The following is a 55,254-nucleotide window of genomic DNA, read 5'->3' on the forward strand; positions in this document are numbered from 1 at the left end:
CAGGCTGCCCACGTGATCGGCACGGAACGGCGGCCCGGAGGAATCGGTCATGCCGCAAGCTTGCTCGACCCGCCCCCGCCCGCACCACCCGCTCAGCCCTCCGGCGTGGGGACCACCAGCCGCTCGGGCCCGGCCGGCGCGAACGGTCCCACGACCCACTCAGCGAGGGCGTAGACGAGCAGCCCGGGGACGATGGCCAGCGCCGGGGGGACGACGACCGGCGCGGCCAGCACCGAGACGGCCAGCACCCCGGGGGCGCTGTACGCCCACCCCGGCCGCCGCAGCGCGGAGGTCAGCGCACCCCAGCGGACGCCGGCCCACATGAGCCACCGCCGGAGCACCGGCACGCCGCTCTCCCGCATGACCCGCCGGAAGAGGCCGTCGGCCTGCCGGGAGGTCACCGCGCCCGAGCGGATGCCCTCGGTGCACAGCCAGTCGTGCAGGACCGCGGCGAGGGTGAACGCCCCGAACCGCGGGACCAGCCAGGTGACCAGCCGCGGCACGGTGGCGAAGTCGGTGCGGAAGCCGGCCGGGACGACGAAGCGGTCCCGGTTCCCCCGGTAGACCAGCGGGTCGACGACCGCCCAGGTGGCGGCGTCGACCCGCCGGACGACGAGCTCGGCGGACTCGAAGGGCACGGCCGGCCCCTACCCGGGCCGTCCCTCAGACACCCGTGATGTGCTCCGGGCGGATCGGCACCCGGCGCAGCGGCCGGCCGCAGGCGTCGCGGACCGCGGCGGCGACAGCGGGCCCCGAGGAGATCGTCGGCGGCTCCCCCACACCGCGGACCCCGTAGGGCGCGTGCGGGTCGGCGTACTCGAGCACCTCCACCTGCATCGGCGGCATGTCGAGGATGGTGGGCAGCAGGTAGTCGGTGAACGACGGGTTCCGCACGTGCCCGTCGGTCACCACGACCTCCTCCATCAGCGCGAGCCCCATGCCCTGGGCGGACCCGCCGTGGATCTGCCCGACGACGGCGTCGGGGTTGATCGCCCTGCCGACGTCCTGCGCGGTGTCCAGCGCGACCACCTTGACCAGGCCCAGCTCGACGTCGACGTCGACCACCGCCCGGTGGGCGGAGAAGGCGAACTGCACGTGCGCGTCGCCCTGCCCGGTCTCGGGATCGACGGCATGGGTGGGCCGGTGCCGGTACTCCCGGGTCTCCTCGACCGCGTCGTCGCCCAGGACGTCGGCCAGCCCGGTGAGCACCTCACCTCCGGGGCCGACGACCTCCTCCCCGTCCAGCCGCAGTCCGGTCAGCGGCCGGTCGAGGGCGACCGCCGCGCGCTGCAGCACCGCCGTCCGCACCGCTGCGCACGCGGCCTGGACCGCCCCGCCGGTCACGTAGGTCTGACGGGACGCCGAGGTGGACCCCGCGGAGCCGACGCTGGTGTCGGCCGGGACGACGACGACCTGCTGTACGCCCAGCTCGGTGCGGGCGATCTGCTGCTGGACGGTGACCAGCCCCTGGCCGACCTCGGCGGCGGCGGTGTGCACCGTCGCCACGGCCTCGCCGCCGGTCACCTGCAACCGCACCCGGGCGGTCGAGTAGTCGTCGAACCCCTCGGAGAAGCCGACGTTCTTGTAGGTGACCGCGTAGCCGATCCCGCGCCGCACGCCCTCGCCGTGGGTGGTGTTGCCGACCGCTCCCGGGAGGGCGCGGATGTCGGAGGTGTCCGCCGGCGGGGGCAGCGGCAGCGCGGCGACCCGGTCGAGCAGCTCGGCGACCGGCGCCGCGGAGTCGATGACCTGGCCGGTGATGTTGCGGTCGCCCTCGCGCAGGCCGTTGCGACGCCGGATCTCCACCCGGTCGACCCCGACGGCGTCGGCGAGGGAGTCCATCAGCGCCTCGTGCGCGAAGGCCGCCTGCACGCAGCCGAAGCCGCGCATGGCCCCGCACGGCGGGTTGTTGGTGAACACCCCGTAGGCGTCCACCGTCACGTTCGGGATGCGGTACGGGCCCAGGCCGAGGGTGCCGGCGTTGCCGACCACCGCGCCGGTCGAGGAGGCGTAGGCACCGCCGTCGAGGAGCACCGTCGCCCGCGCGTAGACCAGCGTGCCGTCGGGCTCCGCGCCGAACTCGTAGCTCAGCCACGCCGGGTGCCGGTGCACGTGACCGTAGAAGGACTCCTCCCGGCCGTAGCTCATCTTCACCGGCCGGCCGGTGCGCAGGGCCAGCAGGCAGGCGTGCACGTGCACCGAGAGGTCCTCCCGGCCGCCGAACGCGCCGCCGACGCCGGCCAGGGTGACCCGCACCTTCTCGGGCGGCATGCCCAGGGCCAGGCAGATCTGCCGCTGGTCGACGTGCAGCCACTGGGTGGCGACGAAGAGGTCCACGCCGCCGTCCTCGGCCGGGACGGCGAGCCCCGACTCGGGCCCGAGGAACGCCTGGTCCTGCATGCCGACCTCGACGTCCACGCTCACCACCACCGGCGCGGTCCGCCCCTGCTCGCCGCGACGCAGCGGCAGGTGACGCACCAGGTTGCCGCCGGGGTGGACGGGCGGGGCGTCCTCGTCCAGGGCCCGGCGGGGGTCGGTGAGCGCGGGCAGCACCTCGTAGTCGACGCGGATGCGGGCGGCCGCGCGGCGGGCGGTCTCGGGGTGGTCGGCCGCCACCAGCGCCACCGGCTCGCCCTCGTAGCGGACGACGTCGGCGGCGAGCACCGGCTGGTCGGCGTGCTCGAGGCCGAAGGCGTTCTCCCCCGGGACGTCGTCGGCGGTGAGGACGGCGGTCACGCCCGGCACGGTGAGCGCCTCGGTGACGTCGATCCGGCGGATCCGGGCGTGCGGGTGCGGGGAGCGCAGCGTGACGCCCCAGACCATGTCGTCGTGCCACAGGTCGCTGGCGTAGGCGAACTCGCCGGTGACCTTGAGCGTGCCGTCGGGGCGCTGGGCGTCCTCCCCCACCCGCCCGGCGCCGAGGCGGCCGGTGGCCCTGGCGTCGGTCTCGACGGCGGTCATGGCCGCGCCTGCCGGGAGGCGGCCAGCCGGACGGCGTCGAGGATCTTCTCGTAGCCGGTGCAGCGGCACAGGTTCCCCGCCAGCGCCTCGCGGATCTCCGGGTCGGTGGGCCGCGGCACCCGGGCGAGCAGGTCGGAGGCCATCACCACCAGCCCGGGCGTGCAGAACCCGCACTGCACGGCGCCGGCCTCCACGAACGCCTGCTGGACCGGATGGAGCCCGTCGGCGCCGGAGAGGCCCTCGACCGTGGTCACCGAGCGGCCGATCGCCTGGCCGGCCGCGACCAGGCAGGCGCACACCGGCTCACCGTCGAGGTGGACGGTGCAGGAGCCGCACTCGCCCTGCTCGCAGGCGTTCTTGGCGCCGGGCAGGCCGAGGCGCTCGCGCAGGAGGTAGAGCAGGCTCTCGCCGGGCCAGACGTCGTCGGCCACCTGCTCGGTGCCGTTGACGGTGGTGACGACGCGCATCAGGCGGCCCTCCTCAGGTCGTCCCAGGCCCAGGTCGCGGCGCGGCGGGCCATCACCGCAAGGGAGTGCCGGCGGTAGGCCGCGGTGCCGCGGACGTCGTCGATGGGCGAGGCCGCCGCGGCCACCCGCTGCCCGAACTCGGCGGCCACCGTCCCCGGCAGCGGCCCGCGGGAAGCCCAGTCGAGCTCGCCGGCGAGGAACTCCTCGGCCTCGGGCGCCCGGCGCGGGGTCGGGGCGGCCGAGCCGATGCCGGTGCCCACGGCGTGCCGGTCGGGGTGCAGGGCCAGGGCGAACGCCGACACCGCGATCACCATGGCGTTGCGCGTGCCCACCTTGCAGAACTGCTGCGGGCCGGCCGCCCGCGGCACCAGGACGGCGGCGATCAGCTCGTCGGGGGCCAGGACGCTGCGCTTGACCCCGGTGTAGAACTCGGCGACCGGCACCCGGCGGGCTCCGCGCGCGGCCGACGCCACCTCGACCTGCGCGCCCGCGGCGAGCAGCGGCGGATGCGCGTCGCCGGCCGGGGACGCCGAGCCGAGGTTGCCGCCGACGGTGCCCCGCGCCCGGATCTGCGGGGAGCCCACCGTGCGGGCCGCCATCGCCAGGCCGGGCAGCTGGGTGCCCAGGTCGGTGATCACCCGCGCGTACGGAACGCCGGCGCCCAGGCGGACGGCGTCGCCGTCGGTCGCCCACTCCCGCAGCTCGGCGATCCGCGTCAGGTCCAGCAGCGCACCGGGCCGGCGACGGTCGAAGTTGAGGTCGACCATCACGTCCGTGCCACCCGCGATCGCCAGCGCGTCGGGCCGCTCGGCGCGGGCCGCCAGCGCGTCCCCCCAGGTCGTCGGCTGAAGGAAGTCCATCGGTCCCCCTCGTCGTCCCCCGCGGTCGGCACCAGCACTGTGCACGAGGAACGTGACGAGCAGGGACCAGCGCGTCGCGGGCCCTGGCGAGGACCGCGACTCCACCCGGACGCCCGTCGGCGGCGCCCCCCACGGGGACCGCCGCCGACGGGTCGGAGGGTCAGACGGTGCCGATCCGGTCCAGGGCGGGGGCGGCGACCGGCGAGTTCGCGCCGAGGTAGGCGGTGAACGCGTCCAGGTCGATCGGGCCGGTCACCGGGTCGGTCCCGCCGGTGAGCACGGAGAACCCGTCCCCGCCGCCGGCGAGGAAGTTGTTGACCGTGACCCGGTAGGTGCCCTCGGCGGTCACCGGCTGGCCGCCGATGGTCACGGTGGAGTCGACGACCCGGGTACCGGTGCACGGGTCGGCGTCGGCGGGGGCGGCGACCCCGGCGGGGTCGACGTCGTAGGAGACGGTCGCCGACGCGTAGAGCACCTTGGCCTCCTGGAACTGCTCCTCCAGCACGCAGTTGAGCTGCGCGCCGGTCAGGTCGAGGGTCACCAGGTTGTTGGCGAAGGGCTGGACGGTGAAGGCCTCCTCGTAGGTCACCTCGCCGGCGAGCAGGTCGGCGCGCACACCGCCGGGGTTCATGAACGCCGCTACCGCACCCTCCCCGGTCGTGGCCGCCAGCTGGGCGTCGGCGATGACGTTGCCGAGGGTCGACTCCGCGCCCGCGTCCAGGGGCTCCTGCGTGCGGGTCAGGTCGACGGCGGCCGTGCCGACGACCTCGCTCGCGATCGGGCCCAGCGCCTCGCGGTAGCGCGCGATCAGCTCGGTCTGCACCGGGTCGGCGGGCACGTCTCGGGTCACGACCACGTTCTCCGCACTGGCCGTGAGCACGTCACCGGTGCGCCGGTCGATCGACAGGTCGATGTCGGTGACCAGCCGGCCGAAGGAGCTGCCGCTGGTGACCAGCTTGCCGTCGATGTCGCAGTTGTAGGCCTGGTGGGTGTGCCCGCTGGCCACGACGTCGATCGCGTCGCTCATGCCCTCGGCGATCTCGACGACGGGGCCGGTGAGACCGGTGCAGCCGTTGACGTCCCAGGCGTTCTCCCCGCTCTGGACGCCGCCCTCGTGCAGCAGGACGACGATGGCCTCGACGCCCTGCGCCTGCAGCTCGGCGGCGTAGCGGTCGGCCGTCTCGATCTCGTCGAGGAACTCGAGCCCCGCGGTGCCCTCCTGGCTGACGATCGCGCCGGTGCCCTCGAGGGTCATGCCGATGAAGCCGATCCGGACGCCCCGGACCTCCTCGATCGCGTAGGGCGGGAGCAGCGGCTCCTGCGTCTCGGTCACGAACGCGTTGGCCGACAGGTACTGGAAGTCCGCCCCCTCGTACGGCGTGCCGTCCGCGCACCCGTCGACCGGGTGGCAGCCGCCGTCCTGGATGCGCAGCAGCTCCTCGGCGCCCTCGTCGAACTCGTGGTTGCCGACGCTGGCGTAGTCCAGCCCGGCCAGGCCGAGGGACTCGATGGTCGGCTCGTCGTGGAAGGCGGCCGACAGCAGCGGCGAGGCGCCGATCAGGTCCCCGGCCGCGACGGTGATCGTGTCGTCCTCCTTCTGCTGCTGCGCCAGCTGGGCGAGCTGGGTGGCGAGGAACTCCGCGCCGCCCGCGTCGACGGTCTGGGCGGTGCCGTCGGCGGCGACGCCGGTCTGGATGCGCCCGCTGGACCCCGACGGCGGCTCGAGGTTGCCGTGGAAGTCGTTGATCGCCAGCAGCTGCACCTCGACCGGGTCCGGGCCGGCATGGTCGGGGCGGTGCTGGGGATGCGCGGAGGCAGGCAGCGCGCCCACCACGGTCAGCGCGGCCAGCGTGGTGGTGGCGGCGGCCGTGACGGTCGCGCGCTGCAGGGCGGTTCGGGGCATCAGCTCTCCAGGCGGTGGCGGGCAGCGGACCGTTCCCGGTCCGGGTCCGACCTTCGCGGCCGGACGTGAACGCGCGGGGACGGCGGTGCCGCCGTCCGGACAACTCACCGTGCGCGGAGCGGACCGGTCCGTCAAGGGGGCCTCGGGAACGGTCAGCGGGTGCGCTCCTCGACCATGCGCGCGGCGACGCGGCGGATCCGCCCGGTCTGGCGGGAGAGCACCAGGTCGAGCAGCCGGTTCACCGGCGGGACCTCCCCCAGGCGGGCCAGCCCCATCCACCGCGGCACGGCGACGGTCCTCGACCACGGCGAGGTCAGGCAGCCGGCGATCTGTGCGGCCACCCGGTCGGCCTGGATGCCGGGGGACAGCCGCCCGGGGGCGTCGGCGTCCGAGGCGGGTGGGGAGCCGTGCCCGCGGGCCAGCCACTCGGTCGCCACCGGCCCGGGGTTGACCGTGTGCACCCGCACACCACGGGCGCTCACCTCCCGCCGCAGCCCCGACACGAAGCCGTGGACGCCGGCCTTGGTGGCGGAGTAGACCGTCAGCGGGGGCACCTGCGACCACGCCGCCGCCGAGGCCACCGTGACCACGTCGGCCCGGCCGCGCGCCGCCGCCGACGCCAGCAGGTGCGGCAGGGCCAGCCGGGTCAGCTCGATGACGCCGGTGAGGTTGAGCGCGACCAGGCGCTCGACCGCGTCGCCGGGCATGTCCTCCACCAGGCCGGCCCAGCCGAGGCCGGCGTTGAGGACGACGGCGTCGAGGCGACCGTGCGCCTCGAGCACCTCGGCCAGCAGGCGGGCGCGGTCACCGGCGTCGGCGACGTCGGCCACGACCCCCGTGACGCCGTCCCACCCGGCGAGGGCCTCGGCCAGCCGGTCCCCGTCGCGGGCGCAGGTGACCACCCGCGCCCCGTCCCGGGCCAGACGGGCCACCGTGCTGCGGCCGATGCCGGCGCTGCCGCCGGTGACGAGGACGACGCGGTCCTGGGTGCGTGGGCTCATCCTCGTGTCCTACCCCGGAGGGACATCACACGCCCCTGGCGCATCGAGTGGCCAGGTGGTGGGCATGGTCAGGGGATGCAGTTGCCCGAGCCCCGGGGCCCGCTCACCGCCGCCCTGCGCGCCGACCTCCTCGGTGGCGTCCTGTCCCCCGCCACCGTCGAGCTGGCGCGGCGGACCGCCGTCGCGTCGGCCGAGCCACTCGTCGACGACGACCTGCAGCTGGCCCTGGCCGTGTGCTACGAGCTGCACTACCGCGGCTTCGACGAGATCGACGACGCGTGGGAGTGGGACCCGGCCCTGCTCGGCCTGCGGGCGCACCTGGAACGCCGGCACGCCGGGGCGCTGCGCGACCTGGTCGGCGAGCTGCCGGTCACCGCGGAGCCGGTCGACGAGCAGCTGGCGGCGCTGATCGCCGCCGACGACGGGCCGTCGCTGTCGTCCCACCTCGCCCGTCACGGGACGCTCGAGCAGTGGCGGGAGTACCTGACGCTGCGGTCGGTCTACCACCTCAAGGAGGGCGACCCGCACACCTTCGCCATCCCCCGCCTGACCGGCCGGGCCAAGGCGGCGATGGTGGAGATCCAGGCCGACGAGTACGGCGGCGGCGATCCCGCACGGATGCACAGCGAGCTGTTCGCCGGGCTGATGCGCGACCTGGACCTCGACGCCGGGTACGGCGCGCTCTGGGACGCCGCACCCGCTCCGGCCTTCACCTCGACGAACACGATGTCGCTGTTCGGCCTGCACCGCCGGTGGCGGGGCGCCGCTCTGGGACACCTCACCGCCGTGGAGATGACCTCGTCCGAGCCCTCCCGCCGGTACTCGGTGGGCCTGCGGCGGCTGGGGTTCGGCGAGTCCACCCGCGTGTTCTACGACGAGCACGTCGAGGCCGACGCCGTCCACGAGCAGATCGCCGCGGTCGACATGTGCGGCTCGCTCGTGGCGGCGGAGCCCGCCCTCATCGGCGACGTCCTGTTCGGTGCGGCGTGCTCCCTCGCCGTCGACGGCCTGACCGCCCGGCACCTGCTGGGCGCCTGGGAGTCCGGCGGGACCGGCCTGCACCGGCGGCGCCCGCTGGCTGCCTGAGCCGCCACCGGACCGCGCCGGACCGGATCGGCACCGGCCCGACTGCAGTCCGGCCGTCGCCTGCCGATGGTCTGCAGGACACCACCGGGAGGGTGCGGACGCCGGACCACCGGCCCCTCCACGCCCGGTGCCCACCCGTCCCGGACCACGGAGGACCTCCATGTGGCGGCGTAGCGATGCCCCCAGCCCGACCGCGCCGCAGCCGATGCCCCGGGACGTCGAGGCGCTGGAGCAGGTGCTCGCCGTCCTCGACCAGGGCGTCTCCAGCGAGACCGATGCGCACGTCAAGGTCCTCACCGCGCTCGTCGGCGCCCTCGACATGGCCTACGGCGCCGTGTGGCTGCCCGACGCCGAGGGCACCTTCCGGTTGCAGGCCGAGGTCGGCGAGCTGGCCCCGGCGATGGCGAAGCGCTGGCCCGCCGGGACGGGCATGACCACCCGCGACGGGTTCGGCGGCCAGGCGGTCCGGGACAAGGCCGAGGTGGTCTGCGACGGGACGTCGGACCGCACCGCCTGCCACCGGTGGGACAGCGCGGCCGCGGCCGGCGCCCGGCGCGGCTGCTTCCTCCCCGTCATCGAGGCCGGCCGCGTCGTCGCGCTGCAGGAGTACCACACCCGCGGCGACCTGCCCTTCTTCGGCGGGCGGGCGGAGAAGTGGAAGGCGATCTCCCGCGTCGCCGCGCACGCCCGGCGCCAGGCGCTGACCGCCGGCCAGCTCCGGGAGACCCTCGACGACCGCGAGGCGGTCACCACCGTCGTCAGCAAGGTCGGGGAGGCGCAGGACGAGGCGTCGGCGCTGCGCACCGCGCTCGAGACGGTGCGGACCGCGTTCGGCTGGGCGTACGGCTCGTTCTGGGCGCTGGACCAGGCATCCGACGTGCTGCGGTTCAGCGTGGAGTCCGGCTCGGCCGGTGAGGAGTTCCGGAAGGTCACCCTGGGGGCCAGCTTCGCCGAGGGCGTGGGCCTCTCCGGCCGCGCGTGGCGCGCCCGGGACCTGGTGTTCGTCCGGGACCTCGCCGAGGTCACCGACTGCGTGCGGGCCCCCGCCGCCCAGCGGGCCGGCGTCCGCTCGGGCGTCTGCTTCCCGATCATGGCCGACGGCCAGGTGGTCGGGACCATGGACTTCTTCGCCACCGAGACCATCGACCTGTCGGAGTCCCGCGCCTCGGCGCTGCGCAACGTGCAGCAGCTGGTCTCCCAGCGGCTGGACATCCTCCGCCGGGCCGAGGCCGACGCCGCCAACTCGCGCGCCCTGCTCGAGACCGTCGCCCGGCTCCGCGACGCCGCGGCCGACGCCGGGCGGGTGGCCGAGAGCGCCGTGGGCAAGGCGTCGTCGATGACCGCCGAGGTGGAGGCCCTGGGGCGGGCCTCGGCGTCGGTCAGCGACGTCATCCGGATCATCTCCTCGATCGCCGACCAGACCAACCTGCTCGCGCTCAACGCGACCATCGAGGCCGCCCGCGCCGGCGAGCTGGGCCGCGGCTTCGCCGTCGTCGCCGGCGAGGTCAAGGACCTCGCGCGGGAGACCGCCGCGGCCACCCAGCGGGTGTCGACCCAGATCACCGGCATCCAGACCAGCACCAGCTCGGTGTCGGCCGGCATCCACGCCACCAGCGAGGTGATCGGCCAGCTCGACGCCGTGCAGGCCCGGATCGGCGAGGTGCTCGAGGAGCAGGAGCAGATGGCGAAGGCGTTCGAGGCGCGCCGCTGAGCCGGTCTACGCGGGGTCCGGCCCCGGGGCGGCGCCGTCGCGCGGGATGCGGGCGGCCGGGCGGGGCCGGGCCGGTGCGCTGGGCGCACTGAACCCGGCCCGCTTGTGCGTGCCGTCGCAGAAGGGCTTGATGCCGGACTTCCCGCACCGGCACAGCGCGACGGTGCCGCGGCCGGGGTCGATCGGCGATCCGTCCTGGTCCACCAGCCGGAAGTCCCCGCGGACGATCAGCGGACCGTCCCGGTAGGGCGTGATGGTGGCACCGCCCCCGGGGGCCGGCGCGTCGTCCTCGGCCGGGTCCGGCGGGGCGGGGGAAGGGCGCGACACGCTCCTCCCCTGCCCAGCCGGGTCCGGCCGCACACGCCGGTCACCCGGCCGGTCGGTGGGCGGGACGGGTCAGCGCGGGTCCTCGCCCCAGCGCAGCAGCGAGGCCGTGAGCGGGTGCTCGGCCGCGAACCTGTCGGCGGCCCGCCCGTGCGGGTGCGCCGACCGGGCGGGACGGTCGGGGTGCCGACCTCCCTCGTCGCAGCGCGAGTGGCTCAGGTAGTGCTGGAGCGCCGCCGCCGGATCGACCCGGCGACCGCGGGCGGCCACGTCGTGCCGGGCCTCCCACTCGGCCATGAGCTTCTCCGCTGCTGACATGACGGCCGGTTCCCTCGCGGACCGCGGCGAGTCGGGTGCCGTGCTGCTCATCGCCTCTCCCTCCCAGGACCCCCCGGGTGCCCCTCCATGGTCCGCCCGGTCGCCGCCCCCGGGCAAGGCCCGCCCGCCGGTGCTCACCGGCTGGGCTGCGACCGGGCCCCGCGCTCGTCGGGAGAGGCCTCCCGCGACGTCGGGACGGCGTCGGCCGGCAGCTCGGCGCCGGTGCGATCGGCGGGGAGCGGACCGGTCGCGGCCTGCTCGGACACCAGCGGGACGGCGAGCACCCGCGCCACCAGGACGGCCAGGACGGCGCCCACCAGCGGTGCGACGAGGAACAGCCACACGTGCGCCAGCGGGTCTCCGCCGGCGAACAGGGCGGGGCCCAGCGAGCGGGCCGGGTTGACCGACGTGCCGGTCAGCGGGATGCCGACCAGGTGCACCGCGGTGAGGGCCAGGCCGATCGCCAGGCCCGCGAAGCCCGGTGCCGTCGCCTTCCCCGTGACCAGCAGGATGACGAGGACGAACGCGAAGGTGAGCAGCACCTCGAGGACGAAGGCGCCGCCGGCGCTGATGGTGGCGCCCCAGTCGTTGCTGCCCAGCGACCCGGTCTGGTCGGTGACGTCGCCGAAGGAGCTGGTCAGGAGCCGCAGCAGCGCGGCACCGGCGATGCCCCCGGCGAACTGGGCCGCCCAGTAGGCGCCGGCCTCGGCCACGGTCATCCCGCGCGAGAGCAGGACGCCCAGGGTGACCGCCGGGTTGACGTGGCAGCCGGAGACCGGGCCGATCCCGTAGGCCAGCGCGAGCAGCACCAGGCCGAAGGCCAGGGCCACGCCGGTCGGACCGAGCTGCTCGAAGCCGGCCACGGCCGAGCCGACCGCGACGAACACGAGCAGGGCGGTACCGAGGAACTCGGCGACCACGGAACGAGTGAGGTTGGCGGACACGGGCGACCTCCGCGACGACCGCACACGCTCCCCCGTGCCACCCGGCGGCGGCCGCGATGCGGGCGGGGTCCAGGCTGGCAGGGACCGGTCCGGCCCCACCAGGGCACTTCGGCGGCGGTCAGGGACCGGTCGGCTCCAGCCCGTAGAACACCTGCTCCACGACGGCGCGCGCGCGCCGGGTGGTCCGCCCGTACTCGTCGAGGAAGTGCCCCGGGTCGGCGTCGGCGCCCAGCAGGCCGCTGGCACGGGCGACGCCGGCCAGCTCGACCCCGGGCCGCGGCAGCTGGTCGCTGGGCCTCCCGCGGACCAGGAAGACGGCGTTGCGCGCCCGGCTGGCCATCTCCCACGCCGTCTGCAGGGCCGCGGCCTGCTCGCCGTCGAGGAGGCCCGCCTCGAGCGAGGCGGCCAGCGCGCCACCGGTCGACTGCACCCGGAGCGCCGGCACCTCGGCGGCGTGCTGCAACTGGAGCAGCTGCGCGGTCCACTCGACGTCGGCCAGCCCGCCCCGGCCCAGCTTGGTGTGCGTGGCCGGATCGGCGCCGCGCGGCAGCCGCTCCCGCTCCACCCGTGCCTTGATCCGCCGGATCTCGGCCACCTGCTCGGCGGACAGGCCGCCGTCGGGGTAGCGGATCGGGTCGACGAGCTCCACGAACGCCGCCCCGAGGTCCGCGTCGCCGGCCACGGGGACGGCCCGCAGCAGGGCCTGCACCTCCCACACCGACATCCACCGCTCGTAGTACTCGCGGTAGGAGGACAGGCTGCGCACCAGCGCGCCCTGGCGGCCCTCGGGCCGTAGGTCGGCGTCGACCTCGAAGGCGGGGTCGGGCGCGGGCGCGGCGAGCAGCTGGCGGAGCGTGTGTGCGACCGCGTTCGCCGCGGCGGTCGCCTCGGACTCCTGCGCGCCCGGCCGCGGCCGGTGCACGAACAGCACGTCGGCGTCGGACCCGTAGCCCATCTCGGCGCCGCCGAGGCGGCCCATGCCGATGACGGCGATGTCGGTGGGGACCGCGGCCGGTTCGATGCCGGCCTCGGCGGCGTGCGCCCGGAGGGCGGCGTCCAGCCCGACCTGCAGGGTGGCGACGGCGATGTCGGTCAGCGCCCGCCCGACCTGGGTGATGTCGAGCATCCCGAGCAGGTCCGCGGCCGCGACCCGCAGCAGCTCCGAGCGGCGCAGCCCGCGCAGCACCCGGACCCCCTCCTCCGGGCCGCTGGCCCGCGCGGCCGCCTGCTGCCAGGCGCCGGTCAGGGCGGTGGCCGTGCGCGGCTGCAGCTGGGCGTCGTCGGCGAGGATCCGCATCGCCTCGGGCGTGCGGGTCAGCAGCGAGGCGACGTACTGGCTGGAGCCCAGCAGCTGGGCCAGCCGCTCGGCGACCTGCCCCTCGTCCCGCAGCAGCCGCAGGTACCACTGGTTGCCGCCGAGGGCCTCGCTGACCTTGCGGTAGGCCAGCAGCCCGGCGTCGGGATCGGCGCAGTCGGCGAGGGTCTGCAGCACGACCGGGAGCAGGTACTTCTGCATGGACGCCGACCGGGACACCCCGCCGGTGAGCGCGGTCATGTGCCGCAGGGCGCCGTCCGGGTCGGCGAACCCGAGCGCGCGCAGCCAGTCGCCGGCGGCCTGGGAGCCCAGCTGCGCCTGCTCCCCGGGGACGCGGGCGACCGCCGACAGCAGTGGCCGGTAGAACAGCTTCTCGTGCAGCCGGCGCACCTCGCGGGTGTGCAGCGACAGCTCGGCGTCCAGGACGTCGACGGCCTCCCCGCGGTGGTCGGGCTTGTAGCCCAGCGAGCGGGCCAGCCAGCGCAGCTGCTGCTCGTCGGTGGGCAGCAGGTGGGTGCGGCGCAGCCGGAGCAGCTGCAGCCGGTGCTCCACGGTGCGCAGGAACCGGTAGGACGCGATCAGCGTGGCGGCGTCCTCGCGGCCGACGTAGCCACCGGCCGACAGCGCCGTGAGCGCGGGGAGGGTGCCGCCGACCCGCAGCGAGGGATCGACCCGGCCGTGCACGAGCTGGAGCAGCTGGACGGCGAACTCCACGTCGCGCAGGCCCCCGCGACCGAGCTTGAGCTCGCGCTCGGCCTGGGCGGGCGGGATGTTGGCCACCACCCGGCGGCGCATCGCCTGGACCTCGCCGACGAAGCCGGGCCGGTCACCGGCCTTCCAGACCAGTGGCCACAGCTCCTCGACGTAGCCGCGGCCGAGGTCGGGGTCGCCGGCGACCGGACGCATCTTGAGCAGCGCCTGGAACTCCCACGTGCTGGCCCACTGCCGGTAGTAGGCCGCGTGCCCGGCGAGGGTCCGGACCAGGGCTCCGGCCTTGCCCTCGGGGCGCAGCGCGGCGTCGACCTCCCAGGCGGCCTCCCGGCAGATCCGCATGAGCGCGGCGGCCACCCGGGTCGCGCTGGACAGCGCCGGCGCCTCCGGCTCGTCCGGGTCGACCGGTTCGGCAACGAAGACGACGTCGACGTCGCTGACGTAGTTGAGCTCGCGGCCGCCGGTCTTGCCCAGCGCGATCACCGCCAGCCGGCAGGCCGCCGCGTCGGCCGGCTGCTCGGCGACGGCCAGCGCCAGCCCGGCGGTGAGGACGGCGGCGGCGATGTCGGCCAGCTCCGCCGCGGCCTCCTCGGCGGCCAGCCCCTCCCCCAGGTCACGGCCGGCCAGCGACAGGATCGCCCGCCGGTAGGCCAGCCGCAGCGCGGCCACCCGCCTGGGCCCGGCGTCGGGCGCCGCCTTCCCCAGCCGCACACCCCACGGCGGGTCGTCGGGGTCGGCGCCCACGGCCACCAGCATCTGCCGCTCCAGCGCCTGCGGGGTGGGCCGGTACGGGCCGCGGCCGTCGTCGTCCAGGACGGTCCAGTCGCCCGGTTGCGCGCCCAGGTGGTCGGCGAGCCCCGAGCTCGCACCGAGCACCGCGAGCAGCCGTCCGCGCAGCGGCGCCGAGCCCCGGAGCCGGGCCAGCAGCGCCGCCGCCGAACCACCGGTGGGGTCGGCCTCGTCCAGCGCCGCGACCAGCCTGCGCAGGGAACGCACGGCGAGGTCGGGGTCGCCGGTGCGGGCCAGCGCGGACACGACCGGGCCGGCCTCGGGGTCCGCCGGCTCGTTGCGCTCCAGGTCCCACAGCCCCATGGCCGGCTCCGACAGCAGCCGGGCCGCCCGCTCGCCGTCGAGGAAGCCGAACCTCGCCAGCCGGACCACCGCCCGGCGCGGGACCTCCGGCGCGTCCGCCGTCACGGTACGGGGACCGGAGCGCCGGCGCCCGCACGGACCAGGTCGGCGAAGCGGGCCGCGAACGGCGCCCACACCTCGGCGAGGTCGGGATGGACCGCCTCCGCCCGGTCGGCCACGGTGTCCGCGTCGAACGGCGTGGCCGCGACCCCCACGGGGTCGCTGTGCGCCCACCGCCGCACCGTCTCCGGGTCGGTCTCGACGTGGAACTGCAGCGCATAGGCGTGCCGGCCCAGCCGGAAGGCCTGGTGCGGATACCGCGGGCTGCTGGCGAGGAGGGTCGCCCCGGGCGGCAGCTCGGCGATCTCGTCGTGGTGCCACTGGACGACGTCGGGCGACAGCGGGACCGGCCCGAACAGCGGGTCCCGGTCTCCGGCGTCCCGCTTGGCGACCAGGGCCGCCCCCACCTCGGGTCCGTCCACACCCACCCCCACCCGGCCGCCGCCCACCTGGGCCATCAGCTGGGCGCCCAGGCAGATGGCGAGGGTGGGCACGTCTCCGGCCAGCGCCGCGGCGAGCAGCGACCGCACCCCGACCAGCTCCGGGGCGACGTCCTCCGGGTCCACCGACGACTGCGGCCCACCCAGGACCAGCAGCCCGTCGTGCCCGGTGAGGTCGGCCGGGAGGGGGTCCCCGGCGTCCAGGTGCCGCTCGTCCAGCTCCAGTCCCGCCGCCCGCAGCCAGTCACCCAACCGGGCGGGCGGAGCGGTGTCGCTGGGCACGACGACGAGCAGCCGGGTCACGTCACCGAGCCTAGTTGCCCGCGCGCACCGTGCCTGCGCCGGAGCGGCCCTCCTGCAGGGGCCCGCCGAGCGTGCGGGCGGTGGGGGGCAGGAGGGTCCTCTCTCACAGGCCGGGGAGGTAGCGGGTCAGCTCCCAGGGGGTGACGTGCTGCCGGTAGGTGTTGAACTCGGCCCACTTGTTGCGCAGGAAGAACTGGAAGACGTGCTCGCCGAGGGTCTCGGCGACCAGCTCGCTGCCCTGCATCGCGGTCAGCGCCTCGCCGAGGGACACCGGCAGGTCCTCGTAGCCGGCCACCCGCCGCTCGGTGTCGGTGAGCGACCAGACGTCGTCCTCGGCCTCCGGCGGCAGGTCGTAGCCCTTCTCGATGCCCCGCAGCCCGGCGGCCAGCAGGATCGCGAAGGTGAGGTAGGGGTTGCACGCGGAGTCCGGCGACCGGACCTCCACCCGGGCCGACTGCGCCTTGCTCGGCTTGTACTCCGGGACGCGGATCAGCGCCGACCGGTTGGCCCGGCCCCACGTCGCCGCCGTCGGCGCCTCGGTGCCGGCCAGCAGCCGGCGGTAGGAGTTCACCGTCTGGTTGGTGACGGCGGTGTACTCCTTGGCGTGCACGAGCAGCCCGGCGATGAACTGCCGGGCGGTCCTGGACAGCTTGATCGGGTCGTTGGGGTCGTGGAAGGCGTTGCGGTCGCCCTCGAACAGCGACAGGTGCGTGTGCATCGCCGAGCCGGCCAGGTCGGTGAACGGCTTGGGCATGAAGGTGGCGTGCACGTCCTGGGCCAGCGCCACCTCACGGACGACGTGCCGCAGCGTCATGATGTTGTCGGCCATGGACAGCGCGTCGGCGTAGCGCAGGTCGATCTCCTGCTGGCCCGGCGCGACCTCGTGGTGGCTGAACTCCACCGAGATGCCCATCGCCTCCAGCGCGAACACCGCCTCCCGGCGGAAGTCGTGCGCCACGTTGTGCGTGGACAGGTCGAAGTAGCCGCCGTTGTCGGCCGGCTGCGGCGGGCTGCCGTCGGTGGGGAGGTCCTTGAGCAGGAAGAACTCCACCTCGGGGTGGGTGTAGAAGGTGAACCCCATGTCGGCGGCCTTGGCCAGCGTCCGCCGCAGGACGTGGCGGGGATCGGCCCAGGACGGCGACCCGTCGGGCAGCGTGAGGTCGCAGAACATCCGTGCGGTGTCGCTGGGCCGGCCCTTGCTCGCCGGCATCACCTGGAAGGTGCCGGGATCGGGCTTGGCCAGCATGTCGGACTCGTAGACCCGCGCGAAGCCCTCGATCGCCGAGCCGTCGAAGCCGATGCCCTCGGCGAACGCGGCCTCGATCTCGGCGGGCGCGACGGCCACCGCCTTCAGGTAGCCCGAGACGTCGGTGAACCACAGCCGCACGAAGCGGATGTCGCGTTCCTCGAGGGTGCGCAGGACGAACTCCTGCTGCCGGTCCATGCTCGCCATGATCGCGTCCAGTCGTTTCCGGGGTGTGACGTCGTCCCCAGCCTGCCCTGTCGGGGCCCGGGACCGCAGGGAGGGCACGCCCGGACCCGCCTCAGGGGACGAGCTCCTCCAGCGGCACGCCTGGATCGGCGAGCCGGTCCCGGTGGGCGTCGTCGTGGACGTGCAGAACGACGAGGCGGCCATCGGCCAGATGGCGCAGGCGTCGCTGCGGTCGGGCATCAGGAAGAGCGGCTCGACGACGAGAAGTCCCAGTGGGAGCGGCTCAACCAGGGCTCGAGCTGATGAGAACAACGCGGCCGTCGACTGGGGCGTCAGATCGACCGCGTGGACATCAAAAGGCCACCCTGCCCGAGTCGATGAAGCGGTCGATTTCCCGCCGGGCCAGGCCGAGTGGAAGCACCGGTCACGGGTAATCACCGCCGAGGAGGAACTGCAGTTCCCGGAAAGGCTGGAGCAAGCCGCGGCGGTGATAGCAGCCGGCCTGCCGCCCGGGAACTGCGCCTGCTGAAGACGATGGTCGAGATTGCGGAGCTCGACGGTCACCCTCCCTTTCTCGGGCGAGTTGCTGCCCTTCCTGGAGCACGCCGCTCTCCCGGGGGTGAAGGCACAAAGCGCGCCCGGGCGGTGAACGGCGTGCCGCTCCCGCGGGCGACGCCCCTGACGGAGAGAACCCTCCTGTCCCCCGTGGGGCGCCCCGTCCTACTCGTGAGAACCCCTACCACTCGCGAGCTGACGATGGGGCCCTGCACGGGCGCCAGAGTTCGGGGCAGCGCCCTGAACGGGCCGGGTGCGGAAGCGGGACGCAGAGTCCAGCACCGCGCGCTGCGGCAAGCAGAGGTCCACCGCCCAGCCAAAGCTACTTCTTTCGCCGTCCCCCCCGACTTCCCTTCCTCGCCTTTCGGCTTCTACCGCCACTGCGCGAAGGGCCACCATGCCCGTTAGCGCGGCGCAGAGCGTCCGCGGCAGCACGGCCGCGACCCAACCGCGCTAGAAGCGGCGACAGCATCTGTGCTGCATGTTCGTGCCCGAAGTTCATCGCCCTGCGGTAGGCATGCTCGGCTTCGTCGAACCGCTGTTGACGCTCGAACGACCAGCCCATCACACAAGCAGCATGCGCATGCTCGCCCTCGGCAAAGGCTTGGACCAACCACCCCCTTCCCTCTTCATGATCACCTCTTGAGCACAAGACTTCACCCAGCTCGCAGGCGGCCTCGAGGCTCCCGCCGCGGGCGGCCTGCTCAAGACGCATGACGGCCTCATCAGGCCTATCCTCAATATAGAGCTGGCCTAATCGAAAGGCCGCCACGTTGTCACCAGCGTCTGCAGCAGCAACCCACCAGTACTCGGCCTCACGCTCTCGCCCGAGACCCTCAAGACTTTGGGCCATCAAACCATTCGCTAGCGCCTCACCGCCCGCCGCAGCCCGCCGGAAGCACTCCGCGGCTTCATCGAGTTTGTTACTCCCGAGCAGGAACTTGCCCAACTCGTATGCCGCCGCCGAATCACCTTCGTCGACCGACAAGCGCAACAGCGCGACACCCTCCTCCTGGCGCCCATTGTCCAATAGCATCGCCCCCAACAGGGCACTCGCTCCAGAGCTATCGATGCTGGCGGCCTTCCGATACCAGCTCTCGGCGTGATCAATGTTGCCCTCCTTCCGGAAGTATGCGCCTAGGTTGAGATGAGCGTTAAGGTCGCCACGACTGGCTGCATCCTCCCACAAAGGGATGGCCTCATCCGCGCGCCCAGAGTCTGCCAGCAACCCTGCTAAGGCCACCCCTGCACCCCAATCGCCGTTAGCGAGCGCACCTCTCAAGTACGTCTCCGCCTCCTCCCGGCGACCAGCTTCAGCCAGCAGTTCCGCATAGCTGTAGTAGATGTCACTACGCCCTTCGAGGGACCGCTCTGCCGAACTGATGCGCTTGTGCCAAGACTCAGCCTCTCGAAGGCGGCCTCGCCGTCGCAGCAGCAGGGCAAGGTGGAACATTGCGTGTTCATCGCCCCGCCCAGCCGCCATTTCGAGATAGCTAGCCGCCTCGTCTAAGCGCATCTGGGCCTCAAGCAGAAGAGCGAGTCGAGTCGCCGATTCGTTATCGCCTGCATTAGCCCCGCGAGTAAGCCACTGTTCCGCCTCATCGAAGCGCATTTCGCGTTTCAAGAGTTCAGCTAACGCGATAAAGGCAGCCGCCTCGCCCGACTCAGCAAGAGCAGCCCAACAGCGTTCCGCGTCCGGGATGCGACCACTACCCTGTGCGGCAAGAGCAACCCGGGCGAGCAGTCCTGAATCACTTAGCGCGAAGTCGATGGAGTCAGACCATATAGCGTTCGGAACAGGCTCAACAGAACGTTCACGGACATAGGAGTCGACTAGGTACTCGAAGACCGCAGTCTCACCACTTTTCTGCCCCGGCAGCAGCAGACTAGTGATTCCAGAGCGGAGCTCTGTGGCCCAAGCCATGCCCTGCTCGAACGAGGAGGGCCTTAGGATAGTTCCGCCCGCTTTTGTCAAGTATGACTCGTGGGCGGTTGACAACATTTCGACGGGGATGCCCTCAGTCAAGCCCGCCCTGGCGAAGTCGACTGCTGCAGCGACAATCGCAGCGCCAGTGGCAGCTGCACCTGTCGCGGCTCGCGCAAGCCGCCATTCTCGGTATAGCTTAGGTCCTGATGTCAGATATTCAGAAACGCCGAATTGATCGCCATGCGTCGACGCGTCCAACAGACGACTGTCACCGGAAGCGCGGGCACGTTCAAGTTCGGCTCGAGACCACAATCGATCGACGACGACAACTTCCGCCTGATTCAGCAGGTGTTCATTGGACGTGAGGTCGTGCCCGTGAACATCGGGATTTCCCGACCGTTCATTAACGGGCCCCGTAAGCCGCCTGTACTGCTCCTCGCGCATGGTGCCGAGAACTACCACCCGAGCCGCCTGGAAGCGCGACAGCATTGAGGGCCGCAGACCTTCTGGCACCATATAGCGCTCCGCATCATCCAACCAGACGACCACGTCGCTTGAAATCCCCGTGAGACCCAGAACGGAGTCGCTCAAGTGCCTAGGGCTGTCGGGAATGAAGACTCTGCGATCAGGAAAGACCCCCACCATAGCTTCATGCAAGGCGCGAGTCTTCCCGGCCGTGGAATGTCCTACAAGGAGGATAAATCCGCCATGTCGACCCGCCCGCTCGAGCGAGCGTCGAAGATTTTCATCGAAGTCTCGAGATACATAAACGGGAAGCTCTTGGTCGCCCAACGAAGCCGACCGGTGAACTCCGAGTGCTAGTGGCGCCGAGTCACGGGCGCGAGGGCACGCGTCAAGCGGCACAGTCCACGGGACTAGTGCGTTCTCTAGGCCAAAGTACCCGCGTTCGACGTTGAACTGATACCCCGCGTCCTGTTGGTATACCCGGCCGGCACCGGTCGCGAAGCCGTGCTGCTCAACCACACTGCCGCCTCACTCCTAGCTCCTTCATGTTTCAGGAGTTGTACTGAACGCCCTTGCCCTGCTGATATACGCGGCCATCGCTGGCCGCATTAGCGGTCATGTTGATGTTGTCTCCTTGAATTGAGCCTGCCGATGCCTTGTTTAAGTCCTCGACCATGGCGCGGAGAGTGTCGGCCAACTGTGGATTCCTATTGAGTTGACGTCGAATCCGCGCGCCCCACTCGATGGCGTACTCTTGCGCCACCTTCTCACGGCCGTCTAGCTCGATCGACATGAGATCATCTCGTACATCAACGATTTCGCTGACCGCAGATGTCTCGATGGCAGTGTCGGTCGAGAAGAATTTCGCCAGTAAGGCCTTCGCGCGTTCCCAGGCATCGGTCGTCAACGCATTGATCAACGTTGTGCCGGCACTTGACGCAAGTGCTGCAAGTTCAGCATCCATGTGTCCTCCAGTCGTCCGTGTCGCAAGTCAACGTTACCCGCGCGGTAGGGACCAGGCATGACAGCAGCGACGTGTCTGGGGAGATTGATACTCTTTTCATGACTCCCTCGACAGCTGCCTCCACAGCACGAGCTTGGCGGCGGTCCTGCCATGTCTATGGGACGTCGCGCCGTAGGCGAGCTCGGCCAGGGCCATGGACTCGGGACGTGCCTGTCGGGTCCATCGCTCCGGCGGCAAGACGTCGCCCTCGGCTACGAATGGAGCGCCACACTTAACCAGCCCGCCTGCATCCCCGCCTGGCCCGGCGCCGGAGTCGGCGGCCAGGATGGACCCGTGACCTCTCCCGCACCGGTCCAGCTCCGGGTGGCCCTGGCCCAGGTCGACACCCGCGTCGGCGACCTCCCCGGCAACGCCGAGCTGGTGACCCGGTGGACGGCGAAGGCGGCCGAGGCCGGCGCGCACCTCGTCGTCTTCCCCGAGATGACGCTCACCGGGTACCCGCCCGAGGACCTCGTGCTCAGGGAGTCCTTCGCCCGCGCCAGCGAGCACGCCGTCGTCGACCTGGCCGCCACGCTGGCCGACCAGGGGCTGGGCGGCACCGCCGTCGTCGTCGGCTACCTGGCGCACACCGACGCCGGCGCCCCGGGGCCCGACGAGGGCGAGGAGACCGAGGACGACGACCTCCCCGGCGACGCCAACCCCCGCTCCGGGTCGCCGCGCAACGCCGCGGCCCTGCTGTACGGCGGCGAGGTCGTCGTCCGCTACTACAAGCGGCACCTGCCCAACTACGGCGTCTTCGACGAGGCCCGCTACTTCGTGCCCGGCACCGAGCTGCCCATCGTCCGGCTGCACGGCATCGACGTGGCGCTGACCGTCTGCGAGGACCTGTGGGTCGAGGGCGGTCCGTGCGGTGTCGCCGGCCAGGCGGGGGTCGACCTCGTCGTCTCCCCCAACGCCTCGCCCTACGAGCGGGCCAAGGACGACCTGCGGCTGCCGCTGGTCCGCCGCCGCGCCGCCGAGGCGCGGGCGACGGTCGTCTACTGCAACCAGGTCGGCGGCCAGGACGAGCTGGTCTTCGACGGCGACTCGATGGCGGTGGCCCCCGACGGCGAGCTCCTGGGCCGGGCGCCGCAGTTCGTGGAGCACCTGCTGACCGCCGACCTGACCATCGACCCGTCCTCGGTGCCGGAGCGGCGCGCCGGCCGGATCGGTCCGATGACCGTCACGCGGCACGTGCTCTCCGAGCAGCCGGTGCCGGCGTTCGAGACCAGGGCGCCGGCCATCGCCACGCCACTGGAGGACTGCGAGGAGGTCTGGCGGGCGCTGGTGCTGGGCCTACGGGACTTCATCGACAAGAACGGCATGCCCTCGGTCGTGCTCGGCCTCTCCGGGGGCATCGACTCGGCGGTCTGCGCCGCCCTCGCCGTCGACGCCCTCGGCCCCGACCGCGTGCACGGCGTCGGCCTGCCGTCGAAGTGGTCCAGCGAGCACTCCCTCGCCGACGCCGCGGACCTCGCCGAGCGGACCGGGCTGCACTACTCCGTCGTCCCGATCGCGCCGATGGTCGACGCCTACCACGGCTCGGTCGAGCTCACCGGTGTCGCGGCGGAGAACCTGCAGGCGCGGGTGCGCGGGACGCTGCTCATGGGGCTGTCCAACCAGTCGGGCCACCTGCTGCTCACCACCGGCAACAAGAGCGAGATCGCGGTCGGCTACTCGACGCTCTACGGGGACTCCGCCGGGGGGTTCGCCCCGATCAAGGACGTCCTGAAGACCCTGGTGTGGGACCTGGCCCGCTGGCGCAACGCCGCCGCCCGCGAACGCGGCGAGACCGAGCCGATCCCGGCCAACTCGATCGACAAGCCGCCGTCGGCCGAGCTCGCCCCCGGCCAGGTCGACACCGACTCGCTGCCCTCCTACGAGGAGCTCGACGCGGTCATCGCCGACTACGTCGACCGCGACCTCGGCATGGCCGACCTGCTAGAGCGCGGCCACGACCCGGAGATCGTCGCCCGCGTGCTCCGGCTCATCGACACCGCGGAGTTCAAGCGCCGGCAGTCGGCGCCGGGAACGAAGATCAGCCTGAAGGCGTTCGGCCGGGATCGGCGGCTGCCGATCACCAACCGCTGGCGGGAGAGCCTGCCCAGCGTCCGCGAGGGAGCGTCATGAGCGAGGTCGCGAGTCCGGCGGAGGAGAGGGCATGAGCGAGTCGGTCGTCTACGGCGGGACGTCGTCCACCCGGGTCCGGGTGCACCACCTGCACCAGGCCAAGGAGCGCGGCGAGAAGTGGGCGATGCTCACCGCCTACGACACCGTGAGCGCCACGGTGTTCGAGGAGGCCGGCATCCCGGTGCTCCTGGTCGGCGACTCGGCCGGCAACGTCGTCCTCGGGCACAGCAGCACCGTGCCGGTCACCGTCGAGGACATCCTGCTGCTCACCAAGGCGGTGACCCGGTCCACCCGGCGGACGCTGGTGGTGGCCGACATGCCGTTCGGCAGCTACGAGGCCGGCCCCGAGCAGGCGCTGGCCACCGCCGTCCGGCTGATGAAGGAGGGCGGGGCCCAGGCGGTCAAACTGGAGGGCGGCGTCCGGGTGGCCGGGCAGATCCGCAAGATCACCGAGGCCGGGATCCCGGTGATGGCGCATATCGGGTTCACGCCGCAGAGCGAGCACGGCCTGGGCGGTTTCCGGGTGCAGGGTCGCGGCGCCGGCGCCGAGCAGCTGCTCGCCGACGCGCACGCGGTGCAGGAGGCCGGGGCGTTCGCCGTCGTCCTGGAGATGGTGCCGGCCGAGATCGCCGGCCAGGTCACCAAGGAGCTGGCGATCCCGACGGTCGGCATCGGCGCCGGGGTGGAGTGCGACGCGCAGGTGCTCGTCTGGCCCGACATGGCCGGGTACACCGGCGGGCGGGTGCCGAAGTTCGTGAAGCGGTACGCCGACCTGCGTGCCGAGCTCCTGCGGGCGGCCCGGGAGTACGCCGACGACGTCCGGCAGGGCACCTTCCCCGGCCCCGAGCACTCCTTCGAGTAGCCGCCCGGGCGGGTTGCCGGCGTTCCTCGCGGATGGCCGGCCCGGCAGCGCCGGCAGCCCGCGAGGACGGCCCGCACACCCCTTGCGCCCGGTCGGCGCCGGGGACCAGCCTGGCCCGGTGCGCGTGCTCGTGGTCGCCTCGCCGCTGACCGGGCACATGCTGCCGCTGGTGCCCCTGGCCCAGGCGCTGCAGGACGCGGGCCACGAGGTGGTGGTCGCGACCTCCGGTGACGGCCTCGCGGCCTGCCCGCCGGGGCTGTCCCCCACCGACGTGGCACCGGGTCTGCGGCTGGGCCCGCTCTTCGCCGGGATCATGCTGCGCCGGCCGCGCCTCGCCCGCCGGGAGATGGCCGGCCGGGGGGACACCACGGCCGTGGGGCTGCTCTTCGCCGCCGTCGGGACGCGGATGGCCGACGGCGTCGTCGCCCTCGCCGACCGGATCGCCCCCGACCTGGTCGTGCACGAGTCCCTGGCCTCGGCCGGCGTGGAGGTCGCCGCCCGCCGCGGGGTGCCCGCCGTCGTCGTGGACGCCTCCCTCTACGACGCCCGGGTGCTGCGCGCGGCCGTCCTGGCCCACCACGGACCGGCACGCCGGCTGGGCACGGTGCCGGAGCCGGCCGAGGTGCTCACCACCGCGCCGCCGAGCCTGGTCGGCCCGCGCTCCGGGCGGCCCATGCGGTTCGTGCCGACGACCCCCGAACGGCCGTGGGACGAGCGCTTCGCGCGGCCCGGCGACCGCCCGCGGGTGCTGGTCAGCCGGAGCACCGTCGCCGATCCGCGCCCCGACCGGCTCATGGGCACCGTCGCCGCCGTCGCCGGGGGCACCGGTCTCGACGTCGTCCTCGTCCGGCCGGACCGCCGGGTCAGCCGCCGGCCGCTCCCCCTCGGCGTCCGGACGTCGGACTGGCTGCCGTTCCCGCTGGTGTTCCCGGCCGCGGCGGGCGTGGTCCACCACGGCGGGGCGGGCACCGTGCTGACCGCACTGGCCGCCGGGGTCCCGCAGCTGGTCGTCCGCGGTGCCGGCGACCGCCGCACCAACGCCGAGTACGTGGCCGCGCGGGGCGCGGGGCTGGCCGTCGACCTCGAGCACCTCACCGGCGAGCTGCTGCAGCGGCTGGTCGGCGACCCGGCGCTGCGGGCGGCCGCCGGCGAGGTGGCGGCGGAGATCGCCGCGATGCCGCACCCGGCCGAGGTGGTCCCGGCGCTCGAGCGGCTGGCCGGCTGAGCCTCAGACGTCGGTGACGCGGATCCCGGCGTGCACCTTGTACCGGCGGTTGACCGAGACCAGGTTGACCGTCAGCGCCTCGACCTGGCGCGCGTTGCGCAGCCGGCCGGCGTAGACCCCCCGCATGCCCGGCAGCCGGCCGGCGAGCGCCTGCACCGTGTCGGTCGCCTCCCGGACGTCGCCGACGACCATGACGTCACCGTCGATGGTCGGCCGGGAGAGGTCCTCCAGCAGCACCGCCGACAGGTGGTGGAACGCGCCGACGACGTGCGAGTCCGGCAGCAGCGCCGCCGCCTGCTGCGCGACGCTGCCCTCGGGGACGTCGACCGCGTGCGCACCCAGCTCGTCGAAGGCCATCGGGACGACGCAGTCCACGACGACCTTCCCGGCCAGGGGCGTGGCCAGTTCGGCGAGGGTGTCGGCGTGCCCGGCGAAGGGGACCGCGACGATGACCAGGTCGGCGGCACCGGCGACGTCGACGTTCGAGCCGCCCTGCACCGACACCTCCACACCGGCCGCCGCGGCGGCGGCCCGGGTGGCGACCTGCTCGGCCACCTCGCCGGCGCGGGCGGCGTCCCGCGAGCCGAGCAGGACCCGCTGTCCGGCGGCGGCCAGCCGGACGGCCAGCCCGCGCCCCTGCGGACCGGTCCCGCCGAGCACGCCGACGACCAGGTCCTCCACGGAACGTCCGTCACTCACCAGGCCACCTCCGCGACCGCCGGACCCCCCGGCGTCCGGCCGATCATGCCCGGCCCCCGGGGGCGGCCCGCCGGGGGCCGGGTCAGTCGTCCTTCCAGGCCCGGTCCTCGGCGGTCAGCTCGGCCTCCCGGTCGGCCACCGACTGCAGCGCGTGCGCGGCCTCCTCGCGGGTGGCGTACGGGCCGAGCCGGTGCCGTTCGGCGCATCCGTCCCGGTCCTCGACGGTGTGGTGCTTGAGGCAGTAGAACCACGGTCCCTGCGCCATGTGCGACCTCCTCGTGCTGCTGTCCGGCCTCCCACCCTGCCACCGCCGTGGCCGCAGGGTTCAGCCGTCGACCATGACCTGGTCGTGCCGGGCGTAGAACGCCGTCATCTCCTCCGGGGTGGGTCGGCGTCCGCTGCGGCTGAGCTCGGCGAGTTCGGCGAAGAACTGCTCGCGTGCGATCCCGGGGGTGAACAGGATGAGGAAGTCGGCCGGCTCGTCCCCGTCCTTGCGGAAGCCGTGGGCCCCGCGCTCGTGGGCGATGGCGAAGTCGCCCGGTCCGCGGGCCTGCCAGCGGCCGTCCGCGTACAGGGTCAGCTGCCCGGAGAGCACGTAGAAGGACTCGGAGAACGTCTGGTGGTAGTGCGGCGCGGCGCCCGGACTGCGCGGATCGAGCCGGTACTCGACCAGGCCGAACCGGCCGGCGGTGGCCGCGCCGGGCGCCACCATCCGCAGCGCGCCGCCACCGGCCGGGACCAGCGGGTGGTCGGCCAGGCCGCGGACGTCGACCCGGCCGGGCTGGGGGTAGGACACGGACCCCACCCTCGCACCGGGGCAGGGACGGCGCGACCCTCCGTCGCGGGCGGCCCGGCGTCACGCACGGTCACGGCACGACGATGGCCCACCAGGAGCCGTTCGTGCGTCATGCTGTCGGCGTGATCGTGGAGCCGGCCTCGCACCTGCGTGTGTCCGACTCCGCGGCCGGCAGTCGCGGGCCGGAGCACCGGTTCGCCGCGCGGACCCTCGCCGCACTCACCTTCCTCGGCGGGCTGGTCGGCTCCGTCAACCTGTTCGTCGACGGCACCCTGCACGAGGGTGCGACCCGCACGTTCTACGTCGTCGCGATGGTGGCCTGCCTGGTCGCCGCGGCGCTGCTGACGGTCCGCCAGCGGGCCGGCCGCTGGACGACGTTCGGCCTGGTCCTCCTGGGCGACCTCGTCTACGTCATCGTCGTGGTCGGGGTGTCCCAGCCCGGGTACGTCCCGCCGCTGGTGCTGCTGTTCCCGGCCTTCGTCGCCGCCTGGTTCCTCGGCCCCTGGATGGTCGGCGCGAGCATGCTGGCCACGGCGGTGGCGTGCTGGGTGGCGATGGTGCACACCTACGACGGGCTGGTGCTGATCGCCGTGCAGGCGGCGGTGAACGCCGGCGTGCTGGCCGCGGCCTGCCTGGGCGTGTACGTGCTCCGCCGCCGGGTGCAGCGGCTGCTCGCGGCCACCCAGGCGCTGTCCCACCAGGACCCGCTCACCGGGCTGGCCAACCGCCGGTACCTGATCGAGCAGGCGCCGAGGGTGTGGCGGCAGGCCCGACGCGAGGGGTCCCGGGTCGCCGCGATGGTGCTCGACCTCGACCACTTCAAGCGGCTCAACGACACCCACGGGCACGCGGCCGGTGACGCCGTGCTGAAGGCCGTGGCGGTGTCCCTGTCGGCCACCGTGCGCCCCAGCGACGTCCTCGCCCGCGTCGGCGGCGAGGAGCTGATCGTGCTGGGGCTGGTGAGCGACCCGGCCGAGGCCGGCCGGCTGGCCGAGCGGCTCCGGACGGCGGTCGCGGCCAGCCGCACCGCCGACGGGCACTCGGTGACCGCGTCGATCGGGATCGCGCTGAGCAGCCCGGTGGACGGGGAGACCGCCGCGGACGCGATGTGGCGGCTGGTCGACCGCGCCGACGGCGCCATGTACGAGGCGAAGCAGGCCGGTCGCGACCGGGTGGTCGCCGTCCTCCCCCGCCAGCGCACGGTGCGCCTGCAGGACAACCACCCGATGCCCGGCACCGTCTCGAGCGACCCCGCCTGAGAGAGGACCCCGTCCTCCCCACCCTTCGCAGGCTCGGGGCGGGACCCGGGAGGGGGCCGTACGGGGAGCCCCCCACGCTCGACCGGTGCGGACGCCGGTTGTCTGCTTCGCTGTCGGCATGACGCTCGTGGCGCCCGACCCGGCACGCACGGTGCCGCTGCCGTTGCGTGAGCAGGCCGACGTCCGCGACCGGTGGCTGACCCAGCGCCTGCTCGACCTGCTGCCCGGCCTCATGGACCGCGCCGGGATCGACCTGTGGCTGGTCGTCGGCCGCGAGTACAACGAGGACCCCGTGCTCGCCACCCTGCTGCCCGCGACGTGGCTGTCCGCGCGGCGCCGCACCATCCTGGTGCTGCACCGCAGCGATGACGGCGTGACGGCGGCGGCGGTGTCCCGCTACCCCGTCGGCCAGTTCCTCCCGGCCTGGTCCCCGGTGGACGGCGAGGGCGGGGCGGCCGGGCAGTCGCAGTGGGCGGAGGTGCGCCGCATCGTGGAGCAGGCCGCACCGCGGCGGATCGGCATCGACGTGTCGGCCGACTTCGCGCTGGCCGACGGCCTCTCGCACACCGAGTTGCAGCAGCTCACCGAGGCGCTGGGGCCCTTCGCCGACCGGCTGGTGTCGGCCGAGGACCTCGCCGTGGGGTGGCTGGAGACCCGGCTGCCCGAGGAGATCGCCGTGCTGGACCGGCTCAACCGGCTGGTCCGCGAGGTGGTGGAGGAGGCCTTCTCCCCCGCCGTCCTCACGGTCGGCGAGACGACTGCCACCGACCTCGCGTGGTGGATCCGGCAGCGCTTCGCCGACCTCGGCGTGGAGCCGTGGTTCCACCCGCTCGTCGACCTGCAGCGGGCCGGGGTGTCCCCGGTGGAGGAGCGCGGCGTCCTGCTGCCCGCCGTCCCCTACGACGTCCCGGTGGAGCCGGGTGATCTCGTGCACTGCGACGTCGGCCTGTCCAGCCTCGGGCTGAAGACCGACAGCCAGCGCACCGGCTACGTCCTGCGGGCCGGCGAGGACGACGCCCCGGAGGGGCTCCGCCGCGCCCTGGCGGCGGGCAACTGCCTGCAGGACCTGACGACGGCCGAGCTCCGGCCCGGCCGCACCGGCAACGAGGTGCTGGCCGCCGCCCGGGCCGCCGCGGCGGCCGCGGGCATCGACGGCGACATCTACTCCCACCCGGTCGGCTTCCACGGCCACGGGGCCGGGCCGGCGATCGGCCTGTGGGACGAGCAGGGCGGCGTCCCGGGCGCCGGCGACCGGGTGCTCCACCCCGACACCGTGTACGCCCTCGAGTTGTCCGTGCGCGTGCCGGTGCCCGAGTGGGGCGGGCAGCCGGTCCGGATGGCGCTGGAGGAGGGCATCGCGCTGACCGCCGAGGGGGTCCACTACCTCGGCGACCGGCAGACCGACCTGGTGCTCGTCCCCGGCGGCTGAGGGAGGGCCACCCTCCTCGCACGCTGCGCACGGGTCCCCCGACGGGTGGCCGCTATTTCGCGCGGGCCTTGCGCGTCCGCTTGTCGTTCGCCTTCTGGATCGCCTCGACGAGCTGCTTCTTCTTCATCGTCGACCGGCCGGAGACGTCGAGCTTCTTCGCCAGCTCGAGCAGGTGGCTCTTGGAGGCGTTGGCGTCGACGCCGCCCTTGGTCGGCCGGTCGGTGTCCCGGCCGCCGGCCGCCCGGGCGTCGGAGGGCCCCTTCTTGCCACCCTCCTTGCGCGCCCAGCGGTCGCCCACCTTCTCGAAGCTGTGCTTGACGGCTGCCCACGCCACCTGGTTGGCCCGACGCTCGTCGTCGTAGGAGTCCATGGCGGAGTCGTGTGCCTTCGCGAAGGTGCGCTGGGCCTTCTTGGGTGACCGCCGCAGGGTGCTGGGCAGCTCGTCGGCCTTGGCGGTGCCCTTCTTCGTCGTCTTCGGCATGCCGGCCCCCCTACCCCGGACGGCCCCCGGGACCACATCCTCCGGTACGGCCGGCACCCGATCAGGCGAATCCGGACCAGTGCGCTCGTTCGGCCGCCGTCATCGCCCGGCTGGAGTCGGAGGCGAAGTCGAACGCCACCATCACCACGTCGGCCCGGATGGCGACCTCGCCGTCCTGCACCAGCTCCTGGCGGACGGTGAACGACTTCGTGCCCAGCCGGGTGACCGTGCCGCGCACGCACAACCGCTCGCCGACCCGGTAGTACAGCTGGCGCAGGTAGTCGACCTCGAGCCGGGCGAGGATCAGCCCGCCGTCCTCCCGGAGCCCCTCGCCCATCGCCAGCCGGGCGTCCTCGAGCAGGCTCAGCGCGCGGGCGTGGTTGACGTGGCCGAGGGAGTCCGGGTCCGACCAGCGCAGCTGGACGGCGTGCTCGTGGACCACGTCAGGGCTGGTCGGCGGTCTCGGCGGACTGCCGGTGGGCACCCTGGGCGTCGTCGGGGTCGGCGTGCACCGTCCGTTCCTCGGACTCCGCGAGGATGATCTCGGCCGCCACCTCCTCCATGCCGCTGCCGTGCAGGTCCTCCTCCTCGGGCAGCAACTGGGCCCGCGTCTGGATGTTGTCCTCGGTGACGTTGGCCAGCGCCTCGGCGCTGGGCTCCTTCATGGAGGGCATGTCAGAACCGCTGCTGTTCGGTGCCGATGCCCAGGGCCTGGGCGACCTCCTGCACGTTGGTGAACTCCTGGCCCTCCGGCAGCCGGCGCAGGTCGGCCAGCACCCGGTCGGGGGCGTTGCCCTCCTGTGCCTTCGACACGAGCGTGTCGCGGTCGGCGGGCCACACCTCCTTGCCGAGGGCCTCGGCGATCGCGGCGCGGCGTTCGACGCCGCCCGCGGTGGTGCCGGGAGACGTGGCGGGCTGGTGCGGATCGGTCATCGTCGCTCCTCGTGGACGGGGGTGGTCAGTTGGCCGACGGCGTGGAGGCGTCGGTGTACCGCAGGATGGCGGCGACCGCGGCGTCCTCCGGCATCGCGGCCCGCGGGACGACGACCACGCCGGCGCTGGTGGCGACGGCAGCGGCGAGCAGGGCCCGGTCGGCCGGGACGACGGTGCCGTGGTCGCCGAGGGCGTCCATGTCGTGCTGGTCGACGCCGAGTTCCAGCGGTGAGCCGCCCACCAGCAGGGTCGCCTCGTCGTGCTGGTCGGCCAGCACGAGCGTCTCGACCTGGCCCTTCCGCAGCGCCTCGACGACCGACGGGGTGCCGGTGACCGCCAGCCCGTGTGCGCCGGCGGACTGGATCTTCTCGAGGGCGTCGGCCTCGGCGTACGCGTCGTGCTCGGCGACCAGCTCGGTGGCCCGCTGGTCGACCGGCTCGCGGTCGGCGCCGGCGGCCCGCCCCCCCTCGTCCATGGAGACGATGAGGTCCTTCCACAGGTCGCTGGCGCGGTCGAGGAGGATCTGCCGGGCCCTCGTGTCCCCGGCCATCAGGACGAAGCGCGGGGAGAGCCGGCGCACCATCGAGGCGATGTGCGAGGCGACGTCGTCGGCGTTGTGGACCCACTTGTTCTCGGCGTTGTGCTGGTAGCGGTGGTGGGCCCAGCCGCCGCCCTGGAACTTGCGGATCTGGAAGCCGTCGCCCTCGACCTGCTGCTCCTCGCCCTCCTGCCCGGGCATCCCGACGTAGGTGATGTCCGCGCCGACCCGGTCGGTCAGGACGACGATGTGCGGCACGCGGCCGGGCAGCTGGCGCAGCACCGGCAGCAGGTCCGGCTGCGGCGACCACTCGGCCACCGTCTGCCGCGGGACGTCGATCAGCGGCTGGTCGAGCACGACCGCGCCGTCGGCGGCGACGACGAGCGCACGACCCCGCAGGGTGCCGATGTCCCCGCCCTCGTTGGCCTCCAGCAGCGTGGCGCGGACCGCCTCGACGACCGCCTCCGGGGCGCCCTGCTCGCGGAGGCGCTCGGTGATCGCCCGGACACGCAGCTCGACCTCGGTGTCGGCGTTCTCGGTGATGTGCGTGACGTCGGCGCACACGGTCGCGTAGGGGCCGGCGGCGCTGAAGACGGGCTCCAGGAAGGACACGTCCATGGGGTGGAACCACTCCTCGATCGCTGGCGGAAGACGAGACGTCGGGGCCCTGGCCGGGCACTCCCGCCTCCGCCGCCTACCCACCGGACGCCCCGTCACACCCGGTGTCGGATCCGCGGGCCGAGGGTAGGCGGGCTGCCATGACCGAACACGACCAGCTGCCGCTGCCCGACTACGACCACCTGCCGGTCGACGGCCTCGCCTCGCGGATCCGCACGCTGGACGCCGCCGGCCTGCAGACGGTGCTCGAGTACGAGCGCGCCCACGCCAACCGGCTGCAGGTGGTGACGATCATGGAGAACCGCCTCAGCTCGCTGCGGGAGGGCGCCCAGCCCTCCGGTGGCGACCCCGCCGCCCCTGCCGCCGACGACCCCGCGCACGCCGCCGGCGGATCGAAGGTCTCCGAGGCCACCAGCGGCCCCCCGGTGAACCCGCCGTCCCAGGGCGACCCGACCAACCCGGCCCAGCCGCGCAGCACCGGCTGAGCGGCACCCGTGCGCATCCGCCGATCCGCCGATCCGCCCCGCACGGGGTCCACGGATGCGCACGGGACCTCATTCGCTGAAGGCGCCGACGATGTCGAGGGCCGCTGGCCCGAGGAGCACGATGAACAACGTGGGCAGGATGCACAGGATCAGCGGGAAGATCACCTTCACCGGGATCTGCATGGCCTTCTCCTCGGCCCGCTGACGCCGCTTGAGCCGCATCTCCTGGGCCTGGGTGCGCAGCACGTCGGCGATCGACACCCCGTAGACGTCGGCCTGCACCACCGCCCGGATGAACCGGGCGAGGTCGGGGACGGCCGTGCGCTCGGCCAGTGACAGGTAGGCCTCGCGTCGAGGCTGCCCCACGGCGATGTCCTGCAGCGTGCGCACCAGCTCCTCGGCCAGCGGCCCGCGGCCGTTGCGGCCCGCCCGCGCCATCGCCGACTCGAACCCCAGCCCGGCCTCGACCGCGATGGTCATCTGGTCGAGGGTGTCGGCCAGCTCCAGCGCGATCGCCGCCTGTCGCTCCTGGCCGCGGCTGTACAGCAGCAGTTCGGGCACCACGTAGGCCACGCCGGTGGCGACGAGGGCGACGAGTGCGGTCAGCAGTCCCGGGCGGGCGGTGAACACCAGGAGGCCCAGCGCGACCGCCAGCGCGGCGAGGACGAGCTTGGCGGCCACGAGCCGGGGCAGCGGCCAGGCGGCCGGGCGGCCGGCGGCACCGGCGAGGCGGTCCAGCCGGGCCGCCGTGCCCGACGGGGTCAGCGCCCTCGCCAGCCCGGACAGCAGCCGCGACCGGCGCCGGTCGGCGACAGGGGCGGCGAGGTCCAGTCCCCGGGTCAGGTTGGCCCGCGCCGTGGCGACGGCCTCCTGCGGGCGGGCGAGCAGGGCCCAGCCCAGCAGTGGCAGGGCGAGGGCGAGTCCGACGGCGCCGGCGAGCACGGGAACGGGGAGCATCAGAACCGGATCTCCACGGTCTTCCTCAGCCACAGCCCGCCGCCGGTCAGCAGGACGACGGCCGCGCCGATCATCAGGTGACCGGCCAGGCTCGAGGTGAACGCGGCCAGGTACGCCGCGTTGGTGACGGCCAGGAAGCCGACGATGCCGAACGGCAGCGCCATCAGGACGACCGCGGACAGCTTCCCCTCCGCCGAGAGCGCCTTCACCTGCCGCCGGATGGCGTTGCGCTCCCGGATGGTGCGCCCGACGGTGTCGAGCACCTCGGCCAGGTTGCCGCCGACCTCGCGGTGGATGGCGATCGCCTGGGCGGTCCACCGGAAGTCGTCGCTGTCCATCCGCTCGGCCATCTCGTCGAGGGCCTCGCCGAGGTCCCGCCCGACCCGGGTCTCGTTGACGAGCCGGGCGAACTCCTCCGAGGTGGGGGCCGCGGCCTCGGCCGCGACCGAGTCCACCGCACGCAGCAGGCTGTGCCCGGCACGCAGGCTGCTCGCCATGAGCTGCAGCGAGTCGTCGAGCTGGTCGGCGAAGGCCGCCTGCCGCCGCGCCCGGCGCAGCGACACCAGCACCTTGGCGCCCACCGACGGGACGACGCCCAGCACGAGGCCGAGCAGCACGCCGCCAGCCAAGAACCCGCCTGCGCCGGCGACGACGGTGGCCAGGCCGACCACCAGCGCCAGGTCGGCCAGGGTGATCGTCATGCCGGCCCGCTCCAGGGCGGCCGTCCCGCCAGCCAGGTGGCCGCGCTTGACCAGCACCTTCTGCACCGCCGCACCCGCCGCCGCCGATGCGCTGGTGAGCGCCGAGGTCGGCGGGGCCACCGACGGGTCCAGCCGGGACAGCGGGACCCGTCGATGCCCGGCGGGCAGCACGACCAGGGCGAGGACCAGCAGCCCGCCGGTGACCGCGAGCAGCCCGGACAGCAGCAGGGCCGACGACATCACGACCACCCCCGCCGAGGCGCCTCGGCCACCCCGAAGACCCGCGGGGACAGCGCGATCCCCAGCTCCGCGAAGCGGTCGGTGAACCGCGGCCGGACCCCGGTGGGCACCGGCTTGCCGAGGAACCGCCCGGCCGCGTCCACGCCCGCGGAGTAGTCGAAGAGGAAGGCGTCCTGCAGGGTCACGGTCTCCCCCTCCATGCCCTGCACCTCGGTGACGTGGGTGACCCGCCGGGTGCCGTCGCGCAGCCGGGTCAGCTGGACGACGACGTCGACGGCGGAGGCGATCTGCTCACGGATCGCGCGCAGGGGCAGGTCCATGCCGGCCATGAGGACCAGCGTCTCGAGCCGCGCGATGGCGTCCCGCGGCGAGTTGGCGTGGACCGTCGACAGCGACCCGTCGTGGCCGGTGTTCATCGCCTGGAGCATGTCCAGGGACTCGCCGCCACGGCACTCCCCGACCACGATCCGGTCGGGGCGCATCCGCAGCGAGTTGCGCACCAGGTCGCGGATGGTGACGGCCCCCTTGCCCTCGATGTTCGGCGGCCGGGACTCGAGCCGCACGACGTGGTCCTGCTGCAGCTGCAGCTCGACGGCGTCCTCGATGGTGACGATCCGCTCGTCGTCCGGGATGAACGAGGACAGCACGTTGAGCAGCGTCGTCTTCCCGGTGCCGGTGCCGCCCGACACGATGATGTTCAGCCGCGCCTCGACGCAGGCGTGCAGCAGTTCGGCCATCTCGGGCGAGAGGGTGCCGAAGCCGATCAGGTCGTCGACGCCGAACGGGTCCTTCGAGAACTTGCGGATGGTCAGCGTCGACCCGCTGAAGGCCAGCGGCGGGATGATCGCGTTGACCCGGGAGCCGTCGGCCAGGCGGGCGTCCACCAGCGGCGACGACTCGTCGATCCGCCGTCCGACCCGGGAGACGATCCGGTCGATGACCCGGCGCAGGTGCTCCTCCGAGGTGAACCGGGCACCGGTGCGCAGCAGCTTGCCGCCCTGCTCGACGTAGACCATCTCCGGGCCGTTGCACATGATCTCGGTGACGGTGGGGTCCTCGAGCAGCCGCTGCAGCGGGCCGAAGCCCAGGACGTCGTCGGCGAGCGTGGCGGTCAGCCGCTGCCGCTCCTCGGCGCTGAGCGGGACCTTCTCCTCGTCCACGACCTCGTCGAGCTCGCCGAGGACGATCACCCGCAGTTGCTCCTCGGACAGCGACGGGTCGTTCATCCGGCCGCCCATCCGCTCGAACAGCGCCTTGACGACCCGGTCCTTGAGGCGGGCGAGGGCGTCGGTGGGCGCCGCCACGGTGGCCGTTCTGGGCGCGGGGGCGGCGGCGGCCGGCTGCGGCGCGGCCGGTGCGGCCGGCGCGGCGAGGGGGGCCGGCGTGACCGTCTCCGGCGCGGAGTGGCGGCCCTGGGCGGCGGCGAGGCGGGCGGCCAGGGTCACGACGCCGCCCGGTGCTTGGCGCGGTACCGGCCGGGCTGGACCAGCGGGGTGGCGGCGAAGCGGGCGACCAGCCGGCGCAGCTCCTTGACCACCGGGTCCCGGCGGCCGCTGGCGATGATCGGCACGCCCTGGTTGGTCGAGGGCGGCACGGCGGCCGACCGCGGCAGGACGACGTCCACGCCCGTGCCGATGGCCGTCTCGACGTCGCGGACCGACAGCCCGCCCCTGGGGTCGGCCAGGTTCATGACCACGTGCCGCCCGGCGGGGATCATGCACAGCTCGCGGAGCACGTCGAGCTCCTTGCGCAGCCCCCGGACCCCGGGCACGTCCATGCTGCTGAGCATCACCACGTCGGTGGCGCGGTCCAGGGCCGCGAGGGTCTGCTCGGACAGGCCGGGTGCGGTGTCGACGACGACGTAGCGGAACTCGCGGGCCAGCGCGGCCAGCAGCCGGGTGACGTCGGGACCGGTGACGGCGTCCCCGGCGGCGGGCGACTCCGCCCCGCACACCGCGTAGAGGCCGCTGGGGTGCTGGGTGAGGAAGGTCTTGAGGACCATCGTGTCCTCGCTGGCCGGCCCGTGGACGGCGTCCGGCAGGGTGTACTCCGGCAGCAGCCCGAGAGCCGACGCGACGTCGCCGAACTGGACGTCGAGGTCCACGAGGACGGTGGACTGCGGCGCCGCGGCGGTCAGCCCCACGGCCAGGTTGGTGGCGACGGTCGTCTTGCCCACGCCGCCCTTGGGCGAGGCCACCGTGATCACCCGGCCGGTGTAGCTGGCCGTCTCCTGCGTCGGGCGGAGCACCCGGCGGCGGCCCGCGGCGGCCGATCCGGCCCGGTCCACGGCGGCGGCGATCTCGGCCGGTCCCGCGGTGGGCGGGAGCAGGTCCCGGATGCCGGCGCGCATCGCGGCCTGCCACAGCTCCGGGGAGGGCTCGGCCACGAGCACGACGCTGATGCCCGGGCACTGGACGTCCAGCCGCCCGGCCAGGGTGAGCACCTCGGCCTGGGGGGCCAGGGTCCCGATCAGCAGCACGTCGGGCAGCTCGCCGTCGACGAGCTGCTCGAACAACCGGGTGGGGTCACCCGGGAGGCGGCCCGGCGGCAGCGCGTGGACGTCGCCGTCCACCGCGTCCTGCACCCGCCGGGTCAGCTCCGCGTCGGCGCCGGCCAGCACGACCCGGCTCATGAGTAGTCCTTCCCGTAGACGGTGACCTGGGTGAGGACCTCCGTGCCCGCCGTGTCGACGTCCTCGGGCTCCAGCGCGAGCCAGAGGGTGCCGTGCTCGATGCCGAAGACGACGCCCTCGGCCTGCTCGGCCCGCAGCGCGAGGGTCACCAGGAGGCTCTGGGAGGGCACCGCTCCACCGGCCGAGGCGGTGTCGGTGCCGGCGTCCGCGGGGGCGGGCGCCCCCTGCACCTGGGTGACCAGCACCCGGTGCAGCACGCCGTGCGTGGCCGCCGTCCCGTCCTCGAACTCCAGCGAGACGTAGACACCGACGGTGTCACCGGCGGCCAGTCGCCCGCCGACGGCCCGCTGCGGCTCGAGCAGCACGGTCAGCTCCGACGTACCCGCAGGCGCGGCGATGGTGCCCGGGGCGAGGAGGTCCCCGGGCACGGCGAACCGCGCCGTCAGCAGCTGCTCGCCGGGCTGGAGGTCGACCGTGGCGACCTGCCCGGCGAGCGACTCCAGGTCGGTCACCGCGCCCCCGGGCACCGCCTTGACCGGCAGCAGCTCGGTGCGGACGGCGTCGGCCAGCGCGTCGGCCGGCGTCCCCTCCGGGACGAGCCGGTCGACGACGAGGACCTCGGTCGTGCGCACCCCGGCCAGGGCGCGCGCGTCGGCGCCCCGGACGTAGGCCAGCAGCACCGCGGTGCCGGCGACCACGAGCACCAGGGCCGCGGCGGCGGCGAGCAGTCGGCGTCTCATGGGAGCCCCTATCGGATGAGTCGGAGGACCCAGGCGCCCATGGAGGGCGCGCCGGGGCCGTAGCTGAAGGCGTCGGAGGTGTCGACGAAGCGGGTGAAATAGCCGGAGATGCAGCGCTCGCTGCCGCTGCAGGGGCTGCCCGAGCGGTACTGGCCGGCGAAGTGGTAGCCGGTGATGGTGAAGGCCGCGTAGCCGTGCACGTGGTACCAGGCGTGGCTGCCGTTGCTGCCGGCCTCGTCGAAGATCGGGAGCAGCACCGTGCGCCCGACCAGTGCGGCCAGGTCAGCGGGGGCGCAGCCCTTCGACGGGTTGTTGCCCGGCTCGGAGTCGAACCGGTCGCCGACCGAGCTGGTCGCGCGGCAGGTGTTCCCGCCGTCGGTGACCAGCCAGCCGAAGCCCCCGGGCACGAACTGGCGCGAGGGGCCGGTGCAGCCCGTGTCGCTCTTCTTGGGCAGCAGGATGGTGCGCTCGGTCGTGGTGGACGGCAGCCCGCCACCGGTCTGCGCGGCCCACTCGCACCAGGAGAAGATCAGCGGCAGGGCCGCTGTCCCCGCGCTGGGTGCCCCCCAGGCGACCGTCGCCGTGGCCTGCACCTGGGTGGCGTCGTGGCCGAGGACCGGCGCGAACCAGTGCTCGGTCGGCGTGCTGCCGGTGACCGTGACGCTCGTGGGGTCGCTGCCCAGGACCGGCGGCGCCGCGGTGGCGTCCCCGAGGTTGGCGTCCACGAGGGCCTGCGCGGTCCCCCGCATGTCCCCGCAGGCACCGCGGGCGCAGTCCCGTGCGACGGCGAGCGCCGCGGCGTCCGCGGCGGTCTGCAGCCGGGCCCGCTCGGCGTAGAGCCCGCCGACGTCGACGGCGACGGCGGTGAAGCCGAGGAGCGGCACGAGCAGGAGGACGAGCAGCACGGCGGATGCCCCGTGCTCGTCGGCTGCCCGGCGCCGCACCCGTCCGCGGAGCCGGTCCCGGAGGGTCAGCCGCTGCACCGCATGACCCCCGTACCGGTCAGGTCGACGCTCGCGCCGAAGAAGTCGGTGAGGAAGGGCTTGGGGTAGCTGATGGTCACCCGCACGTTCGTCGTGCCGCCGCCGGTCATGGGGCAGGCCGCGGGTGTGATGGCGATCTGCCCGTTGGTGATCGCCGGGTCCAGCGTGGGTGCGGCGTTGCGCACGGCGGTACGGGCCGCTGCCGGGTCGTTCTGCAGCGCCATGGCGCGGGCGCCCTCGCGGGCCGCGGCCGAGAGCGTGCCCTGGACCTGGAAGGCGTGGCCGAACTCGGCGATGCCGAGGACCAGGACGATCAGGAGGGGCACGATCATGGCGAACTCCACGGCGGCGGCACCTCGCTGGTCGTCGCGCGGTCGGTCGCGCATCGGTTCCCTCCTCTCGAGAGCGGGCGTTCCAGTGCGGGCGGCGCGTGCAGCGGCGCAGCGGTCCCCGGGGGCGGGGACCGCTGCGCCGTGGGCGGAACCGGTCAGAGACCCGACAGGGTGTTGCCGATGTCGTTGAAGAGGCCGGACAGCTGGTCCTCGAGGAAGATGACCGCGGTGATGATCGCGACGGCGATCAGGCCGACCATGAGGCCGTACTCGACGGCGGTGGCGCCCTTCTCCTCCCGCTCCAGGCGGTCCTTGGCGAGGGAGACGAGGGTGACGAGGGTCGCGAGGGGGTTGAACACGGGCTGCTCCTGGGGGGATGCGCCGAGCCGGTCCGGATCGGGCGATCCGGCCTTGCGGCAGTGGGAGTCGTGTCGGTCCCCGGCGCCGCCGGCTTGAGCCCCGTGCACCCGATCGGTCGACCCGCGCCCGTCTCCCGGGTGACCGCCCGGGCTCGTCCTCACCCTGCGCGACCGGCGATCTGCGCCTGCCGTCGTGAGCGCTGCTCAGCCGAGGACGGCGACCCACCCCACGGCCAGCGCCGTCCCGGCCAGCAGGGCCGGGCCGAACGGCAGCTCGCCACGGAGCCCGATCCGCCGGAACGCGAGCAGCCCGAGCGCCACCACGGCCTGGACGACGAACCCGGCGACCGCGCCCAGCAGCACCGCTCCCCAGCCCAGCCATCCCAGGTACAGCCCGAGCAGCGCGGCCAGCTTCACGTCACCCATCCCGAGCCCGCCGGGCGAGATCAGCGCGAGGGCGAGGAAGGCGGCGAAGAGGACGACCGAGCCGAGGGCCGCTCGCAGCAGCGCCGGCCAGGCGCCCTCTGCGGCCGCCGCGACCAGGAGCAGAGCAGCACCGGCACCGAGAGCGGGGAGCACGACCCGGTCGGGCAGCAGCCGGTGCTGCAGGTCGACGATGCCGAGCAGCACGCCGGCACCGGCGAGGAGGAGGAAGGCCGGCAGCTCCCAGGACGGCCCGAAGGCCAGGCCGGTCACGCCGAACAGCAGCGCTGTGCCGGTCGCCACGACCGGCGGGTGGCCGGCGACCGCGCCCGGCGCGACGACGTCGCGGAGCCCGGCGTCAGGAGCCCAGGGGAAGCGGCCGGCGGCGCGGCCGGCCAGTGTGCCGACGAGCAGTCCCAGGACGGCGGCGGCGAGCGCGACGGCGAGGTCGGTCACCGGGTCTCCGCTCGCACGGCGGTCACGATGGCACAGGGACCGGCCGCCACCCGGGAACGCCACCCACCCCGATCGGGTGGATCGCCTGCCGTGGGCCCTCGGGCGGCGTGCGCTCAGCCGCCCAGGACCCAGAACCGCTCGCCTCGCTCGGCCGCCAGCTGCGCCAGCAGCTCCCGGTGGATCTCCCGCACGCGGGCAGGGGTGACGACCTCCGCGGGGTCGACCTCCTCGACCTGCAGGCTGGTCTCGTCCTCGTAGAGGTTCTCCCCCATCAGCCGGGCCCGGTCGTCGTAGGGCCAGAGGAACACCTGGCGGCTGGACACGTGGTAGGTCCGCTCGGGGTCGTCCACGTCGTACCCGACCGCCCGCAGGTCCGCGCCTCGGGCCACCTGGTGGAAGGTGAGCTCGTCGGCCACGCCCCAGTCCGCCACGGCGATGAGGTCGTCGGAGTTCCACAGCACCGAGTCCCCGACGCTCCGGTAGAAGGCCAGGACGCCGTCCTTGCCCTCGATGACCGCCGGGTGGGCGCCCCAGGTCACCCGGTAGACCGGGTGGTCGACCATCATGTCCGGCGCCATGATCGCGTCGAACTCACCGGCGCCCTCCAGGTGCACGTGCCGCCACCAGTTGAGCAGGATGGCCCGCTGCAGCGGCTCGGTGGTGCGCTCCAGCAGCCGCGCGGTCGGGACCATGCAGTCGTACACGCCCTGTTCGAAGCGCTTCATCGTCGTCGGCTCCCCGGTCGGAACGGTCCCCTGGCACCCCCGACGCTGCTCCGCCCCGGCACTCGGGACAAGGGGCGGCGTCGTCCAGCGAGCCATGGCCTGCTCCCGGGCGTAGCGTGCCGCGGGTGGCGGCGGTCGAGCCGGTGGGCACCCCCGGTGAGGAGAGCGGGCCCGCCGGTGTCGCGGACCTGATCCCGCTGGTCCGCCGCATCGTGGCCGCCCGCGTGCCCGACCCGGCCACCGCCGACGACCTGGTGCAGGAGACGCTGGCCCGCGTGCTCGCCGCCGCCGAGCGGGTGGAGCCGGGCATGCTGGAGCCGTACGCCATCGTGACGGCCCGCAACGTCGTCGCCTCGATGTGGCGGGAGCAGGACCGGCAGCGGCGGCACCAGCACCGCGTGGTCGACCTGCGGCCGCCGGAGGCCCCCGACGAGGACGTCCTCGCCGCCGAGGACCGCGCCGCCGTGGCCGAGGCCCTCACCCGGCTCTCGGACCGCGAGCGGGAGACGCTGCTCGCCCACGAGGTGTCCGGGCAGGACACTCGGTCGCTGGCCGCCGAGCTGGGGTCGACCGCCGGCGCGGTGGCCGCCCAGCTCAACCGCACCCGCGCCCGGCTGCGGGTGGAGTACCTGCTGGTGTCCGAGCGGGTGGAACCGCCCACGGAGCGGTGCCGGCCGGTGCTGCTGGCGCTGTCCAGCGGGGACCGCCGGCGCCAGCGCGAGGTGGACGCCGCCCGCCACCTGCTCGAGTGCGACGTGTGCGCCCGGTTGTCGGCGCCGCTGCTCGGCCGGGGCCGGCGGGCGAGGGACGACGAGCTCCGGGTGCCGGTCCGGACCGACGCCGACATCGTCGCCGCCCGGCAGGCCGCCCGGGAGCTGGCCACCAAGCTGCGGTTCTCGCCCACCGACATCACGCTGATCGCCACCGCCGTCTCCGAGGTGACCCGCAACATCGTGCGCTTCGCCGACTCCGGCGAGGTGGTGGTGGCGGCGCTGGAGGAACCGCGGTGCGGCATCTCCATCGTCGCGCGGGACGCCGGCCCGGGGATCCCCGACGTCGAGCGGGCACTGCAGGACGGCTACAGCACCTACCAGGGGCTCGGGCTGGGACTGCCCGGCGCGCGGCGGCTGATGGACGAGTTCGCGGTGGTCTCCGAGACCGGCCGTGGCACGACCGTGACCATGACCAAGTGGCGGGGAGACGCATGACCAGGAACGAGGACCCGATCGTGACCACGGCCCCCATGGACGTGACCCGCCTCCTCGACGAGGACGACCTGCTGCCGCAGCTCGTGGCGCACCTGCGCGAGCACCGCACCCGGCTGCGCCAGGAATGGGCGGCGCGGATCCAGCAGGCGCACCTGCTGCAGGCGATGACCGCCCAGGAGATGGCGGCCGAGACCACGCTGGTCTACGACAACTACGTCGAGGTCCTGGAGACCGGGAGCGTCGAGGCACTGCAGGACTACGCCCGCGACCTGTCCGAGCGGATCATCCCGCGGGGCGTGGAGACCCACGAGGTCGTGGGGATCGTGCTGCTGCTGCGCGACGTCCTGGCGCGGTCGCTGTTCGAGAAGTTCCAGCGCGACCTGCCGCTGCTCAACCGCGTGCTGGACGCCTACGAGCCGGCCGCCAACCGGATCGCCAACACCGTGGCGGTCAGCTTCGTCGACGAGCGGGAGCGGGTGATCCGGCAGCAGCAGGACTCGATCCGGGAGCTGTCCACGCCGGTCCTGCCGGTCCGCGAGCGGCTGCTGATCCTGCCGATCATCGGCGTGCTGGACCGGGAGCGCGCGCGGCAGGTGACGGTGCAGCTGCTCGGGGGGATCCGGAAGCACCGGGCCAAGGTCGTGGTCGTCGACATCACCGGCGTCCCCGACGTCGACGAGTCGGTCGCCAACCACCTGGTGCGCACCGTCGACGCGTCACGCTTGATGGGTGCGAGCGTCATCATCACCGGGCTGTCCCCCGAGATCGCCCAGACGCTCGTCACGATCGGGGTCGACCTGTCGAAGATGAACACCATCGGCGACCTGCAGGGCGGGCTCGAGGAGGCCGAGCGCCTGCTCGGGTACACGGTCACCCGCAGTGAGAACGGGGCCGGCGGGCCATGACCGCCGTCCCCCGGCTGTTCTCGATCCTGCGGCAGGGCCCGTACCTCATCGCCTCGGTGCACACCGCGCTGGACGACTCTCAGCTGGTGCGCTTCCAGGAGGACCTGGTCCACCGGATCGGTGCCGACCGGGCTCGCGGCGTGGTCATCGACGTGGCCGCGCTCGACGTCCTCGACTCGTTCGGCTCCCGGACGCTGCGCGACGTCGCGGAGATGGCCCGGCTGCGCGGCGCGGTGACCGTGATCGTCGGCATCCAGCCCGACGTCGCGTTCGCCATGGTGGAGCTCGGCATGGACACCGGCTCGGTGCTCACCGCACTCGACCTCGAGGAGGGCCTGGTCGAGCTGGACCGGTGCGTCGCGGCGCCGCCGGTCGTGCCGACGTGACCGCGCACGCGGACCTGCTCCGGGACTACCGGTCGGCCTTCCTGCGCCATCTCTCCCGGCACGAGGAGTCCTCGCTCACCGCCGGCTACCAGCTCGGCCGGGGTGCGCTGGCCGCCGGGCAGAGCCTGCTGGAGGTCGTCCGGGTGCACCACGAGGTGCTGGTCGAGGTCCTGGTCGACGGCCCGGCCGACGAGGTGCCGGAGGTCGCGCGGGCGGCGTCGGACTTCCTCACCGAGGTGCTCGCGAGCTACGACATGGCGCGGCGCGGCTGACGGTCGTCATCCCTCGGCGCTCCCGCGTCATGCGCGGCCCTCGAGGGCGTCTTCACCTCGACACCCGGAGGACCACCAGGGGGACGACGACGTGACCACCCGAGGCTCCACCGACGACGGCGACCGACTGCGCAGGTGCGGGGCGGTGCGGTCCCCGGCCGTCACCCCCGCGGCCTGCGGGGACCGGGTGCCGCTGGTCCCGGCCCGGGCGGACCGTCCCGCCGGTGTGCCTCCGCGCCCGGCCGGTCCGGGGGTCATCGAGCAGCTGCGGCAGGCCGCCGTCTACGTCGAGACGGCCGCGGTCCTGGAGCGGCGCGCCGGCCGGGCGGACAACCCGGCCCTCGCCGCGCTGCTGCGGGAGCGCGCCGACGTGCGGCGGAGGACCGCCGAGCGGCTGCGGGCCACACTCACCGGGCGTACCGCCCCACCGGTGGAGGGGATCTGATGCGATGACCGGCGGGATCTGCGTCGTGCTCGCCATCGTGGCGTGGGTGCTGACGACCAGCGGGGCGGCGGTCTGGTACGCGCACTGCCTCACCGGGCTCGAGCAGCACCAGCGCCGCCGTCCCGACCGACGGCACCGGTGGGGCGGACACCACTCCGCACCGCACTGACCGCCGCGGACCTCAGGTGCCGCAGAACGTCCGGTAGGGGCCGAAGTCGCCGGGTGCGGGGGCGGCGTAGCGCTCGAGGCCCGGACGCTCGTCGAAGGGCCGGGCCAGCACCTCGAGCAGCCGGTCGAAGGGCGCCAGGTCGCCGGTGGTCGCGGCGGCGAGGGCCTCCTCGACCAGGTGGTTGCGGGGGATGTAGACCGGGTTGGACCGGTCCATGACCTCGGCGTCCGGTCCCAGTGTCAGCCACCGCTGAGTCCAGGCATCGAACGCGGCGAGGTCGAGGACCAGGCGGCGCGCGGGTTCGGCGTCGCCCCGGGCCGCCTCGCCCAGGCTGCGGAAGAAGGTGGTGACGTCGACCCCGTTGGCCTGCAGCAGGGTCAGCAGGTCGTCGGCGAGGGCGGAGGTGACGGCGTCGTCGAGGCCGTCGGGCAGACCGAGCTTGGCCCGCATGCCCGCCGCCCAGGCGGCGTCGTAGCGCGGGCGGAAGCCCCCGAGGGCCTCGACCGCGAGGGCCACCGCCTGCTCCTGGTCGTCGGAGAACAGCGGCAGCAGGGCCTCGGCGAACCGGGCCAGGTTCCACTCCGCGGCGAGCGGCTGGTTGCCGTAGGCGTAGCGGCCGCCCTCGTCGATGGAGCTGTAGACCGTGCCCGGGTCGAACGCGTCCATGAAGGCGCACGGCCCGTAGTCGATCGTCTCCCCGGAGATCGTCATGTTGTCGGTGTTCATGACGCCGTGGATGAAGCCGACGCACATCCACTGCGCCACGAGCGACGCCTGCGCGGCGACGACCGCCTCGAACAGCGCGAGGTGGGGGTGGTCGGCGTCCGCGGCGGCTGGATGGTGGCGGGCGATGGCGGTGTCGGCGAGGCGCCGCAGCAGGTCGACGTCCCCGGTGGCGCGGGCGTACTGGAAGCTGCCCACCCGCAGGTGGCTGCTGGCCACCCGGGCGAGGACGGCGCCGGGCAGCACCGTCTCGCGGCGGATGGCGCGGCCGGTCGCCACCACGGCGAGGGAGCGCGTGGTCGGGATGCCGAGGGCGTGCATGGCCTCGCTGATGACGTACTCGCGCAGCATCGGTCCCAGGGCCGCGCGCCCGTCGGCGCCGCGGGAGAACGGCGTCCGCCCGGAGCCCTTGAGGTGCAGGTCGCGGATCCCGCCCTCGGTGTCGACGAGCTCACCGAGCAGCAGTGCCCGCCCGTCACCGAGCCGCGGGGCGTACCCGCCGAACTGGTGCCCGGCGTAGGCCTGCGCCACCGGCGCGGCGCCGTCCGGGACGGCGTTGCCGACCAGCAGGCGGACGCCGGCCTCGCTGCGCAGCGACTCGGCGTCCAGGCCCAGGTCCGCGGCCAGCGCCTCGTTCAGCACCACCAGCTGCGGGTCCGGCGCGTCCTCGGCCTGCCACGGGAGCGACATCTCGGGCAGCTCGCGGGCGAAACGGTCGGAGAGGGTGACGGCTGGAGCCGGTGCGACGGTCACCCCTCCCAGAGCGCGGGCGATGCTGTTCCCATTCCCTCCGCCGGACCGGCCGGTCACGCCGGCGTCACCGGAGGTGCCTGCGCATCACCCAGCGCGGCCGGCCGCCGCTGCGCCCGGTGGTCGGCGCCGCCCGCTCGAAGCCGGCACGCTCGAACAGCTCCACCGTGCCGACGTAACCGGAGATCACGTCGACCCGGCCGGCGTCGGCCTCGACGGGGTAGCCCTCGACGACCTCGGCGCCGTGACTCCTGGCGTGGTCGAGGGCGCCGGACAGCAGCCGGTGCATCAGCCCGTGTCCGCGGTAGCCGGCACGCACCACGAAGCAGACGGCCACCCAGGTGCCGGGGTCGTCGGGCACCGGGATGGTCCGGGACCCGAGCAGCCGCCGGTGACCGGCGCGGGGTGCGATGGAGCACCAGCCCGCCACGACGCCGTCCACGTAGACCAGGACCCCGGGACCCGGTTCGGTGGCGCACTCCGCCCGCATGTACGCCGGGCGCTCCCGGTTGGGGACCCGGCTGTCGCGGTAGGCCATGCACCAGCAGCCCTCGGCGCCGGCGCGCTGGGGGCCGACCACGGTGGCGAAGTCCTCGAAGCGGCCGAGCGCGGGCCGGACGTCGATGGTCGGCTCGTGGTCGGTGGGGAACCGGGGCCTCGCCGCCACCACGCCGGCCTCGGTCAGTCGCGGGAGCGGCGGCGGAACGCCGACACGGCCAGTGGCGCGAAGACAGCCGTGAGGAGGAGCGACCAGCCGATCGACACCGCGACGGGGTGCTGCAGCGGCCACGCGGCATCCGCCGCCGCCGGTGCGCCGTTGCCCCAGAGCTCCCGGCAGGCCTGGGTGACCGCGGAGACGGGGTTCCACTCGGCGATGGCCCGCAGCCACGCGGGCATGCTCTCCGGCGGAGCGAACGTGTTGGCCACGAAGGTCAGCGGGAACATCACCGTGAACATGAAGCCCTGCACGGCCTCCACGGTCCGCATCATCGACCCGACCCAGATGCCCAGCCAGATGAGCGCGAAGCCGAACAGCAGCAGGAGCAGGAAGGCGAGCAGCCCGTCCACGACGCCGTTGCGGATCCGCCAGCCGATCAGCAGGCCCGTGAGGGCCATGACCGCCACACCGATGCTGGAGTGGATGAGGCTCGAGATGCTCCGGCCGACCAGGACCGCCGACCGCGCGATGGGCAGGGACTTGAACCGGTCGACGATCCCCTTCTGCAGGTCGCTGGTCAGGCCCATGGCCACGATGGCGGAGGAGAACACCATGGTCTGGACCATGATCCCGGGGAGCAGGAACTCCTTGTAGTCGGCGCCTCGCACCGCGATCGCCCCGCCGAAGACGTAGGCGAACAGCAGCACGAACATCACCGACTGCACCGTGACGTCGAGCAGCATCTCCGGCATCCGCCGGATGTGCAGCAGGTTGCGCCAGACGATGGTCGACGACGCCCGCAGCAGGGTCGGCGGGGAGATGGGCGGCCGGGCGGCCGGCGCCCGGGTCGTGGCCTGGACGGCGGTCATGATGCGACTCCCTCGTTCGTCAGGTCCGCGGCGCCCCCGGCCTCGGCCCGGTGCCCGGTGAGGTGCAGGAAGACGTCGTCCAGGCTCGGCCGGGCGAGGCCCAGGTCGTCGAGTTCGATGCCGCTGGTCTCGAACACGGCCGCGATACGGGTCATGTCGCCGAGCCCCCCGGCCTGTGCGGTCAACCGCCGGCTGCCCCGCTCGACGTGCACCTCCGCGGAGCAGGAGCTCATGAGCTCCGCGGCCCGGTCGACGTCCGAGGCGTGGGTCAGGGTGACGACGACGCTGGCCTGGCCGGCCTGGTCCTTGAGCTGCGTCGGCGTGCCGGCGGCGATGACCCTGCCCTTGTCGACGACGACGATCTCGTCGGCCAGGTGGTCGGCCTCCTCGAGGTACTGCGTCGTCAGGACGAGGGTGGTGCCCTCGCTGACCAGCTCGCGCAGGACCGCCCACAGCCCCGACCGGCTCTGCGGGTCCAGGCCCGTCGTCGGCTCGTCCAGGAAGAGGATCGGCGGTGCCGCCAGGAGGCTGACCGCCAGGTCGAGACGGCGGCGCATCCCGCCGGAGTACGTCTTCGCCATCCGGTCGGCCGCGTCGACGAGGTCGAAGCGGGCGAAGAGCCGTTCGGTCGCGTCCTTGACGTACTTCCTGGGCAGCCCGTAGAGGCTGCCGATCAGCTTGAGGTTCTCCCGTCCGGTGAGGATCTCGTCGACGGTCGCCGCCTGCCCGGTGAGACCCATGCTGCGGCGGACCTCGGTCGGCTGTCTCAGGATGTCGAAACCGGCCACCCGGCCGGTCCCGCTCGTCGGGACGCTCAACGTCGTGAGCATCCGCACGAGAGTGGTCTTGCCCGCCCCGTTGGGCCCGAGCAGACCGAGGACCGAGCCCTCCGGGACGACGAAGCTCACCCCGTCGACGGCTCGGGTCGCGCCGAAGTGCTTGGCCAGGTCGATCGCCTCGACGGCCGGTGCGGTGGTCATGCGGGGATCCTGTTCCTGGGTACCGACAATTCGGGCGCGGGAGTCCTCCGCGCGGTCGTGCGGCCCAGCATGCGGCCCCGAGGCATCGCGAGGGCAAGGCATTTTCCCGTCCCGGGTCGGCGCGCGAGGCCCACGACACCCTCCTCAGACGACGTCGTAGGTCAGGTGCGTCGCGGTCGACGTGGGGACCACGTCCCGCCGGACGAGGGTGCGCGCCGCTCCACCGGTGAACAGCGGCGTCCCGGCCCCCAGCACGACGGGGGCCAGGTGCAGCCGCAGGACGTCGACCAGCCCCGCGTCGAAGGCCGAGCCGACCGTCGCGCCGCCGCCCATGAGCACGACGTCGAGGTCCTCGCCCCGCTGCGAGGACGCCGCCTCCGCGCGCTCCCGAGCGGCGGCGACGGCGTCGGGCAGACCGGTGCTCACGAACGTCCAGTCCAGGTCGGTCAGGCGCACCGACCGCGGCGGCGAGCTCGTCACGACGACGAACGCGGGCTTGCCGACCTCGCCGGCGCCGTAGCCGGTCTGGTCGTCCCAGCCTCCCGGCCCGTCGACCACGTCGAAGAGCCGCCGGCCGAGGACGACGGCGCCCGAGCCGGCGGTCGACTCGCGCAGCACCCGGCGGTCGTCGGCGTCCTCGGAGAACGCCCAGGTGTGCAGGGCCTCTCCGCCGTCACCCAGACCGTTGTCGGGGCCGGGGTCGGGACCGGTGACGAAGCCGTCGAGGGAGACCGAGATGTCCGCGATGATCCGAGTCATGCGGGGGAAGACCTGCCCCGCCGCCCGGACTCGTCGCTCCGCCGCGACCGATCTGCACGACCACCGCACCCGTGCGGTGCGGCCACGCGGTGCCGGCTGCGCGGACCGGCACCCCCTGTGATGCTCAGGGCACCGCGGGACACCACGGGGGCACGCTTGCGAAGGGACGGACGCATGACGGTCGACACCGGGCACGACGGGAACGGCGGCGCGGGCGAGTACCACCCGGGCCGGCCGGAGGGCTACTCGACCGAGCGCGCCCTGCGCCTCGAGGAGGCCGGGGTCGCGTTGGGCACGGTGCACGAGCCGGCGCGGGAGACGCCCGTCCACGCGGAGACCGACGTGCTCGTCGTCGGTGGCGGGCCCGCCGGCTGTGCCGCGGCGATCGCGGCGCGCCGCGCCGGGGCCCGGGTCACGCTGGTCGAGCGGTACAACCACCTGGGCGGGCTGTCCACCGGTGGGCTGGTGATCTGGATCGACCGGATGACCGACTGGACGGGGTTCCCGGTGATCTCGGGCTTCGCCACCGAGATCCTCGACCGGCTCCCCGCCGACGCCGTCGCCGGCGCGCCGCGGGAGCTGTGGGGCTCGACCGACCCGGCGCACGTGGAGCACTGGCGGGAGCGTCTCGGCGCGGCCCGCGAGACCGTGACCTGGTCGCCGATGATCGACCCCGAGTGGCTCAAGACGGTCTCCGCCGAGCTGTTGCACCAGGAGGGCGTGGCGCTGGTGCTGCACTCCTGGGTGGTCGGGACGATCCGGGAGGGCCGGACCGTCCGGGGCGTGGTGTTCGAGAGCAAGGAGGGCCGGCGCGCGATCGTCGCCAAGGTGGTCGTGGACGCGACCGGCGACCTCGACGTCTGCGCGGGCGCGGGGGCGCCCTACGAGTCCGACGTCAAGAGCGACGACAGCCCCGTCGCGCACACCCTGAACACCGGCTGGTTGTGGGCCGGGGTCGACTTCGGTCGCTGGCTGGAGTTCCGCAGGGCCGACCCCGGCGGGCACGCGGCGATGATGAGTGCCGCGCGGGAGGCGCTGGGCTACGTCGAGCGTCCCTTCGTGGGCTGGCGTGACGACGTCGCCCTGTTCCTCGGGCCCCGGCTGTCGGGGTACAGCGGCCTCAAGGCCGCCGACCTCACCGCGGTCGAACTCGAGTCGCGGCGGCGGATGCTGGCCCATCTCGAGTTCTTCCGTGCGCACGCGCCCGGCTTCGAGCGCGCGTGGCTCATGCTCTCGGCGCCGCAGGTCGGCGTCCGGCACACCCGCCGGCTGATCGGCCTGCGCAAGATGAGCCGCCCGGACTGGATGGAGGGCATCGTCCACGCGGACGAGATCGGTGTCTCCCCGTCCCCGTCCCAGAAGTACGCCAACATCTCCGTGCCCTACGGGGCCATCGTCGCGCGGGACCTCGACAACGTCCTCGCCGCAGGACGCCACATCGCCAGCGACCCCGCGACCCAGGCCTTCATGCGGGAGATCCCGCAGTGCTGGATGACGGGTCAGGCCGCCGGCGTGGCCGCCGCCCTGACCGTCGCGACCGGCGCGACGACCGCGACCGTCGACGTCGGTCTGGTGCAGCGGGAGCTGCTCCGGCAGGGAGCCCACCTCCGGCCGGCCACGGAGCGGGTCCCCGCTCCGTGACGGCGCACCCCTGACCCGACGGCGATGAGTTCCGTCGTCGGTCCCGGTCTGTCTCCGCACACCCGGTCGACCGCATCAGGGAGGGCCTCATGACCGCCGTCTACACCTTCGACGTCTTCTGCAGCCTCGACGGCTTCGGCTCCTACGGTGAGGACGGCGACTGGGGCGGGTACTGGGGCAAGCAGGGCCCCGAGTTCCTCGACCGCCGGCTCGCCCAGTACGAGCAGCAGCAGCGGCTGGTCCTCGGGGCCCACACCTTCCGGGACTTCACGGAGTACCTCGGCCCCGGCAGCGGGTGGTCCGAGGCAGGCGACCCGATCAACGCCCGGATGAAGAACATGCCGACGACGGTGGTGTCGACGACGCTCGAGGGGCCCCTCGACTGGCCGGACGCGACCCTCGTCAGCGGCGACGCCGTCGACGTGGTCACCCGGCTCAAGGAGGAGTCCGAGCTGCCGTTGCGGTCCCACGGCAGCCTGGCGATGAACCGCTCGCTGATGGCCGCCGGCCTCGTCGACCGCGTCCAGGTGACCATCTTCCCGGTGATCACCGGTCGGACCGGCGAGGCCCCGGTCTTCGGGGGTGCGGCCGACTTCGACCTCGAGCTGCTCGAAAGTCGGACGCTCGACGGCCACACCCAGGAGCTCGTCTACCGGCCCACCCTGCACGGCTGAGTCCAGCCACCCACTCGCCCCCGTCCTCGACGACGTCACGCCCTCCGTCGCGGCGACGGGCGTCGTCGCGCTCCTCGGCACGCCACCGAGGTCGCCGGCCTGGTCCGCGACGACCAGCCGACGGAACCCGCCCCGGGGACGGGCCGTCAGCGCGGACTGACGTCACGGCGCCCGCAGTCCCCCGCCGAGGGAGGGCGACCACCGGGAAGGCGGTGGGCAACGCCGACCGGCTCTCCTACGCTCGCCGCGTGCGACTCCTGGAGCGCGAGCGCCCCCTCGACGTCCTCCTCCACCGTGCGGCGCGCGCCGTCGAGGGCTCCGGCTCGGTCGTCCTCGTGGCCGGCGAGGCGGGCATCGGCAAGACGGTGCTGCTGCGCGACTTCGTCGAGCGGGTGCGAGAGGAGGCACCACCGCTGTGGGGCATGTGCGACCCGCTGAGCACGCCCCGCCCGCTGGGACCGCTGCGCGACGTCGCGGACCAGCTGGGCGGCCCGGTCCCCGGGCTGCTGGGCGGCGCAGCCACCCAGCACGAGGTCTTCGCGGCGGTGCTGGACGCCCTGCGCACCCGCCCGCGCGTGTTCGTGGTGGAGGACCTGCACTGGGCCGACGAGGCCACGCTGGACCTGGTGCGGTTCCTCGCCCGCCGCCTCGCCTCCCTGCCGCTGGTCCTGGTGCTGTCCTACCGCGACACGCTGGGGCCCGGCTCCCCGCTGAGCCCCGTCCTCGGTGACCTGGTGTCCTCGCCGGACGCGCACCGGCTGCAGCTGGCCCCGCTGAGCCGGTCGGCCGTCGCCCGCCTCCTGGACGGGCACGGCCTCGACCCGGCCGACGTGCACCGCAGGACGGCGGGGAACCCCTACTTCGTCAGCCAGATCCTCGCCCAGCCCGACTCCCCGCTGCCCGAGAGCGTCCGGGACGCCGTGCTGGCGCGCGCCGCCGGGCTGGCCGCGTCGGCCCGGCACTGCCTCGAGCTCCTGTCGTGCACGCCGGAGCCGGTCAGCGGCGCGCTGCTGGGGGCGCTGGGGGTGTCGCCGACGACGGTCGGCGTGCTGGCCGGCACCGGCCTGGTCGACCGCCGGGGCCGGGGCGTCGCGTTCCGCCACGAGATCGCCCGGTCCGCCGTCCTCGAGGCCACCGGGCCCGCCGGGGAACCGGCGTTGCACGCGGCCATGATCGACGCGCTCGAGGCGGTCGGCGGGGATCCGAGCGTGCTGGCCCACCATGCCGTCGCCGCCGGGGACGTCCCCCGGATCGTGCGGTACGCCTCCGCGGCCGCGGCCGACGCCTCCCGCTCGGGTGCGCACCGGGAGGCCGTGGCCTCCTACGAGACCGCGCTGCGCCACGCCGGGGACGATCCCGGCACCCGGGCCGCCCTGCTGGAGCCGCTGTCCACCGAGCTGTACCTCACCGACCGGCTGCGGGACGCCATCGCGGCCCGGGAGCAGGCGGTGGAACTGCGCCGTGCGGCCGGAGAGACGGTCGCGGTCGGCATGGGGCACAGCGCGCTCTCCGGCTTCGGCTGGTACGCGGCCGACCGGGCATACGCCGAGCGGCACGACCGGGCCGCGCTGGACATCCTGGCCACCGGCGACGACCGGCGGGCTCTGGGCTTCGCCCTCGCCCACCACGCCTTCCTCGCGGCCCAGCGCGGCGACACGTCGGAGGCGCAGCGGTCCGGGGACCGGGCGGCGCGGATCGCCGACGAGCTCGACGGCGACGTCGTGCTGCGCAGCACCGCCTCCATGGGGGTCGCGATCGCGCGGCTCGGGGCGGGCGACGTCGCCGCGCGGGCCGACCTGCTCGCAGCCACCGACGTCGGGCTGCGCCACCGCGACGACGACCTGGCCACCACGCCGACGAGCAACCTCTGCCACCTCGACGTGGAGCAGGGGCGCTTCGCCGACGCGGAGGAGTCCGTCGCCCTCGCGCTGCGCATCAGCGACGAGCGCGACACCCCGATCTGCACCGGATGGCAGCTCGGTGTCCGGGCGCGGCTGCGCTTCCTCCAGGGCCGCTGGCCCGAGGCCGAGGAGGACGCGCGCGCCGTCCTGCAGTCGGGCGACCTCCCCCTCAGCCACCTGTGGCCGCACCTGGTGCTCGGGCTGCTCTCGGCCCGGCGGGAGGCAGCGCCGGTGAATCCGCACCTGGACGAGCTGTGGCGGCTGGCGCACCGGCTCGACACCCCGGGGTTGGTCGCGCCCGCGGCGGCCGCGCTCGCCGAACAGGCCTGGATCGCCCGGCGTCCCGACCCGCGGCTGGACGAGCCGCTGGTGTCCGGGCTGCTCGCGGGGTCGTTCTCCGGCCGGGCGGCCGCGCTCGGCCCGCTGCTGCGGTGGACGCGGCGCCTCGCCGACGCCGGGGTCCAGCAGGTGGGCCCGCCGGCCCGGCCTCCGGCACCGGCACCGGCACCGGCACTCGAGGACCAGCCCTACGAGCAGGCACTGGCGGCGTGGGACGCCGGGGCGACCGACGACCTGCTGGCGGGCCTCGCGGTGCTGGACGGGCTCGGTGCCCGGGCGGTGGCGGCGCTGTTCCGGGCCCGGCTGCGCGACGCGGGGGTGAGCGGCGTCCCCCGTGGCCGGCTGCCGGCCACGCGGGCCAACCCGGCCGGGCTGACCGCCCGGCAGCTGGACGTGCTGGCCCTGCTGTCCGACGGCCTGAGCAACGCCGACATCGCCGCCCGGCTGGTGATCTCCCGCAAGACCGCCGACCACCACGTGTCGGCGATCCTCGCCAAGCTCGACGTCCACTCCCGCGGCGAGGCGGCGGCGGTGGCCCGGCGGCTCGGCGTCCCGGCCCAGCCGGCCTGACCGCTCCGGGCGCCCCGGCCGCGGGCCCGGACGAACCGGGCCCGCGGCTGGGGCGGCCGTCAGCTCCGCGTGCGCGCGGTCAGGACCAGGTACTCCCAGTCCATGACCGTGCCGTCGGTGCCGTGGTCGAACCGCGCCGCGAGAGCGGTCAGGTCGCGGTCGAGCGCCGCGACCCGCTCCGGGTCGTCGGCGATGTGGCGGTACACCGCGATGGTGGGCCCGTACGCGGTCTTCCAGTACTCGGCCCACGCCGCGGGTGTCGGGAAGCGATCGCAGGTCAGCGTCTGCCGCCGCGTGACGAGGTCGGTGACCCGGTCGCCGAGCAGTGCCCGGACGTGGTCCTCGTCGCCCCACAGCACCGCCGGCTGGGCACCGGGCGGCGGCGGGGGCGCGTAGGGCTTCATCGTCCGGAACATGTCGCCGACGAAGCCCTGCGGGGTCCAGCTGAGGAGGCCGATCGTGCCCCCCGGCCGGCACACCCGGACGAGCTCGTCGGCCGCCTGCTGGTGGTGCGGGGCGAACATGACGCCGATGCAGGACAGCACGACGTCGAACGTCCCGTCGTCGTACGGCAGCGCCTCCGCGTCGCCCTCCTCCCACTCGACGTCCACGCCGTGGCGGGCTGCGAACTCCCGGCCGGCCACGAACAGCTCGGGGGTGAGGTCGCTGGCGACCACCCGTGCCCCGGTCAGCGCGGCCGGGACCGCGGCGTTCCCGGCGCCGGCGGCCACGTCCAGCACCCGGTCACCGGGGCGCACCCCGCTCGCTGCGACCAGCTCGGGCCCCAGCTCGGGGATCAGCTCGATGGCCACCGAGGGGTAGTCCCCCAGGGCCCACATCGCCCGGTGCTTGGCCTTGAGTGCGCGATCGGCGGTGGTGTCGATCGTCTGGGTCATCATCGTCTCCTGGTTCGGCGCACCGCGTCGGTGCGGTGCTGCGGACGAGGAGAACGCTAGGAACGAGGAGGCCCCGGGCTCGACGGGAGAACTCCCCATCTCAGCCGGCGCGGCACCCCATCTCGGGGCCGGCCCCACCTACGACGGAGCACCGATGGTGGGTCGCTCGCCCGCTGCCGCTCCGGGCCT

Annotated in this window: 56 protein-coding genes; 18 read left to right on the plus strand and 38 right to left on the minus strand. The window is 74.1% G+C overall.

All coding sequences use genetic code 11. The features are described from left to right. Positions 1-92: 92 nt before the first annotated feature. From GCU56_RS21380 to GCU56_RS21405, 6 genes are all read right to left on the minus strand, one after another. Positions 93-638 carry a DUF1353 domain-containing protein gene (locus GCU56_RS21380; protein ID WP_163484098.1) on the minus strand — a complete coding sequence of 182 codons (546 nt, stop codon included), beginning with the start codon at positions 636-638 and terminating at the stop codon, positions 93-95. A 25-nt stretch (positions 639-663) separates the two neighbouring features. Next, entirely contained in the window at positions 664-2,961 is a 2,298-nt protein-coding gene (gene pucD / locus GCU56_RS21385) for a xanthine dehydrogenase subunit D (protein WP_204332617.1), read from the minus strand. Beyond that, positions 2,958-3,428 carry a (2Fe-2S)-binding protein gene (locus GCU56_RS21390; RefSeq protein WP_163484099.1) on the minus strand — a complete coding sequence of 157 codons (471 nt, stop codon included), beginning with the start codon at positions 3,426-3,428 and terminating at the stop codon, positions 2,958-2,960. The genes pucD and GCU56_RS21390 overlap by 4 nt, the downstream gene beginning before the upstream one ends. Then, positions 3,428-4,288, minus strand: a complete 861-nt coding sequence (locus GCU56_RS21395) for an FAD binding domain-containing protein (RefSeq protein WP_163484101.1) — start codon at positions 4,286-4,288, stop codon at positions 3,428-3,430. The genes GCU56_RS21390 and GCU56_RS21395 overlap by 1 nt, the downstream gene beginning before the upstream one ends. A 160-nt stretch (positions 4,289-4,448) precedes the next feature. Next, positions 4,449-6,191 (minus strand): bifunctional metallophosphatase/5'-nucleotidase, encoded by a 1,743-nt coding sequence (locus tag GCU56_RS21400; RefSeq protein WP_163484102.1) that lies wholly within the window; start codon positions 6,189-6,191, stop codon positions 4,449-4,451. A 152-nt stretch (positions 6,192-6,343) separates the two neighbouring features. Beyond that, positions 6,344-7,192, minus strand: a complete 849-nt coding sequence (locus GCU56_RS21405; RefSeq protein WP_163484103.1) for an SDR family oxidoreductase — start codon at positions 7,190-7,192, stop codon at positions 6,344-6,346. Positions 7,193-7,267: 75 nt separating this feature from the next. Between GCU56_RS21405 and GCU56_RS21410 the strand changes: the two genes are divergently transcribed. Together GCU56_RS21410 and GCU56_RS24890 are read left to right on the plus strand one after the other, a co-directional pair. Continuing rightward, entirely contained in the window at positions 7,268-8,278 is a 1,011-nt protein-coding gene (locus GCU56_RS21410; RefSeq protein WP_163484104.1) for an iron-containing redox enzyme family protein, read from the plus strand. Positions 8,279-8,438: 160 nt separating this feature from the next. Continuing rightward, positions 8,439-9,989: a methyl-accepting chemotaxis protein gene (locus GCU56_RS24890; protein ID WP_163484105.1), complete on the plus strand. Its 1,551-nt coding sequence runs from the start codon at positions 8,439-8,441 to the stop codon at positions 9,987-9,989. Positions 9,990-9,995: 6 nt separating this feature from the next. On the opposite strand, the gene GCU56_RS21420 is transcribed toward GCU56_RS24890, so the two are convergent. From GCU56_RS21420 to GCU56_RS21445, 6 genes are all read right to left on the minus strand, one after another. After that, positions 9,996-10,316 (minus strand): CDGSH iron-sulfur domain-containing protein, encoded by a 321-nt coding sequence (locus tag GCU56_RS21420; RefSeq protein WP_163484106.1) that lies wholly within the window; start codon positions 10,314-10,316, stop codon positions 9,996-9,998. A 69-nt stretch (positions 10,317-10,385) separates the two neighbouring features. After that, on the minus strand, positions 10,386-10,682 hold the full coding sequence (locus GCU56_RS21425) for a hypothetical protein (protein ID WP_163484107.1): 297 nt from the start codon (positions 10,680-10,682) through the stop codon (positions 10,386-10,388). 83 nt (positions 10,683-10,765) lie between these two features. Further along, a complete protein-coding gene (locus GCU56_RS21430; protein WP_163484108.1) occupies positions 10,766-11,575 on the minus strand; it encodes an aquaporin in 810 nt (269 codons plus the stop codon). 118 nt (positions 11,576-11,693) lie between these two features. Next, a complete protein-coding gene (locus GCU56_RS21435) occupies positions 11,694-14,798 on the minus strand; it encodes a bifunctional [glutamine synthetase] adenylyltransferase/[glutamine synthetase]-adenylyl-L-tyrosine phosphorylase (protein WP_163484109.1) in 3,105 nt (1,034 codons plus the stop codon). Next, the gene (locus GCU56_RS21440; RefSeq protein ID WP_163484111.1) at positions 14,795-15,535 is read right to left on the minus strand and encodes a glutamine amidotransferase-related protein; all 741 of its coding nucleotides are present in this window, start codon (positions 15,533-15,535) and stop codon (positions 14,795-14,797) included. The genes GCU56_RS21435 and GCU56_RS21440 overlap by 4 nt, the downstream gene beginning before the upstream one ends. A gap of 103 nt (positions 15,536-15,638) precedes the next feature. Then, entirely contained in the window at positions 15,639-16,979 is a 1,341-nt protein-coding gene (locus tag GCU56_RS21445; protein ID WP_163484113.1) for a glutamine synthetase family protein, read from the minus strand. 151 nt (positions 16,980-17,130) lie between these two features. Between GCU56_RS21445 and GCU56_RS21450 the strand changes: the two genes are divergently transcribed. Further along, a complete protein-coding gene (locus tag GCU56_RS21450; protein WP_163484115.1) occupies positions 17,131-17,496 on the plus strand; it encodes a hypothetical protein in 366 nt (121 codons plus the stop codon). A 348-nt stretch (positions 17,497-17,844) separates the two neighbouring features. Here the strand turns inward: GCU56_RS21450 and GCU56_RS25420 are convergent, their stop codons facing one another. Together GCU56_RS25420 and GCU56_RS21460 are read right to left on the minus strand one after the other, a co-directional pair. Then, the gene (locus GCU56_RS25420) at positions 17,845-19,998 is read right to left on the minus strand and encodes a tetratricopeptide repeat protein (RefSeq protein WP_163484117.1); all 2,154 of its coding nucleotides are present in this window, start codon (positions 19,996-19,998) and stop codon (positions 17,845-17,847) included. Between the two features lie 466 nt (positions 19,999-20,464). Continuing rightward, positions 20,465-20,878 (minus strand): hypothetical protein, encoded by a 414-nt coding sequence (locus GCU56_RS21460; protein WP_163484120.1) that lies wholly within the window; start codon positions 20,876-20,878, stop codon positions 20,465-20,467. A 333-nt stretch (positions 20,879-21,211) separates the two neighbouring features. Between GCU56_RS21460 and GCU56_RS21465 the strand changes: the two genes are divergently transcribed. From GCU56_RS21465 to GCU56_RS25425, 3 genes are all read left to right on the plus strand, one after another. Then, positions 21,212-23,047, plus strand: a complete 1,836-nt coding sequence (locus GCU56_RS21465; protein ID WP_163484121.1) for an NAD+ synthase — start codon at positions 21,212-21,214, stop codon at positions 23,045-23,047. A gap of 31 nt (positions 23,048-23,078) precedes the next feature. Beyond that, positions 23,079-23,909, plus strand: coding sequence for a 3-methyl-2-oxobutanoate hydroxymethyltransferase (gene panB, locus GCU56_RS21470; protein ID WP_163484123.1), 831 nt, complete (start codon positions 23,079-23,081; stop codon positions 23,907-23,909). Between the two features lie 118 nt (positions 23,910-24,027). Beyond that, positions 24,028-25,134 (plus strand): nucleotide disphospho-sugar-binding domain-containing protein, encoded by a 1,107-nt coding sequence (locus tag GCU56_RS25425; protein ID WP_163484126.1) that lies wholly within the window; start codon positions 24,028-24,030, stop codon positions 25,132-25,134. A gap of 3 nt (positions 25,135-25,137) precedes the next feature. Here the strand turns inward: GCU56_RS25425 and npdG are convergent, their stop codons facing one another. From npdG to GCU56_RS21490, 3 genes are all read right to left on the minus strand, one after another. Continuing rightward, positions 25,138-25,833, minus strand: coding sequence for an NADPH-dependent F420 reductase (gene npdG / locus GCU56_RS21480; protein WP_163484128.1), 696 nt, complete (start codon positions 25,831-25,833; stop codon positions 25,138-25,140). 82 nt (positions 25,834-25,915) lie between these two features. Continuing rightward, on the minus strand, positions 25,916-26,098 hold the full coding sequence (locus GCU56_RS21485) for a hypothetical protein (protein WP_163484130.1): 183 nt from the start codon (positions 26,096-26,098) through the stop codon (positions 25,916-25,918). Between the two features lie 60 nt (positions 26,099-26,158). Beyond that, positions 26,159-26,629 carry a cupin domain-containing protein gene (locus GCU56_RS21490; protein WP_163484132.1) on the minus strand — a complete coding sequence of 157 codons (471 nt, stop codon included), beginning with the start codon at positions 26,627-26,629 and terminating at the stop codon, positions 26,159-26,161. Between the two features lie 122 nt (positions 26,630-26,751). Here GCU56_RS21490 and GCU56_RS21495 point away from each other — a divergent pair, with 122 nt between their 5' ends. Further along, a complete protein-coding gene (locus tag GCU56_RS21495) occupies positions 26,752-27,888 on the plus strand; it encodes a GGDEF domain-containing protein (RefSeq protein ID WP_345771996.1) in 1,137 nt (378 codons plus the stop codon). Between the two features lie 118 nt (positions 27,889-28,006). Next, positions 28,007-29,317, plus strand: coding sequence for a M24 family metallopeptidase (locus GCU56_RS21500; protein ID WP_163484136.1), 1,311 nt, complete (start codon positions 28,007-28,009; stop codon positions 29,315-29,317). A gap of 52 nt (positions 29,318-29,369) precedes the next feature. Here the strand turns inward: GCU56_RS21500 and GCU56_RS21505 are convergent, their stop codons facing one another. From GCU56_RS21505 to GCU56_RS21525, 5 genes are all read right to left on the minus strand, one after another. Then, complete coding sequence (locus tag GCU56_RS21505) at positions 29,370-29,798, minus strand: ChaB family protein (protein WP_163484138.1); 429 nt, start codon at positions 29,796-29,798, stop codon at positions 29,370-29,372. 61 nt (positions 29,799-29,859) lie between these two features. Next, positions 29,860-30,240, minus strand: a complete 381-nt coding sequence (locus tag GCU56_RS21510; RefSeq protein ID WP_163484140.1) for a hotdog domain-containing protein — start codon at positions 30,238-30,240, stop codon at positions 29,860-29,862. 1 nt (position 30,241) lies between these two features. After that, positions 30,242-30,472, minus strand: coding sequence for a hypothetical protein (locus tag GCU56_RS21515; RefSeq protein ID WP_163484142.1), 231 nt, complete (start codon positions 30,470-30,472; stop codon positions 30,242-30,244). A gap of 1 nt (position 30,473) precedes the next feature. Next, positions 30,474-30,731: a DUF2795 domain-containing protein gene (locus tag GCU56_RS21520; protein ID WP_163484143.1), complete on the minus strand. Its 258-nt coding sequence runs from the start codon at positions 30,729-30,731 to the stop codon at positions 30,474-30,476. 25 nt (positions 30,732-30,756) lie between these two features. Next, positions 30,757-31,887, minus strand: coding sequence for a baeRF2 domain-containing protein (locus GCU56_RS21525; RefSeq protein WP_163484145.1), 1,131 nt, complete (start codon positions 31,885-31,887; stop codon positions 30,757-30,759). A gap of 140 nt (positions 31,888-32,027) precedes the next feature. Here GCU56_RS21525 and GCU56_RS21530 point away from each other — a divergent pair, with 140 nt between their 5' ends. After that, on the plus strand, positions 32,028-32,372 hold the full coding sequence (locus GCU56_RS21530) for a hypothetical protein (RefSeq protein ID WP_163484147.1): 345 nt from the start codon (positions 32,028-32,030) through the stop codon (positions 32,370-32,372). Positions 32,373-32,441: 69 nt separating this feature from the next. On the opposite strand, the gene GCU56_RS21535 is transcribed toward GCU56_RS21530, so the two are convergent. The 10 genes from GCU56_RS21535 to GCU56_RS21580 form a co-directional block, all read right to left on the minus strand. Then, a complete protein-coding gene (locus tag GCU56_RS21535) occupies positions 32,442-33,329 on the minus strand; it encodes a type II secretion system F family protein (RefSeq protein WP_163484149.1) in 888 nt (295 codons plus the stop codon). Continuing rightward, a complete protein-coding gene (locus GCU56_RS21540; RefSeq protein ID WP_163484151.1) occupies positions 33,329-34,270 on the minus strand; it encodes a type II secretion system F family protein in 942 nt (313 codons plus the stop codon). Before GCU56_RS21540 ends, GCU56_RS21535 begins: the two co-directional genes overlap by 1 nt. After that, entirely contained in the window at positions 34,270-35,715 is a 1,446-nt protein-coding gene (locus GCU56_RS21545) for an ATPase, T2SS/T4P/T4SS family (RefSeq protein ID WP_163484153.1), read from the minus strand. Before GCU56_RS21545 ends, GCU56_RS21540 begins: the two co-directional genes overlap by 1 nt. Further along, positions 35,712-36,902 (minus strand): AAA family ATPase, encoded by a 1,191-nt coding sequence (locus tag GCU56_RS21550; RefSeq protein WP_163484155.1) that lies wholly within the window; start codon positions 36,900-36,902, stop codon positions 35,712-35,714. The genes GCU56_RS21545 and GCU56_RS21550 overlap by 4 nt, the downstream gene beginning before the upstream one ends. Continuing rightward, positions 36,899-37,642 (minus strand): Flp pilus assembly protein CpaB, encoded by a 744-nt coding sequence (gene cpaB, locus GCU56_RS21555; RefSeq protein ID WP_163484157.1) that lies wholly within the window; start codon positions 37,640-37,642, stop codon positions 36,899-36,901. The genes GCU56_RS21550 and cpaB overlap by 4 nt, the downstream gene beginning before the upstream one ends. An 8-nt stretch (positions 37,643-37,650) precedes the next feature. Next, positions 37,651-38,625: a pilus assembly protein TadG-related protein gene (locus GCU56_RS21560; protein ID WP_345771997.1), complete on the minus strand. Its 975-nt coding sequence runs from the start codon at positions 38,623-38,625 to the stop codon at positions 37,651-37,653. Continuing rightward, positions 38,613-39,011 carry a TadE/TadG family type IV pilus assembly protein gene (locus GCU56_RS21565; protein ID WP_163484159.1) on the minus strand — a complete coding sequence of 133 codons (399 nt, stop codon included), beginning with the start codon at positions 39,009-39,011 and terminating at the stop codon, positions 38,613-38,615. The genes GCU56_RS21560 and GCU56_RS21565 overlap by 13 nt, the downstream gene beginning before the upstream one ends. Before the next feature lie 101 nt (positions 39,012-39,112). Beyond that, entirely contained in the window at positions 39,113-39,316 is a 204-nt protein-coding gene (locus tag GCU56_RS21570) for a Flp family type IVb pilin (RefSeq protein WP_163484161.1), read from the minus strand. Between the two features lie 204 nt (positions 39,317-39,520). Next, positions 39,521-40,195, minus strand: coding sequence for a prepilin peptidase (locus GCU56_RS21575; RefSeq protein ID WP_163484162.1), 675 nt, complete (start codon positions 40,193-40,195; stop codon positions 39,521-39,523). Positions 40,196-40,308: 113 nt separating this feature from the next. Next, positions 40,309-40,920, minus strand: a complete 612-nt coding sequence (locus GCU56_RS21580) for a hypothetical protein (RefSeq protein WP_163484164.1) — start codon at positions 40,918-40,920, stop codon at positions 40,309-40,311. Positions 40,921-41,045: 125 nt separating this feature from the next. On the opposite strand from GCU56_RS21580, the gene GCU56_RS21585 reads away from it, so the two are divergent. The 6 genes from GCU56_RS21585 to GCU56_RS21610 all read left to right on the plus strand — a co-directional run bounded on the left by GCU56_RS21585 (position 41,046) and on the right by GCU56_RS21610 (position 44,305). Further along, a complete protein-coding gene (locus GCU56_RS21585) occupies positions 41,046-42,128 on the plus strand; it encodes a sigma-70 family RNA polymerase sigma factor (protein ID WP_163484166.1) in 1,083 nt (360 codons plus the stop codon). Next, on the plus strand, positions 42,125-43,033 hold the full coding sequence (locus tag GCU56_RS21590) for an STAS domain-containing protein (RefSeq protein WP_239522697.1): 909 nt from the start codon (positions 42,125-42,127) through the stop codon (positions 43,031-43,033). Before GCU56_RS21585 ends, GCU56_RS21590 begins: the two co-directional genes overlap by 4 nt. Further along, positions 43,030-43,419 carry an STAS domain-containing protein gene (locus GCU56_RS21595; RefSeq protein WP_163484168.1) on the plus strand — a complete coding sequence of 130 codons (390 nt, stop codon included), beginning with the start codon at positions 43,030-43,032 and terminating at the stop codon, positions 43,417-43,419. Before GCU56_RS21590 ends, GCU56_RS21595 begins: the two co-directional genes overlap by 4 nt. Then, positions 43,416-43,691 carry a phosphatase RsbU N-terminal domain-containing protein gene (locus GCU56_RS21600; protein ID WP_163484170.1) on the plus strand — a complete coding sequence of 92 codons (276 nt, stop codon included), beginning with the start codon at positions 43,416-43,418 and terminating at the stop codon, positions 43,689-43,691. The genes GCU56_RS21595 and GCU56_RS21600 overlap by 4 nt, the downstream gene beginning before the upstream one ends. Before the next feature lie 91 nt (positions 43,692-43,782). Next, the gene (locus tag GCU56_RS21605) at positions 43,783-44,136 is read left to right on the plus strand and encodes a hypothetical protein (protein ID WP_163484172.1); all 354 of its coding nucleotides are present in this window, start codon (positions 43,783-43,785) and stop codon (positions 44,134-44,136) included. A gap of 4 nt (positions 44,137-44,140) precedes the next feature. Further along, positions 44,141-44,305, plus strand: a complete 165-nt coding sequence (locus GCU56_RS21610; protein WP_163484174.1) for a hypothetical protein — start codon at positions 44,141-44,143, stop codon at positions 44,303-44,305. A gap of 12 nt (positions 44,306-44,317) precedes the next feature. On the opposite strand, the gene GCU56_RS21615 is transcribed toward GCU56_RS21610, so the two are convergent. The 5 genes from GCU56_RS21615 to GCU56_RS21635 form a co-directional block, all read right to left on the minus strand. Continuing rightward, positions 44,318-45,781 (minus strand): protein adenylyltransferase SelO family protein, encoded by a 1,464-nt coding sequence (locus GCU56_RS21615; protein ID WP_163484177.1) that lies wholly within the window; start codon positions 45,779-45,781, stop codon positions 44,318-44,320. Positions 45,782-45,845: 64 nt separating this feature from the next. Then, positions 45,846-46,445: a GNAT family N-acetyltransferase gene (locus tag GCU56_RS21620; protein ID WP_204332618.1), complete on the minus strand. Its 600-nt coding sequence runs from the start codon at positions 46,443-46,445 to the stop codon at positions 45,846-45,848. Between the two features lie 14 nt (positions 46,446-46,459). Further along, entirely contained in the window at positions 46,460-47,305 is an 846-nt protein-coding gene (locus GCU56_RS21625) for an ABC transporter permease (RefSeq protein ID WP_163484179.1), read from the minus strand. Further along, complete coding sequence (locus GCU56_RS21630; RefSeq protein ID WP_163484180.1) at positions 47,302-48,285, minus strand: ATP-binding cassette domain-containing protein; 984 nt, start codon at positions 48,283-48,285, stop codon at positions 47,302-47,304. Before GCU56_RS21630 ends, GCU56_RS21625 begins: the two co-directional genes overlap by 4 nt. Positions 48,286-48,429: 144 nt before the next feature. After that, entirely contained in the window at positions 48,430-49,044 is a 615-nt protein-coding gene (locus GCU56_RS21635) for a dihydrofolate reductase family protein (protein WP_163484182.1), read from the minus strand. Positions 49,045-49,218: 174 nt separating this feature from the next. On the opposite strand from GCU56_RS21635, the gene GCU56_RS21640 reads away from it, so the two are divergent. The 3 genes from GCU56_RS21640 (at position 49,219) to GCU56_RS21650 (ending at position 54,169) form a co-directional block, all read left to right on the plus strand. After that, positions 49,219-50,685 carry an FAD-dependent oxidoreductase gene (locus GCU56_RS21640; protein WP_163484184.1) on the plus strand — a complete coding sequence of 489 codons (1,467 nt, stop codon included), beginning with the start codon at positions 49,219-49,221 and terminating at the stop codon, positions 50,683-50,685. A gap of 89 nt (positions 50,686-50,774) precedes the next feature. Further along, positions 50,775-51,359, plus strand: a complete 585-nt coding sequence (locus tag GCU56_RS21645; RefSeq protein ID WP_163484186.1) for a dihydrofolate reductase family protein — start codon at positions 50,775-50,777, stop codon at positions 51,357-51,359. A 248-nt stretch (positions 51,360-51,607) separates the two neighbouring features. Continuing rightward, positions 51,608-54,169, plus strand: coding sequence for an AAA family ATPase (locus GCU56_RS21650; protein ID WP_163484188.1), 2,562 nt, complete (start codon positions 51,608-51,610; stop codon positions 54,167-54,169). 59 nt (positions 54,170-54,228) lie between these two features. On the opposite strand, the gene GCU56_RS21655 is transcribed toward GCU56_RS21650, so the two are convergent. Continuing rightward, positions 54,229-55,065 (minus strand): class I SAM-dependent methyltransferase, encoded by an 837-nt coding sequence (locus tag GCU56_RS21655; RefSeq protein WP_163484190.1) that lies wholly within the window; start codon positions 55,063-55,065, stop codon positions 54,229-54,231. Positions 55,066-55,254: the final 189 nt, after the last annotated feature.

Source organism: Geodermatophilus sabuli (assembly GCF_010686765.1).
In the GTDB taxonomy this organism is placed as follows: domain Bacteria; phylum Actinomycetota; class Actinomycetes; order Mycobacteriales; family Geodermatophilaceae; genus Geodermatophilus; species Geodermatophilus sabuli_A.

What these genes read in the sequence shown, in the direction of transcription:
- pucD (WP_204332617.1), bottom strand. Translation starts at nt 2,961, where the DNA reads ATGACCGCCGTCGAGACCGACGCCAGGGCCACCGGCCGCCTCGGCGCC.
- GCU56_RS21390 (WP_163484099.1), bottom strand. Translation starts at nt 3,428, where the DNA reads ATGCGCGTCGTCACCACCGTCAACGGCACCGAGCAGGTGGCCGACGAC.
- GCU56_RS21395 (WP_163484101.1), bottom strand. Translation starts at nt 4,288, where the DNA reads ATGGACTTCCTTCAGCCGACGACCTGGGGGGACGCGCTGGCGGCCCGC.
- GCU56_RS21400 (WP_163484102.1), bottom strand. Translation starts at nt 6,191, where the DNA reads ATGCCCCGAACCGCCCTGCAGCGCGCGACCGTCACGGCCGCCGCCACC.
- GCU56_RS21405 (WP_163484103.1), bottom strand. Translation starts at nt 7,192, where the DNA reads ATGAGCCCACGCACCCAGGACCGCGTCGTCCTCGTCACCGGCGGCAGC.
- GCU56_RS21410 (WP_163484104.1), top strand. Translation starts at nt 7,268, where the DNA reads ATGCAGTTGCCCGAGCCCCGGGGCCCGCTCACCGCCGCCCTGCGCGCC.
- GCU56_RS24890 (WP_163484105.1), top strand. Translation starts at nt 8,439, where the DNA reads ATGTGGCGGCGTAGCGATGCCCCCAGCCCGACCGCGCCGCAGCCGATG.
- GCU56_RS21425 (WP_163484107.1), bottom strand. Translation starts at nt 10,682, where the DNA reads ATGAGCAGCACGGCACCCGACTCGCCGCGGTCCGCGAGGGAACCGGCC.
- GCU56_RS21445 (WP_163484113.1), bottom strand. Translation starts at nt 16,979, where the DNA reads ATGGACCGGCAGCAGGAGTTCGTCCTGCGCACCCTCGAGGAACGCGAC.
- GCU56_RS21460 (WP_163484120.1), bottom strand. Translation starts at nt 20,878, where the DNA reads ATGGATGCTGAACTTGCAGCACTTGCGTCAAGTGCCGGCACAACGTTG.
- panB (WP_163484123.1), top strand. Translation starts at nt 23,079, where the DNA reads ATGAGCGAGTCGGTCGTCTACGGCGGGACGTCGTCCACCCGGGTCCGG.
- GCU56_RS21485 (WP_163484130.1), bottom strand. Translation starts at nt 26,098, where the DNA reads ATGGCGCAGGGACCGTGGTTCTACTGCCTCAAGCACCACACCGTCGAG.
- GCU56_RS21500 (WP_163484136.1), top strand. Translation starts at nt 28,007, where the DNA reads ATGACGCTCGTGGCGCCCGACCCGGCACGCACGGTGCCGCTGCCGTTG.
- GCU56_RS21505 (WP_163484138.1), bottom strand. Translation starts at nt 29,798, where the DNA reads ATGCCGAAGACGACGAAGAAGGGCACCGCCAAGGCCGACGAGCTGCCC.
- GCU56_RS21515 (WP_163484142.1), bottom strand. Translation starts at nt 30,472, where the DNA reads ATGCCCTCCATGAAGGAGCCCAGCGCCGAGGCGCTGGCCAACGTCACC.
- GCU56_RS21520 (WP_163484143.1), bottom strand. Translation starts at nt 30,731, where the DNA reads ATGACCGATCCGCACCAGCCCGCCACGTCTCCCGGCACCACCGCGGGC.
- GCU56_RS21525 (WP_163484145.1), bottom strand. Translation starts at nt 31,887, where the DNA reads ATGGACGTGTCCTTCCTGGAGCCCGTCTTCAGCGCCGCCGGCCCCTAC.
- GCU56_RS21530 (WP_163484147.1), top strand. Translation starts at nt 32,028, where the DNA reads ATGACCGAACACGACCAGCTGCCGCTGCCCGACTACGACCACCTGCCG.
- GCU56_RS21535 (WP_163484149.1), bottom strand. Translation starts at nt 33,329, where the DNA reads ATGCTCCCCGTTCCCGTGCTCGCCGGCGCCGTCGGACTCGCCCTCGCC.
- GCU56_RS21540 (WP_163484151.1), bottom strand. Translation starts at nt 34,270, where the DNA reads ATGTCGTCGGCCCTGCTGCTGTCCGGGCTGCTCGCGGTCACCGGCGGG.
- GCU56_RS21550 (WP_163484155.1), bottom strand. Translation starts at nt 36,902, where the DNA reads ATGAGCCGGGTCGTGCTGGCCGGCGCCGACGCGGAGCTGACCCGGCGG.
- cpaB (WP_163484157.1), bottom strand. Translation starts at nt 37,642, where the DNA reads ATGAGACGCCGACTGCTCGCCGCCGCCGCGGCCCTGGTGCTCGTGGTC.
- GCU56_RS21565 (WP_163484159.1), bottom strand. Translation starts at nt 39,011, where the DNA reads ATGCGCGACCGACCGCGCGACGACCAGCGAGGTGCCGCCGCCGTGGAG.
- GCU56_RS21580 (WP_163484164.1), bottom strand. Translation starts at nt 40,920, where the DNA reads ATGAAGCGCTTCGAACAGGGCGTGTACGACTGCATGGTCCCGACCGCG.
- GCU56_RS21590 (WP_239522697.1), top strand. Translation starts at nt 42,125, where the DNA reads ATGACCAGGAACGAGGACCCGATCGTGACCACGGCCCCCATGGACGTG.
- GCU56_RS21595 (WP_163484168.1), top strand. Translation starts at nt 43,030, where the DNA reads ATGACCGCCGTCCCCCGGCTGTTCTCGATCCTGCGGCAGGGCCCGTAC.
- GCU56_RS21610 (WP_163484174.1), top strand. Translation starts at nt 44,141, where the DNA reads ATGACCGGCGGGATCTGCGTCGTGCTCGCCATCGTGGCGTGGGTGCTG.
- GCU56_RS21625 (WP_163484179.1), bottom strand. Translation starts at nt 47,305, where the DNA reads ATGACCGCCGTCCAGGCCACGACCCGGGCGCCGGCCGCCCGGCCGCCC.
- GCU56_RS21630 (WP_163484180.1), bottom strand. Translation starts at nt 48,285, where the DNA reads ATGACCACCGCACCGGCCGTCGAGGCGATCGACCTGGCCAAGCACTTC.
- GCU56_RS21635 (WP_163484182.1), bottom strand. Translation starts at nt 49,044, where the DNA reads ATGACTCGGATCATCGCGGACATCTCGGTCTCCCTCGACGGCTTCGTC.
- GCU56_RS21640 (WP_163484184.1), top strand. Translation starts at nt 49,219, where the DNA reads ATGACGGTCGACACCGGGCACGACGGGAACGGCGGCGCGGGCGAGTAC.
- GCU56_RS21645 (WP_163484186.1), top strand. Translation starts at nt 50,775, where the DNA reads ATGACCGCCGTCTACACCTTCGACGTCTTCTGCAGCCTCGACGGCTTC.
- GCU56_RS21655 (WP_163484190.1), bottom strand. Translation starts at nt 55,065, where the DNA reads ATGACCCAGACGATCGACACCACCGCCGATCGCGCACTCAAGGCCAAG.